At 42.6% G+C, this 57671-nt stretch carries 52 protein-coding genes (1 of these 52 running past the window's edge); 28 read left to right on the forward strand and 24 right to left on the reverse strand.

Going from position 1 to position 57671, the window contains the following annotated elements; genetic code table 11:
* The coding region (locus tag NBH16_RS04655) for a transposase (protein WP_284705621.1) at positions 1 to 165 on the reverse strand (165 nt) is incomplete at its 3' end.
* Positions 166 to 403: 238 nt separating this feature from the next.
* On the opposite strand from NBH16_RS04655, the gene NBH16_RS04660 reads away from it, so the two are divergent.
* The gene (locus NBH16_RS04660; RefSeq protein WP_005864631.1) at positions 404 to 1786 is read left to right on the forward strand and encodes an OmpP1/FadL family transporter; all 1383 of its coding nucleotides are present in this window, start codon (positions 404 to 406) and stop codon (positions 1784 to 1786) included.
* A 213-nt stretch (positions 1787 to 1999) separates the two neighbouring features.
* Here the strand turns inward: NBH16_RS04660 and glgP are convergent, their stop codons facing one another.
* A complete protein-coding gene (gene glgP, locus NBH16_RS04665; RefSeq protein ID WP_005864633.1) occupies positions 2000 to 4570 on the reverse strand; it encodes an alpha-glucan family phosphorylase in 2571 nt (856 codons plus the stop codon).
* A gap of 73 nt (positions 4571 to 4643) precedes the next feature.
* Positions 4644 to 6302, reverse strand: a complete 1659-nt coding sequence (locus NBH16_RS04670; protein ID WP_009275771.1) for a glycosyltransferase — start codon at positions 6300 to 6302, stop codon at positions 4644 to 4646.
* A 128-nt stretch (positions 6303 to 6430) separates the two neighbouring features.
* Between NBH16_RS04670 and NBH16_RS04675 the strand changes: the two genes are divergently transcribed.
* The 4 genes from NBH16_RS04675 (at position 6431) to NBH16_RS04690 (ending at position 9486) form a co-directional block, all read left to right on the forward strand.
* Positions 6431 to 6721 (forward strand): C2H2-type zinc finger protein, encoded by a 291-nt coding sequence (locus tag NBH16_RS04675; protein WP_005854588.1) that lies wholly within the window; start codon positions 6431 to 6433, stop codon positions 6719 to 6721.
* 2 nt (positions 6722 to 6723) lie between these two features.
* Positions 6724 to 7272: a 1-acyl-sn-glycerol-3-phosphate acyltransferase gene (locus NBH16_RS04680; protein WP_008773478.1), complete on the forward strand. Its 549-nt coding sequence runs from the start codon at positions 6724 to 6726 to the stop codon at positions 7270 to 7272.
* A gap of 157 nt (positions 7273 to 7429) precedes the next feature.
* On the forward strand, positions 7430 to 8215 hold the full coding sequence (locus NBH16_RS04685) for an amidohydrolase (protein ID WP_048927602.1): 786 nt from the start codon (positions 7430 to 7432) through the stop codon (positions 8213 to 8215).
* 20 nt (positions 8216 to 8235) lie between these two features.
* Complete coding sequence (locus NBH16_RS04690; protein WP_048927603.1) at positions 8236 to 9486, forward strand: MFS transporter; 1251 nt, start codon at positions 8236 to 8238, stop codon at positions 9484 to 9486.
* Between the two features lie 120 nt (positions 9487 to 9606).
* Here the strand turns inward: NBH16_RS04690 and NBH16_RS04695 are convergent, their stop codons facing one another.
* Positions 9607 to 11523 (reverse strand): sensor histidine kinase, encoded by a 1917-nt coding sequence (locus tag NBH16_RS04695; protein WP_221734665.1) that lies wholly within the window; start codon positions 11521 to 11523, stop codon positions 9607 to 9609.
* A 535-nt stretch (positions 11524 to 12058) separates the two neighbouring features.
* On the opposite strand from NBH16_RS04695, the gene NBH16_RS04700 reads away from it, so the two are divergent.
* Both NBH16_RS04700 and NBH16_RS04705 read left to right on the forward strand, forming a co-directional pair.
* Positions 12059 to 12814: a hypothetical protein gene (locus NBH16_RS04700; protein WP_008154623.1), complete on the forward strand. Its 756-nt coding sequence runs from the start codon at positions 12059 to 12061 to the stop codon at positions 12812 to 12814.
* Positions 12815 to 13008: 194 nt separating this feature from the next.
* Positions 13009 to 13998, forward strand: a complete 990-nt coding sequence (locus NBH16_RS04705) for an AAA family ATPase (RefSeq protein ID WP_008154624.1) — start codon at positions 13009 to 13011, stop codon at positions 13996 to 13998.
* A gap of 29 nt (positions 13999 to 14027) precedes the next feature.
* On the opposite strand, the gene NBH16_RS04710 is transcribed toward NBH16_RS04705, so the two are convergent.
* Positions 14028 to 16613, reverse strand: coding sequence for a S8 family peptidase (locus NBH16_RS04710; RefSeq protein WP_008154625.1), 2586 nt, complete (start codon positions 16611 to 16613; stop codon positions 14028 to 14030).
* A 374-nt stretch (positions 16614 to 16987) separates the two neighbouring features.
* Here NBH16_RS04710 and NBH16_RS04715 point away from each other — a divergent pair, with 374 nt between their 5' ends.
* From NBH16_RS04715 to NBH16_RS04755, 10 genes are all read left to right on the forward strand, one after another.
* A complete protein-coding gene (locus NBH16_RS04715; RefSeq protein ID WP_025814305.1) occupies positions 16988 to 17200 on the forward strand; it encodes a helix-turn-helix transcriptional regulator in 213 nt (70 codons plus the stop codon).
* An 8-nt stretch (positions 17201 to 17208) separates the two neighbouring features.
* The gene (locus tag NBH16_RS04720) at positions 17209 to 21963 is read left to right on the forward strand and encodes a hypothetical protein (RefSeq protein WP_008154627.1); all 4755 of its coding nucleotides are present in this window, start codon (positions 17209 to 17211) and stop codon (positions 21961 to 21963) included.
* Positions 21964 to 21974: 11 nt separating this feature from the next.
* Positions 21975 to 23795: a hypothetical protein gene (locus NBH16_RS04725; protein ID WP_008154628.1), complete on the forward strand. Its 1821-nt coding sequence runs from the start codon at positions 21975 to 21977 to the stop codon at positions 23793 to 23795.
* 5 nt (positions 23796 to 23800) lie between these two features.
* On the forward strand, positions 23801 to 24946 hold the full coding sequence (locus NBH16_RS04730) for a helix-turn-helix transcriptional regulator (RefSeq protein ID WP_008154629.1): 1146 nt from the start codon (positions 23801 to 23803) through the stop codon (positions 24944 to 24946).
* 110 nt (positions 24947 to 25056) lie between these two features.
* Positions 25057 to 25185 carry a hypothetical protein gene (locus NBH16_RS23270; protein WP_255055781.1) on the forward strand — a complete coding sequence of 43 codons (129 nt, stop codon included), beginning with the start codon at positions 25057 to 25059 and terminating at the stop codon, positions 25183 to 25185.
* A gap of 109 nt (positions 25186 to 25294) precedes the next feature.
* Positions 25295 to 25711, forward strand: coding sequence for a hypothetical protein (locus tag NBH16_RS04735; RefSeq protein WP_008154630.1), 417 nt, complete (start codon positions 25295 to 25297; stop codon positions 25709 to 25711).
* A 193-nt stretch (positions 25712 to 25904) separates the two neighbouring features.
* Complete coding sequence (locus tag NBH16_RS04740) at positions 25905 to 26348, forward strand: hypothetical protein (RefSeq protein WP_008154632.1); 444 nt, start codon at positions 25905 to 25907, stop codon at positions 26346 to 26348.
* A gap of 61 nt (positions 26349 to 26409) precedes the next feature.
* Entirely contained in the window at positions 26410 to 26916 is a 507-nt protein-coding gene (locus NBH16_RS04745) for a hypothetical protein (protein ID WP_008154633.1), read from the forward strand.
* A gap of 3 nt (positions 26917 to 26919) precedes the next feature.
* Positions 26920 to 28983: an AAA family ATPase gene (locus NBH16_RS04750; protein ID WP_008154634.1), complete on the forward strand. Its 2064-nt coding sequence runs from the start codon at positions 26920 to 26922 to the stop codon at positions 28981 to 28983.
* 230 nt (positions 28984 to 29213) lie between these two features.
* Positions 29214 to 29621, forward strand: coding sequence for a tyrosine-type recombinase/integrase (locus NBH16_RS04755; RefSeq protein ID WP_370016474.1), 408 nt, complete (start codon positions 29214 to 29216; stop codon positions 29619 to 29621).
* Between the two features lie 11 nt (positions 29622 to 29632).
* Here the strand turns inward: NBH16_RS04755 and NBH16_RS04760 are convergent, their stop codons facing one another.
* From NBH16_RS04760 to NBH16_RS04815, 12 genes are all read right to left on the reverse strand, one after another.
* Positions 29633 to 30118, reverse strand: coding sequence for a hypothetical protein (locus tag NBH16_RS04760; protein ID WP_005864692.1), 486 nt, complete (start codon positions 30116 to 30118; stop codon positions 29633 to 29635).
* A gap of 24 nt (positions 30119 to 30142) precedes the next feature.
* Positions 30143 to 31351 carry a relaxase/mobilization nuclease domain-containing protein gene (locus NBH16_RS04765; protein ID WP_008154639.1) on the reverse strand — a complete coding sequence of 403 codons (1209 nt, stop codon included), beginning with the start codon at positions 31349 to 31351 and terminating at the stop codon, positions 30143 to 30145.
* A gap of 12 nt (positions 31352 to 31363) precedes the next feature.
* Positions 31364 to 31747: a plasmid mobilization protein gene (locus NBH16_RS04770; RefSeq protein ID WP_008154640.1), complete on the reverse strand. Its 384-nt coding sequence runs from the start codon at positions 31745 to 31747 to the stop codon at positions 31364 to 31366.
* A 414-nt stretch (positions 31748 to 32161) separates the two neighbouring features.
* Entirely contained in the window at positions 32162 to 32716 is a 555-nt protein-coding gene (locus NBH16_RS04775) for a MarR family winged helix-turn-helix transcriptional regulator (RefSeq protein ID WP_008154642.1), read from the reverse strand.
* A 12-nt stretch (positions 32717 to 32728) separates the two neighbouring features.
* The gene (locus NBH16_RS04780; protein WP_008154644.1) at positions 32729 to 33736 is read right to left on the reverse strand and encodes a DUF6371 domain-containing protein; all 1008 of its coding nucleotides are present in this window, start codon (positions 33734 to 33736) and stop codon (positions 32729 to 32731) included.
* Between the two features lie 116 nt (positions 33737 to 33852).
* Positions 33853 to 35229 carry a DUF3987 domain-containing protein gene (locus NBH16_RS04785; RefSeq protein WP_008154646.1) on the reverse strand — a complete coding sequence of 459 codons (1377 nt, stop codon included), beginning with the start codon at positions 35227 to 35229 and terminating at the stop codon, positions 33853 to 33855.
* A complete protein-coding gene (locus NBH16_RS04790; RefSeq protein WP_005864702.1) occupies positions 35229 to 35588 on the reverse strand; it encodes a helix-turn-helix domain-containing protein in 360 nt (119 codons plus the stop codon). Before NBH16_RS04790 ends, NBH16_RS04785 begins: the two co-directional genes overlap by 1 nt.
* 292 nt (positions 35589 to 35880) lie before the next feature.
* Positions 35881 to 37137 carry a site-specific integrase gene (locus tag NBH16_RS04795; protein WP_008154650.1) on the reverse strand — a complete coding sequence of 419 codons (1257 nt, stop codon included), beginning with the start codon at positions 37135 to 37137 and terminating at the stop codon, positions 35881 to 35883.
* On the reverse strand, positions 37134 to 37694 hold the full coding sequence (locus tag NBH16_RS04800) for a helix-turn-helix domain-containing protein (RefSeq protein WP_008154652.1): 561 nt from the start codon (positions 37692 to 37694) through the stop codon (positions 37134 to 37136). The genes NBH16_RS04795 and NBH16_RS04800 overlap by 4 nt, the downstream gene beginning before the upstream one ends.
* A gap of 217 nt (positions 37695 to 37911) precedes the next feature.
* On the reverse strand, positions 37912 to 39843 hold the full coding sequence (gene dnaK / locus NBH16_RS04805; protein ID WP_005864708.1) for a molecular chaperone DnaK: 1932 nt from the start codon (positions 39841 to 39843) through the stop codon (positions 37912 to 37914).
* A 201-nt stretch (positions 39844 to 40044) separates the two neighbouring features.
* Positions 40045 to 41622 carry an Rne/Rng family ribonuclease gene (locus tag NBH16_RS04810; RefSeq protein ID WP_005854603.1) on the reverse strand — a complete coding sequence of 526 codons (1578 nt, stop codon included), beginning with the start codon at positions 41620 to 41622 and terminating at the stop codon, positions 40045 to 40047.
* 224 nt (positions 41623 to 41846) lie between these two features.
* The gene (locus tag NBH16_RS04815) at positions 41847 to 42119 is read right to left on the reverse strand and encodes an HU family DNA-binding protein (protein ID WP_005854607.1); all 273 of its coding nucleotides are present in this window, start codon (positions 42117 to 42119) and stop codon (positions 41847 to 41849) included.
* Between the two features lie 189 nt (positions 42120 to 42308).
* On the opposite strand from NBH16_RS04815, the gene mutY reads away from it, so the two are divergent.
* The 5 genes from mutY to NBH16_RS04840 are packed head-to-tail and all read left to right on the forward strand — an operon-like array spanning position 42309 to position 46531.
* The gene (mutY, locus tag NBH16_RS04820) at positions 42309 to 43388 is read left to right on the forward strand and encodes an A/G-specific adenine glycosylase (protein ID WP_005864713.1); all 1080 of its coding nucleotides are present in this window, start codon (positions 42309 to 42311) and stop codon (positions 43386 to 43388) included.
* A gap of 48 nt (positions 43389 to 43436) precedes the next feature.
* Entirely contained in the window at positions 43437 to 43946 is a 510-nt protein-coding gene (locus tag NBH16_RS04825) for a single-stranded DNA-binding protein (RefSeq protein ID WP_005864715.1), read from the forward strand.
* A 25-nt stretch (positions 43947 to 43971) separates the two neighbouring features.
* Positions 43972 to 45324, forward strand: a complete 1353-nt coding sequence (gene gldE, locus NBH16_RS04830; protein ID WP_008773452.1) for a gliding motility-associated protein GldE — start codon at positions 43972 to 43974, stop codon at positions 45322 to 45324.
* Between the two features lie 6 nt (positions 45325 to 45330).
* Positions 45331 to 45912 (forward strand): gliding motility lipoprotein GldD, encoded by a 582-nt coding sequence (gldD, locus tag NBH16_RS04835; protein WP_005864719.1) that lies wholly within the window; start codon positions 45331 to 45333, stop codon positions 45910 to 45912.
* Between the two features lies 1 nt (position 45913).
* On the forward strand, positions 45914 to 46531 hold the full coding sequence (locus NBH16_RS04840; RefSeq protein WP_005854617.1) for a 4'-phosphopantetheinyl transferase family protein: 618 nt from the start codon (positions 45914 to 45916) through the stop codon (positions 46529 to 46531).
* 109 nt (positions 46532 to 46640) lie between these two features.
* On the opposite strand, the gene NBH16_RS04845 is transcribed toward NBH16_RS04840, so the two are convergent.
* The 4 genes from NBH16_RS04845 to NBH16_RS04860 are packed head-to-tail and all read right to left on the reverse strand — an operon-like array spanning position 46641 to position 50107.
* Entirely contained in the window at positions 46641 to 47384 is a 744-nt protein-coding gene (locus tag NBH16_RS04845) for a shikimate dehydrogenase family protein (RefSeq protein ID WP_005854619.1), read from the reverse strand.
* A 14-nt stretch (positions 47385 to 47398) separates the two neighbouring features.
* Positions 47399 to 48142, reverse strand: a complete 744-nt coding sequence (ubiE, locus tag NBH16_RS04850) for a bifunctional demethylmenaquinone methyltransferase/2-methoxy-6-polyprenyl-1,4-benzoquinol methylase UbiE (protein ID WP_250788190.1) — start codon at positions 48140 to 48142, stop codon at positions 47399 to 47401.
* A gap of 10 nt (positions 48143 to 48152) precedes the next feature.
* Positions 48153 to 49103, reverse strand: a complete 951-nt coding sequence (locus NBH16_RS04855; protein WP_005864727.1) for a phosphoribosylaminoimidazolesuccinocarboxamide synthase — start codon at positions 49101 to 49103, stop codon at positions 48153 to 48155.
* Between the two features lie 11 nt (positions 49104 to 49114).
* Entirely contained in the window at positions 49115 to 50107 is a 993-nt protein-coding gene (locus tag NBH16_RS04860; RefSeq protein WP_005854625.1) for a PhoH family protein, read from the reverse strand.
* A gap of 226 nt (positions 50108 to 50333) precedes the next feature.
* Between NBH16_RS04860 and NBH16_RS04865 the strand changes: the two genes are divergently transcribed.
* A complete protein-coding gene (locus NBH16_RS04865; RefSeq protein WP_008773450.1) occupies positions 50334 to 50993 on the forward strand; it encodes a DUF5715 family protein in 660 nt (219 codons plus the stop codon).
* On the opposite strand, the gene NBH16_RS04870 is transcribed toward NBH16_RS04865, so the two are convergent.
* The gene (locus NBH16_RS04870; protein WP_005854629.1) at positions 50974 to 51501 is read right to left on the reverse strand and encodes an O-acetyl-ADP-ribose deacetylase; all 528 of its coding nucleotides are present in this window, start codon (positions 51499 to 51501) and stop codon (positions 50974 to 50976) included. The two genes, NBH16_RS04865 and NBH16_RS04870, sit on opposite strands and share 20 nt — an antisense overlap.
* 334 nt (positions 51502 to 51835) lie before the next feature.
* On the opposite strand from NBH16_RS04870, the gene NBH16_RS04875 reads away from it, so the two are divergent.
* Genes NBH16_RS04875 through NBH16_RS04890 form a run of 4 tightly spaced genes read left to right on the forward strand, consistent with a single transcriptional unit; the run spans position 51836 to position 55507 of the window.
* Positions 51836 to 52207, forward strand: a complete 372-nt coding sequence (locus tag NBH16_RS04875) for a DUF2141 domain-containing protein (RefSeq protein WP_008773449.1) — start codon at positions 51836 to 51838, stop codon at positions 52205 to 52207.
* A 4-nt stretch (positions 52208 to 52211) separates the two neighbouring features.
* Positions 52212 to 54590 (forward strand): outer membrane beta-barrel protein, encoded by a 2379-nt coding sequence (locus NBH16_RS04880; RefSeq protein ID WP_250788191.1) that lies wholly within the window; start codon positions 52212 to 52214, stop codon positions 54588 to 54590.
* 18 nt (positions 54591 to 54608) lie between these two features.
* The gene (locus NBH16_RS04885; protein ID WP_005864737.1) at positions 54609 to 55238 is read left to right on the forward strand and encodes a hypothetical protein; all 630 of its coding nucleotides are present in this window, start codon (positions 54609 to 54611) and stop codon (positions 55236 to 55238) included.
* Positions 55223 to 55507, forward strand: coding sequence for a winged helix-turn-helix domain-containing protein (locus NBH16_RS04890; protein WP_005864739.1), 285 nt, complete (start codon positions 55223 to 55225; stop codon positions 55505 to 55507). The genes NBH16_RS04885 and NBH16_RS04890 overlap by 16 nt, the downstream gene beginning before the upstream one ends.
* A gap of 162 nt (positions 55508 to 55669) precedes the next feature.
* Here the strand turns inward: NBH16_RS04890 and ilvA are convergent, their stop codons facing one another.
* Entirely contained in the window at positions 55670 to 56869 is a 1200-nt protein-coding gene (ilvA, locus tag NBH16_RS04895; protein ID WP_005854639.1) for a threonine ammonia-lyase, read from the reverse strand.
* A gap of 97 nt (positions 56870 to 56966) precedes the next feature.
* Between ilvA and NBH16_RS04900 the strand changes: the two genes are divergently transcribed.
* The gene (locus NBH16_RS04900; protein ID WP_005854641.1) at positions 56967 to 57326 is read left to right on the forward strand and encodes a thioredoxin domain-containing protein; all 360 of its coding nucleotides are present in this window, start codon (positions 56967 to 56969) and stop codon (positions 57324 to 57326) included.
* Positions 57327 to 57396: 70 nt separating this feature from the next.
* On the opposite strand, the gene NBH16_RS04905 is transcribed toward NBH16_RS04900, so the two are convergent.
* Positions 57397 to 57671: the 3' portion of an anaerobic C4-dicarboxylate transporter family protein gene (locus tag NBH16_RS04905; protein WP_008773446.1), read on the reverse strand. The gene runs 1036 nt beyond the window's last position; 275 of the gene's 1311 nt are visible here — the last part of the coding sequence; the start codon falls outside the window, past its right edge; it ends in the stop codon at positions 57397 to 57399.

Raw genomic sequence — 57671 nt, forward strand, 5'->3', positions numbered from 1 at the left:
CGTTTTTGACTCAAAATAACCTTCCCAGCGACTGAAGGTCACGTAATCAACCGAATATTTCTTACATAGCCTGTACTTGGTTGAGCCACTCTCATAATACTCCTTCAGCATACGGAGCTTGAACTCCATGCTGTAATTTTTACGTTCTCTTAACTTGTTTGACATGTTACACACGTTCTTTTAATTGTTAATTACGTGTGAAGTAAATCTGTATCATGTCACTTTTTGATTATAACTAATACCTGATTTCACGTTACTACCTTTGCGGCTCTTCTATTGTTAATTAGTCTTATGTGTTTGCACAGTATTTGCTGTTTTGTGCGGCACATTTTTATTAAAAGTGTGCAGTGTTTGAAAAAAGTATTTATCTTTGCGACCGTTTTGTAATCAAGAAAAGTAAAACATGAAGAAAAAAGTAGTATTAGGTGCGGCATTGATGATGATGCCTTTGGTTTCTTTCGCTGGAGGATATTTGACGAATACGAATCAGCATGCAGCCTTTTTAAGGTCACTTTCGCGAGGTGCTGCAATTGATATAGACGGCGCTTTGTCAAACCCGGCGGGTCTTTCTTTTTTGCCGACAGACGGTTTCCGCGTTGGTGTGAGTATCCAAAGTGCTTTCCAGACCCGGGATATCGATGCCTCTTTCAGTACATACAATGGTTTCGACCCAGTGAATAAGGTGCCGACAGTGAGCGACGTTCCCTATAAAAAGTATTACAAAGGAAAGGCAGCCGCTCCTGTGATTCCGAGTGTTTTTGCGGCTTACAAAAAAGGTGATTGGACGATCTCCGGTTTCTTTGCCATTACGGGTGGAGGTGGTAAGGCTTCGTTTGACGATGGCCTGCCAATGTTCGAATCGGCTGCTATGGCCGGTATCTTCAAGGAAAGTGTAGCGAAATATATAAAGACTGGCGGTCAAAGTCCCATCGTCACGCCGGATATGTATACTATTAACAGTGCGATGGACGGAAAACAGTATATTTATTCCCTACAACTTGGCCTATCATACAAGATCACGGATTGGCTTTCTGCTTTTGCCGGAGGCCGGATGAACTATTTCTCAGGAAACTATGACGGGTATCTGGATGCAAAATTAAAACAGAATTTTGGTGGAGCGGATTTAATGAACCTGGCTTTGGATTGCGATCAGACAGGTTGGGGGTTGACACCGGTTTTGGGTGTTGATGTCAAATATGGTAAATTCAATTTCGGAGCTAAATATGAGTTTAAGACGAACTTGAACATCGAAAACAATACCAAGAAGTTGGATTATCCCGACAGTGCGGAAGATTTGGTTGGCCCTTATAAGCATGGTGTAAATACGCCGAACGATATTCCTTCCATGCTTTCGGTGGCAGCTTCTTATCGGTTTTTGCCCATGTTGAAGGCTTCTGTTGAGTATCACTTCTTCGATGACAAGAAGGCGGGAATGGCCGGTGGAAAGCAGAAGGAACTGGAAAGAGGTACGAATGAGTATCTGTTTGGTATAGAGTGGGATGTTGTCAAGAGATTGACCATTAGCGGTGGCGCTCAAATTACAGATTATGGTTTGTCTGATAATTTCCAAAGTGATGTTAGTTTCTCCTGCGATTCTTATTCGCTGGGCTTTGGTGCTAAAGTGATGTTGAGCGAAAAAATGGCTTTGAACGTGGGATATATGTGGACAACTTACCACGATTATACCAAGAAGATGGACAACTACTGCGGCACGGGACTTCCTGGGCAGAATGTGTATAGCCGCACCAACAAGGTGTTCGGATTAAGTTTGGACTACGCTTTCTAAGCTTGAAAATATTCGTATCCTATTGAAAAAGGAAGCTGCTGTCGTGCGGCTTCCTTTTTTTGATTCATGGGTATTCACGGACTATATGAACCTATGCTTTACGGCTCATAACCATAGGTTTTTGTCGCTGTAAAGCATAGCTGGGTATGGCATAAAAAAAAGAGGGTGCATGACGCACCCTCTTTCTTGATTATTTGTTTTACTTGTTGCCGATTATAACTGAATCCAACGTACATAAGCGAAGTCCATACGGTGAGGCAACTCCTTGTTTACAGGATATACACGGAAGCCCATCTTATGGTTACCAGCCTCGGAAGGAGTGGTCGTTAACTTGAAGAATAACTTGGAGCCTTCTTCCTTCATCAACTCGAACTGAGCGGTATTGATTGGTGACAGCGTGTGTTTCTCCGGATCTTCCTTCATGACAACCATTTCAGCACCTAACATACCTTGTAGTTCATGACGGTCGATTACCAAATTGAAGTTGTATTCTTTTCCTACAACCGGGCCGTTCACCGTCAAATCTTGGTCGCAAGTGAAAGATTCCACTTGGAAGCTATCCCAATGTTGCGCAACTTCCTCTTTCCAAGCAGCTAATTGCTTAGCGATCTCGTAGTTGTTAGCGGAAATATGAGCGGAACGAGTAGCCAATTTGTGATAGAAACGATCCTCATAATCGTCCAACATACGTTTCATCGTATAATCCGGAGCGATCTTGGCGATAGAGTTCTTGATATATTGGATCCAGTCCGGAGAGTAACCCTTGCTGTTCTTAGCGTAGTAAGTCGGGATAATCTCAGTTTCCAAGCAATGGTAGATCGTAGCCGCATCCAATTGGTCTTGGTATTGCTGGTTCTCATAAGTACGCTTGTCGGTCAATGCCCAACCTGCGCCTTCTACGTAACCCTCATACCACCAACCGTCAAGAACGGAGAAGTTCAATACACCGTTCATCTCGGCTTTCTCACCGGAAGTACCGGAAGCCTCTAACGGACGAGTCGGCGTGTTCAACCATACGTCTACACCGGAGATCAAACGACGGGCCAAACGCATATCGTAGTTCTCCAAGAAGATGATCTTTCCTAAGAACTCCGGACGGCGAGAGATCTCTACGATGTGTTTGATCAAACCTTGACCACCACCATCAGCCGGGTGAGCCTTACCGGTGAATACGAACTGAATCGGGAACTTCTCATTGTTAACGATCTTAGCCAAACGGTCTAAGTCCGTGAACAACAAGTGCGCACGCTTATAAGTAGCGAAACGACGACCGAAACCAATCAACAAGGCATTCGGATTGATCTTCTCAAGGATGGAAACTACCTTAGAAGGATCACCTTGGTTCTTCAACCAGCTATCTTTATATTGAACACGGATGTAATCAATCAATTTATTCTTCAAGGTCATACGGAGATTCCAGATTTCCTCGTCGGATACATTCTGGATTCCTTCCCAACATTTGCGATTTGATTGATCCTCGAAAAGCTTCGTGCCTAATTTATCCGCATAGAATTTCTTCATCTCCGTAGCGGCCCAAGTCGGCATGTGCACACCGTTCGTTACATAACCAACGTGCAGTTCATCCGGGAAGTAACCTTTCCAAACTGGGGCGAACATACGCTGAGAAACCTTACCGTGCAACCAGCTTACGCCGTTAGCCTCTTGGCAAGTGTTCAAGGCGAATACGCTCATGGAGAATTTCTCGTTAGAGCCCGGGTTCTCACGTCCCATATCGATGAAGTCTTGCCAGCTAATACCTAACTTGCCGGGGAACTCACCCATGTAACGTCCGAACAAACCCTCGTCAAAGTAATCGTGACCTGCCGGAACCGGAGTGTGTACCGTATAGAGGGCGGAAGCACGAACTACCTCCAACGCTTGGTTGAATGAAAGGCCGTCGTTCTGGATATAGTCTACCAAACGCTGAGCGTTGATCAAAGCGGCGTGTCCCTCGTTGCAGTGATAAATCTGTTTCTTGATACCTAACTTGTTCAGCATCATGATACCACCGATACCCAACAAATACTCTTGTTTCATACGGTTCTCCCAGTCGCCACCATATAATTGGTGCGTGATGGAACGATCCCATTCGCTGTTCTGAGGTATATCCGTATCCATTAAGTACAAAGGTACACGACCTACGCTAACTTTCCAGATATGAGCGTAAACGGTTCTGCCCGGATAAGGAACTTCCAATACCATTGGCTCTCCGTTCGACTGCAATACCTGAGTCAACGGCAGGGCGTTGAAATTTTGCGGCTCGTAATTGGCGATCTGCTGACCGTCCATGGACAAAGTCTGTGTGAAATATCCGTAACGATACAAGAAACCTACGGCACATAAATCGATATTACTATCGCTGGCCTCTTTCAAGTAGTCACCGGCTAATACTCCCAGACCACCTGAGTAAATCTTTAATACATTGGTCAAACCGTACTCCATGCTGAAGTAGGCTACAGACGGTTGTGTCTTGTCGGGTTTTACATTGATATAAGCTTTGAAATCAGCGTATACCTTTTGGATTTCAGCCATTAACTCCTTATCTGCTAAGATCTCTTCCATACGTTTGTGTGAAAGGCTTTGCAATAGCTGTACAGGGTTACCTTCTGTGGATTTCCAAAGTTGTTTGTCGATCTTGCCAAATAGTTTAGCGCCTTCATGATTCCATACCCACCAAAGATTCGTAGCGATCTCATTAAGTGGTTCCAACTGTTGTGGAAGCTTGGAATGTGAGTAGACGTCCTTCCAAATAGGACTGTTTGCGTTATTCGCCTTAATTTTCATTATCGTGAAGTTTAAAGTGTTTGTCTAAAAACGAGTGCAAAGATAGCATTATCTTATTAATTATGAGCAATATTTAACTATTTCTTTCCTCGGCATGCCTCATGGCGATATCGAATGCGGTCAGATAATAGTCGATAAACTTGCTCCATTCAGCTTTTCGAGCGAGATCGAAACAACGCTGTTTGATTTCCTCGATGTCCGTAGCATCCTTTTGGCTGAGAGCCAGGATGGAGTTCATGATAGCGTCCGCTACCTCAAAATAATTGAAATCCGTACGATTAATAACCTCTACGCCTTCGCTAAGGTTATCTCCGGATACCGTTTTCTTCGCCCACATACCGAAACCGGCCAGATTGGTCGTGATCGTCGGTATACCGAAAGCGATACTTTCCAGCGGGGTATATCCCCACGGCTCGTAGTAGGAAGGATATACGGTAGCGTCCATCCCTATCAGCATATCATAATAGGTCTTATTGAAAATACCTCCTTTACCGTCCAAATAACAAGGAACGAATATAATCTTTAGTTTTTCGGATGCCGCGTTCGTGAAGCCGGCGTGGTTGATATAATTCAAGACCTTATCTTCTGGCATATTATGCAACCAGTGCGTAATGAAAGGGATTTGAAGCGGAGAGGTCGTCTTTATGTCCTGCTCGATCGCCTCTTTTAAATCCGCACGGGCGGCACGTACCCAAGCCGGTACCATGATAAAGGCGACGACCTCACGCTGCAGGCGTCCGGACGTACGTACACGGTTCATCGCCTCGATGAAGACATCGATACCTTTATTTCTGTATTCATAGCGGCCACTGGTGGAAACCAGCAAAGCGTTCGGGTCGATGGAGCAGCCCAATAATTTCTCCGCAACATTAATTAATGTACGACGTGCCTCCTTCCGCTTTTTAGCGTATTCCTTACCCTCTGGTACAAAGTTGGGCTCAAAGCCGTTCGGGGTAACGATATCCGGTGCCTTATCCAATAACTGTTTACATTCACGGGCCGTGATATCGCTTACGGTCGTGAAGCAATCCACGTAATGGGCGGCCTGCTTCTCTACAGAATGCTTGGCCTCCATGTTTAGCTCCTTAGCCATCTGATCGCCGTTGTAACCGTCCATATAAGCGTATAACGCTTTGTTGTTACCGGCGATAGAGCGTCCGATCGATGTGGCATGCGTCGTGAAAAGTGTCGCTATGGCAGGGATTTGCTTTTGAATGTAAAGCGCTCCCATCGCCAACATCCATTCGTTGAATAGGGCGGCGACTTTCTTGTTTTCCAGTTTGTAGAAGTGATAGAAACTCTCTATTACCTTACCGACCGCATACGCGAAGATACAAGACTCATCGTAATCGCCGTAGGCGTGGATGGAGTCAACTCGGAAATTTTCCCACATAGAATAGAAAAAGGCGTCTCGTTCACTGAAGTAGGACTTGAAATCTACCAGTATAACAGGGGGGGTACCCGGTACGTTCCAGCGACCAACCTTAACTTTCAAGTGATCCACTGCCTCGGCGTGCTTTCTCCAATCCTCAAACAAAGATGCGTCTTCCGTAAAATCGGGAGCGGTTGTGTTTGCCCACACATCCGGACCGATGAATATTACTTTGTCGTTAAAAATTTGTTGAAGCGTATGAGCTTTAGTCGATAGTACGGTATAAATACCTCCCACTTTATTACAGACTTCCCAGCTGCTTTCAAAGAGAAATTCTGGCGTCTTTATCATTTCGTTCATATTTGATTTGTTTATAATCAATGATTTCACCGCTGCAAAGATAATTCATTTTATGTTTTTTCTTGACCTTTCCTCGGTATTTAATAACATATGTTCTATATTTGTGGATAATTAAATATGAAATAATTATGGCTAAAAGAAGAATTTTAAAGAAAGAGATCAGCTACGTGGCTGGTGAATTGTTCACGGAAGCGCTGGTTTGCAAATTGTATATACCCGGAGTAAATCAAGAGAAAGCGGATGCTTTGATGGCTCGTATCCTAGATATGCAAGATAGTTATATCGTCCGTGCCGGACATCCCGACGGTAAGGATAACAAGGCTCTCGTACGGAATTATTATCGCAAATTAAGAGAGGACTTGCAAAACGAGGTTAACGCTATCGCCGACGAGATAGGAGAGTTGAGCAAGGACAAATAGGCATGAAGAAGGCAATTAGTAAGGCGATACTCCGTATGGCGGGGTGGAAGCTGGGCCCGGTGGATGGCGTGGATTTGCCGAAATGTATCGTATGTGTGGCTCCGCATACCAGTAACTGGGATTTTATCGTAGGGAAACTTTTTTATACCTCGATCGGGTGTAACGCCGGTTTCCTTATTAAGAAAGAGTGGTTCTTTTTCCCTTTTAATTTGCTGTTTAACTGGCTGGGAGGTGTTCCAGTGGATCGTGGTAAACGTACGTCGGTGACCGATCAGATGGTGGAACGTTTCAAGACCAGTGAGCGGTTTCAATTGGCCGTCACACCGGAAGGTACCCGGAAGCGGGCCAAGGACTGGAAAAAAGGATTCTATTTTATCGCTTTGAAAGCGAACGTGCCGATCGTGGTGGCTTATTTTGATTATGGAAAGAAAGAGGTGGGTACGAAAGGTGTTTTTTATCCGACAGGTGATGTGGATAAAGATATCCATACGATACGAGAGATGTATCGGGGAGTTACCGCCTGCCATCCTGAGAATTTCGTACAGGTATAGGAGTTTCATGGTGAAGAAATAAGAGTTTTACTATAGGAAAACAAAAGTTTTCCCTAGGAGAAACAAAAGTTTTGCTATGAAGAAACTACCGTTTCTTCACCATGAAACTGTTTCCTTGTCACAATATGTCTTTTTATTACCTTAATATCTTTATTCTATGACTGAAGACTTACGTATCAGCATGATACAATCCCATATCATTTGGGAAGACCGTGAAGAGAACTTGGGTTATTATGGCGAACTGTTGCGCCGTGTTAGTGGAAGAACCGATTTAGCTGTATTGCCGGAGACGTTTACTACGGGATTTTCCATGGACGTAGAGCGACAAGCCGATACGATGGAGGGCCAGACCGTACCGACTATAAAAGAATGGGCTAAGAAATATAAACTGGCCGTGGCTGGAAGTTTTATCGCGAAAGATAACGGAAAGTTCTACAACCGGGCTTTTTTCATCACTCCGGAAGGAGAGGAGTATTATTACGATAAGCGTCATTTGTTCCGTATGGCGGAAGAGGACAAGCATTTCTCGGCGGGCGACAAACGTCTGATCGTGCCTTATAAAGGCTGGAATATCTGTTTGCAGGTTTGTTATGACTTGCGTTTCCCGGTTTGGAGCCGCAACGTGAATAATGAATATGATCTTTTGATTTATGTAGCCAATTGGCCCGAGGTCCGGAAGAAGGCGTGGAAGGCATTGCTGCATGCACGTGCCATCGAGAACATGGCTTATGTCTGTGGCGTGAACCGTGTGGGGGTAGATGGGAAAGGTTTTCTTTTCAGAGGGGATTCTATGATTTATAACGCTAAGGGAAAGAAATTGGCGGATGCCGGAAAACGAGAGGAAATCACCCGGACATGTACCTTGAAGAAGAGCGAGCTGGATGAATTCCGGGCTAAGTTCCCGGCGTGGAAGGATGCGGATGGATTTAGTATTGACTTCTAATCATCTGATTCCTGCTGATTATGGAAAAACGTAGTCCTTGGGCTTGGATCCCGTCTCTTTATTTCGCCGAAGGCTTGCCCTACGTGGTAGTCATGACGCTTTCTGTGATCATGTATAAACGTTTGGGCGTCTCGAATACGGATATCGCCTTGTTTACCAGTTGGCTTTATTTTCCTTGGGTGATCAAGCCCATCTGGAGCCCGTTCGTAGACTTGATAAAAACGAAGCGTTGGTGGATTTATGGCATGCAGTTATTGATTGGTGGGGGAATGGCTGGTGTGGCGTTTGTCCTTCCCGGGGATTTCTTTCTGCGGTTTACCTTGGCTTTCTTTTGGTTGATGGCGTTTAGTTCCGCTACGCACGATATCGCTGCGGATGGGTTCTATATGCTGGGCTTGACGGAGGAGCAACAGGCGTTCTTCATCGGTATCCGAAATACGTTCTACAGGGTGGCGATGCTAACCGGACAAGGTCTGCTGGTTATGCTGGCGGGACTTTTGGAGGAGAGTACCGGGCGGATTTCTTTTGCTTGGAGTCTGGTGTTTTTTGTATTGGCCGGTACCTTTATCGCCTTGGCTTTGTGGCATAAGTATATCTTACCCCGTCCGGCGAGTGACGCGCAACGTACGAATATCACCCCTTATACCATCTTGGTGGAGTTCGGCAATACTTTCGTGAGCTTTTTCAGCAAGAAAGGGATTATCCCGGCTTTGCTTTTTATGCTGACGTATCGTTTGGGGGAATCCCAATTGGTAAAGTTGGCTTCTCCTTTCCTGCTGGATGGGCGGGAGGTTGGCGGGTTGGCGCTCAGTACCGGTGAGGTCGGGTTCGCTTATGGTACGGTGGGAGTGATCTCCTTATTGCTCGGAGGGGTTTTAGGAGGTCTGGCTATATCCCGGGGTGGCTTGAAGACTTGGTTATGGCCTATGGCATTGGCTATCTCCTTGCCGAATCTGGTTTATTTGTATATGGCCTATACGATGCCGGAGAGTATTGTTGTCGTAAACGCTTGTGTCGCTGTCGAGCAATTCGGCTACGGGTTTGGCTTTACGGCTTATACGATGTATCTGATGCTTTTCGCCGAGGGGGAATATAAGACTTCGCATTATGCGATCAGTACCGGTTTCATGGCGTTAGGTATGATGCTACCGGGAATGGCATCGGGATGGATACAGGAGCAGATCGGTTACCAACATTTCTTTATCTGGGTAATGATCTGTTGCATACCTTTATTTATTGTATTGCCGTTCTTGCGTTTCAAGAAAAAATAATCTTATACCGATAATCCGGGAGTGTAGGGGAGGGTCACGATGAATGTGCTACCTTCCCTTTCTTTGGATTTTAGGGTGATCAAAGAAGTAATGTTTGTTTTCTTTGCTTCTGAGGCTGGTTTATAATTGAAAAACCAAGGAGATGCGGCAACCCTTATTCTTTTCGGACTGGAGCAAGATACGCCCGTTTAATTGTTTTACGATAGCTTGGCAGATCGATAGTCCAAGACCTGTTCCTTGCACGAAATCATCCAGCTTCTTGAAACGCTCGAATATCGCTTCTTGGTCCTCGGGAGAGATCCCGATGCCTGTATCCTGCACATAAAGTCGGACGTCTTGTGCATTGGTGGAATACTCGTAACCGATCTCTATAAAGCCTGCGGAAGTAAATTTTATGGCATTTTTCAGTATGTTCTCGAGCGCTTGGTAAAGTCGCTCTTTATCCGAATATAAGCAGATCGGCGTATCGGGGCATTTCTCCTTGAATTCGATACCTTCGGGGACATCGGAAAGATGTTGTTTATAAAGGGTTTTCACTAAATCCGTTAAATTGCAGGATTCCTTATGAAATATGATACCTCCGGATTCAATCCTTGCTAAATCCAATATGTCATTGACTAACTTTAGTAATAACTCGTTATTGGTCGTGATGATATTAGCGTATTGCTCCTTCTCTTCCGCTGTCAGATCCAGTTCGGCGATTAGGCTTGAAAAGCCGATGATCGCATTTAGCGGGGTACGTATCTCATGACTCATGTTAGCCAAGAATACGGATTTCATCCGGTCGGACTCATTGGCTTTCTCCAAGGCTTCCGCTAATGATTCCTTTTCATGTAATAGGGCTTTTTGCGCTTGTCGTTTTGCCTTGGATTCTTGGGTATACATGATGATGAAGCTACCGAAGACAAAGCAGCACATCGTGCAGACTACGATTATCAAGCTCCAGAATAATCTTGGATATTGGTCCTTAAAAGGAAAGTTCAAAAGTATAGCATCCTTCGGAAGAAGCCTTTTATCGATATTCCAATATTTGACTTCATTGAAATCAAATACATAATTCTTCTTGCTCTTTGTTATCTGTGGGAATGATTCGCTAGGGGAGCCTTTTAATATTTCCGCGGCTCTATCGGTAGATTCTTCTATTTGGGTTTCCAAGGAGGTGATATAACCACCTACAAGTTTATTCGAATATCCTAGGTCCTCGTTGATCGCCGTAAAAGAGGGTTTACTGGAAAAACGGCTGGTGTTCAATACCCGGTAATCCCGTTTGGCCTGTAGATAGTAGATGTAAGGGACGTGTTTACTCATGTACCAAGAAACAGCTGATAGCTTGTCTCCTTGCACGGGCACGACGTTGACGGTCGTACTATCCGGTCGTTTTAAGCTTTGATTGACCCTGTCCAAAGTAGCGATCTCTACCGGTATATACATGATGCGATTATTATCGACCCGAATGTCTACTTGAGCACATTGCTCATGTAACGTAGCCTTAATGTGCCTATCTATATACGTGCTATCGTGCAACATATAAATCGTAGACTTGCCCAACAGATGTTCTATCAAGCGGATGTTCGTGACGTAGTCGGGCTCGTCCCAGAATCCGGAAACATTCGAATATTGCGCTAATAGTGCCTTATTGGGGAAATTTACGCCGCCAAATACAATGGGGACTGTAGAGATTAGCGGATGATGGCATTGCATTAACGTGTAAGTCGCTTGATCCTCGTAGACCAAAATCAGATCGGGTTTCCAAGTAGAGATCGAATCTAGATACAGGTACATCCGTTTTTCTTCGGCGGGTGCCGCATATTGCTCGCAGTTCAAATAGAATGTTTGGATCGACGGATTAATCCCCTTTTTCTCGAGGGATTCCCGGATCAACCGATCGCAGTCTTTATAAGCTACATAATCGCTTTCATAGGAATGCACTACTAATATACGATATTTATTTCCCGACTGTTGACAAGAGGACTGTAGAATGGCTAGCAGAAAAAGTAGAACAAATATGTAATATTTCTGTATAGATCTCGCTAGCATAAGTCGAAAATTAGTACGTTGCCCTTAATCGTAATTTAAAATGAGTGTTTTTATGCGAGTGCAAACTTATTAATAATTATTGGATATCAATGGCTTTTTTATTGAATATATAGGGCTAAAATAAAAAACGGCTATCAGATCCCGAAGGACCCGATAGCCGTTTTTCTATCTTATGTGGAGTAAAGGAGCGATTAAAACCGCTTCTTTTTATTTTACTTCCTCAAATATAATATATATTGATTATAAGCAATTTATAAATCTATGGTACAAATAAGGACAATTTTATAAGCGACACACAAAAAGCATAAGGACAAACCTGGCTTTATGTAGGTCAAAGAAAGATTTATATTTATTTAACTATTCATTTCTTATTTGCAGATGTTTTCATTTTTTCATCGGTATTTTCTCTTGTTATGCTCTTGTTTGCAAAAACACCATAAAATGAAGTTATTGCCTCTTTGCTGCTTATTTTTGGCTTTCGTTTTTTATGGAAATACATTATACCTTTGCAAGACAACCATAGATAAAAATAGTTATGAAGCAAAGGCAACATATATTCCAATCGTGGGCAATAGAAGTAGTAACAGTGCTTCTGGCATCCACAATATCATTTCCAGTAAGTGATGCTTTGAATGTGCAGTTAAGCATTCTCCCTTTTGTCATGGTAGCTTGTTATGTTGCTCTAAAACTCATTTACCATTTATGCCTCTCTCTGTCGGCACATATAATATCTCTTGCTTTTTTAGTCCGCCATAAGCCTACGAAATCTGACCGACAAACTAAAGATGATTGCACTTTTGCAACTGCTATATCTACGGTTGACAATGACAATATTCAAATGAAACGGATGGAGTTATTCCATTATGAGTACCAGCACAAAGAACGACAATACCTACAGCAAAAAGAAAGAGAAGAAGATGAAAAACTACAAGCCGTATTGCAATACACTCGAAATACATTCAGGCAGTTTGATTTTAGCGAAGAAGAAATTTTCCAAATCTGCGAATGTGTCCGATACTTTGTCACCAATCAGCAAGCTCTTAGCGTAAACATCCACATCAAACGGCGTACAGCTGTTACCCAAATTTCATTAAAGAACTTCGCTTGGAACATTGCTTTCCAATATAACATCAGCCGGGATGTCACGGCTCAATTCGTTATACAAACATTCCACGAATGGTTTGTCAATTCCACCATTGATACAATCAGAAAGAATTTGCGAACAACAACTGGAAATCATAAGATTAAAATAGATGAGCAAATTATCAAACACCCAACCATATCAAACTGAGAAGAAAAGACATCAATAAAACAAATAAGGGAAATACTTATTTTCATAAATTGCGATATGATGTTAATGCAAACAGATTCTATAAAGTTGATGTTGAAATTGATCTCTTGTTAAATTATCCTTTTCAATCTTCCAAAATTTTGGTAATTCGACTAAATTGCCTAATTTTGTAAATTAAAGAAAATAAATTCATTATGAAGCAGGCTGATTACATCAAGCAAATAGCAAAATTTGCCTTAGCAAATGACAATGCTCGTTTGCGAGATTTGTTGTATCAGTATGTAGAATATTCTCAACAAAATAACAGAGGCAAATTTGCAACTGAAATCCTATCTATCATTAAAGATTCTGATAGAGAGAATTCATTGGGAAAGCTAAAAGAATATCGACTAAATAAGCATTTTGACTACAAAGCTGACGAGTATATTTTACAGACAGTAACGTCTTCATTTACAATGAAGGATTTAGTTTGTACGCAAGATGTTCGTGAGGAATTTGAATATTTTATCAAGGAAAGACAACAAACTGAGGCTCTTGTCCAAATGGATATTCCAGTATCCAATAAGATATTGCTTCATGGCCCATCAGGATGTGGAAAGACATTAAGTGCCTATGTATTAGCTGGCGAATTGAATCGTCCACTGATTATAGTCAATTTGGGTACAGTCATTTCATCGAGACTAGGAGAAACAAGCAAAAATCTCACTCAAATATTTAAGACTGCAGTTCAGGAAAAAGCTATTGTTTTGCTTGATGAGTTTGACAGCTTAGGGAAAATAAGAGATTACGATCAAGATCATGGCGAAATGAAACGGGTTGTAAATACCATATTACAACTATTTGATTTTGTAAGTCAAGATACTATCATCATTGCAGCTACTAATCAATTACAAATGATAGACGAAGCCCTTATTAGAAGGTTTGATTTATCTATTAAGATGGATTTACCAAACTCTGAACAGGTACATGCTCTTATCCAATATACGATTAAAGATCGGTTCGTCTTTGACGATGAACAAGTCAAAGAAAACATTATCAATAGCGAATGTAGAAATTTGTCCTACTACGTTATAAAACGCGCTTTGCTTAATGCAATCAAACGGAATATATTAGATGGATATAATGACAATATTATTCGAACTAATATTTGGAAAAAACTCTTAAACGATAAAAGGATTAGCTAATGCCAATCCTTTTATCGTTTAAATTTAAATTATAGTTCTGCTTCAAGAGCAGCCTGAGCAATAGCTTCCACTATATTGACTTGCTCCAAACTATCGTATAAACTGTTCCCATCCAATTCTGCAGAATGTTTTTGTTCAATCGTCAGCACAAATGAGAATGGATGATTTGTGCCTTCTAAATACTCACGACCTGTGCATCGAAAAATAATAGATATCTGATTACGAATCTTTTCGATTTCATCACGGCTAATATTTAAACTCATCTTCTGTACATTTGAGAACATTTTACTTGATACAGGGTAAAAATCATCAGACCATGAACCTACGCTAGACTTTATTGCCATTCTATCCTTATCGTCAGAGGCTCTTTTACTTGCATATTCCTCTGCATTCTTTCTTGGTTCATCATGATTCATACTATTTCCAAAGTTAAAAGCAATATGAATTGGGCAATAAGATAATACATCAGCCCGTTTAGGATTAAACTTATAGCAAAGTGTAGCAGTTAAAGTTAATAATACACCTTTCTTTGAGTATTGAAGTAAATAATTAGGGATATTCAGATTAACAACCTTGTGACTATCGAAAGCTATTGTATCTTCAATAACAAACGTACAACGATTATCGTCTGAATCTATACACTTAGAAATGTTAGGCACACCATGACCAGAAATATACTTGGATAATCGTTCTGCACTATACTTTTTGGATAAAAGAGTTTTCTCTTTACTATCAACATAGGGATATGAATTATTATCCAAAAATTTCAATTCATCGATAATCTCTTCGAGATAATACTTTTTAATCGGTTCTGCACTATTAATCATCAAAGCCTTCACTGATTGCATATTTATGTTAGGATATTTACTAACAATCTTAGCTGCAATATTAGCTGCTAATGGAGTTGCGTAACTCGTTCCAGAGTTTTGTTCTATTTTCAGGCCTGTTCCATCTATTCTCGGTGCTAAAACTAGCATGCGTGACTCAACATCCAATTGGTCACCACCAGGCATAACAATATCTGGCTTAAAGAGATTCTTATTTTTTTGGTTGTTCTTGAAACGAGTGCCATTAATCAACGAATTGTAGTCTATGTGGTATTTACGCGAATAATAAGCAGGAAACTCACACCCCAAACTCAATCCATGATTACCGTGATTAATATTATAACTTTCAGCAATAGCACCAACAGACATGTTGTTCATGCTTTCACTAGGTTCACAAAGATTCATACACTCGCCGTCGTGACACTCTGTTTCTTCTATCGAAATGAAGGGATTATAATAATGATTCGGATATTTCAGAAAACGCTTAACTCTTTCACTCGTATTAGGATTAGCAGCAACAATCTGCATATTCTTAATATCCTCTTCACTAAGATTACCAACGGAAATAAAAATCAGCAAATCATATATGTAGGCTAATTCGTCAAGTATATATGCATAAGTAGAAATATCCTCATTATAAAATTTTCCACGAACGGACATTGAAAGATTAAAGATACGAATGCCATAGTTTTGATGAGCTATAGTGATAGCCTCTTTTATGTCGGCGATGTTCACGAGTCCAGTTTCGCCTCTCTGTACTTTGATAGAAAAGATTTTGGCATCAGCATCAACTACGTTAGCATCCATGTTACGATAGAAGTTGTTTCCGAATGCAGCTAATGTTGCAACAGTTGTACCATGACTTGAATCGGACCTTAAATCAATCTCATACGGATGCGGGGTATTCTTATCAACTAAATCAAGTCCATCATGTTCCAATATGGGATCTAGTACGGCCAGTCTTTGAACACCTGTATCAATTACACCAATAATTGGTGCTCCTTCCAGCAAATTTAAAGTTGCATCTGACACCCTTTCCAAATCACCAAAAGTGTTAGGACGTACACGAGTAGTGTACAAAGATTGAATTCTTTGTATCACATCAAAATTATCCAATAAAATAGCCAAATCATCTTTAGAAATGAAGTTTATTTGGTATATTCCAGATTCTATCCTTTTATAAAGAATCTGCTTCTGATCTAAATACTCCTCCATTGCTTTCACTATAGCTTGATGTTTCATCGCTATTCTAGGTGAACTCTCCACCAACTCTAGAAGTACATCATGAGCATCATCGCTTGTAATACCAAAAGGCTTCATCGAATCACTATCCCAATAACTAAAACCGGCCATCAAAGTCAGTGGCTTATATTCTGTACTTTCGTTATTTTCTTCCGTTGAAAAGGAATCAATTTGAGTTATAAAAACATCATTAAATCGATCTTCGTCAACTATAGCGAATAGGACAGTCTGATTCATGTTGGAATAATTAAGCTCGGATAATCCATAGACTTGGCAATATTGTCTTGTTAAGGTGCTATCTGCAATTTTCAAAAAATCAATAGACAGCATATCAAAATGTTCACTTACCACATCTTGTCTCCGTAAGCTATGGCGTTCTTCTAAGGCTTGCTTAAAATTAATTCGGCAACGATGAAGCTTTTCTCTCTGCCGACAATAATTCTTTTCGTCTTCCGAAGTTTCTTCTTCATCATCTCTGCCTCTTGTTCGGTTAAACTTAAGGCAGATACCAAATTCGTTCTTTAAAAACAGATGACTTTTACCCATTGTATCGAACCATTTAATAAATACAAAACATTCTAAACTACAAAATTAGCAACATCTTTTAAAATAATACCATAAATTGCAGTTGATTTAGCACAAGAGACTCTTACGCATGGATAGAGGTCGTTTTACCACACCCATCTTAACACTGTTGATAAATGTTTTATTAAGGGGTGAGCAAGGATGGATGTGATATATTTTCACACATATGTGGATAAACACGTTAATATTAAAGCGCATCCTGTAATTTCCATCAATTTATTGTGTATTTCGGTAGTTAATGTTAAATTGCCACTCCAAATTGAAGAAAACTACATATTATTTCTTTTATTAAGATGTAATTTAGTAAATTTGTGTTCAACGTTAATTTATTAAATATGGAAAATCCCCAAAAACTAAATCGACTGAAAGCAGTTCTCGCAGACGCAGGTCAAACAAACAAGTGGCTTGCTGAGCAACTTGGCAAGGATCCTGTTACCGTCAGCAAATGGTGCACGAATACCTCACAACCAGACTTGCAGACGTTAGCAAAGATTTCAGATTTGCTTAAGGTTAATATTAGAGAACTTTTGGTTGAACGCAATAATTGATAAATGTTATGAGCAAAATATCAGAACACATATTTGGACTATACAGTCAATTGGTTGGAGACGAAATACAACCAATTGACGAAAATGTAGTTGATGAGGCGATGGGCGTAATCAATAAAATAAATGTCACAGATGATAATTCACTCTTTTATTTTCTATCTGCTATTAATTTACTCAATGCTGCTATTAAAACAGAAAAATATAAATCCAGATTGTTTTATGAATTCATAAAAACAAGAGTTTCTGCAGTTGCAGATTGTGTACTAAAGAATGCAACAAGTTTCTATGATTCAAAACTATATTATGATAAGAACCAAAAATGCCTGTATTTTGAAGTATACGGGGTTATTTTTAGTTTTCATCAAATAAAGGAGACAAAACAGATTTTGATAGTAGCTGCTAATAACCCACCTATCACATGGACTGGGGTTAGGTTACAAAGGATTGCCCAAAACATTTTTTTATTTGCAAAAGAACAATTAAATACTATTCAGATGCAAGATCAAAGTCCATCTATTGCCCCAATAAAAGAATCAAAAAATACGGAGTTATTGAACAAACTTGTCGAATGTCCAGATTGTGGAAAAAAAATATCAAAATCCGCATTTATTTGTCCTAATTGCGGCCATATTCCTCTGTACAATATTATAACTAATAGCTATAAGGTTGGCGACAAGGTTCAAATATCCTTTAACACAAATAAAGTGTCTGGTGAAATCGTTAACCTGACACCGGTTTTTGCAACAATCAAAAAAAGGGACGAAACTATAATAACGGTTCGTCAAACTTCCATAGATAGTATTCAAAATATTTTAACCACAACTGAGGTAGAAAATAATTTCAGAGATGCAGATAGTTTGTCTTCTCAGAAAGTGCTTGATATCTTTGATCTATTATTGTTAAAAATATTTCCAATTTTATCCATAAACAATAGGACGCTAATACCTACTAATGCAACTATCGTAGATATTAATGACAATGGTATAAATATAACAACTGATTCTGGATTATCGGAGACGTTAAGAGGGAATTTTGTCAATTTCAAGAAAAAAAGTTGCGCTCCTGGTTCTCGCTTATATTGCAACAGGATTAATGAGAATTCAACTATGTTTTCATTAATTGAAACATCATACCATGATGTAATGAATCTTTTTAGAAAAGCTCTTGTATATCGCAAAGGAGTTACAGCTAAAAGAAAAAAAACAATGCTTGCTGTTTTGAAGTTCATGATGGATGAAATGACTTCCAAAAAGGAAGCTTATATAGAAATAGAGAAATTCCAAAAAATTATCCTTTCGTATGTAGGAACAGATCCAGATATTTTTGATGATGAAGCGGAAGAATATGACAAATCAACCAATACCCCTGAAGATCAGTCTATAAAAGCCATCCATCCAACAAATGTAGAACTATACAAAACCGAGTCGGAAAAAATATTAGAGAATGGAGGCCTTCAACTAAAAGTAATGGGCAAGGTCGATTTAGATAGTATTCCATATAGTAAAAGAACAAGATTTCCAAAAATCATAGAGACTTCTCACACAGATAATGATTCATCGCAAAGAAAATTGGTTAAGCCTACAATTTTATTTTCAAATGAAGTAACGGCTTTCCTAAGCAAAAAAATGCCAAACTTGAACGAATCAAAGTGTAAGCAATTAGAGAAGGAACTGGATACTTTAATTCGAAATGGACAGAAAGAAGAATGTCTTAAACGTTCTTATCAAATTATAAACACAAGTCGTCCAACCCCTAAATACTTAAGAAGTTATCTTGATAGAATTGTGAATACAGAGATTGCATTAAATCATACAACTGAAGCTTTGCAATCCCTTGCATATCTTATTGTTCTAACTGAACAACAGAGTGACGTTAATGTAAATAGCATTGGCCATTTGTATATAACAATGGCAAGATTGTATCAGAAAGATAATAATAGAGAAGAGGCATTAAAAGCAATATTATATGCAGAAAGTGTTAAACCCAATAATAATGCCATCACAAAGCTAAAAGAGTCCATTCAAAGGATGGATTCCAATGATATCAATAATCCAGATTCTTCAAGCGATAGTATCAGCAAAATGCTTCTTGAGGATGTGTGCCAAGAGGCTAAACGGCAGGAACTACTTCCTTCGAATGAAATAATTCCTGCCGAACAACTGTTTGGTAGAGCTCAAAACAAACGCAATGACGACACGGAATCATTTGAGGGTAAGGCTCAGTTATTTTTAGAGGCAGCTGGTGCTTATTATAACACCAAACAGACATCTTCAATTATGTATAAGATTTCTGTTGCTAACTATGCAAGAATGAAAGGGCATGGAATGTATGCTCGATTTGCCAACTTAATAAGAAACAATACTGGTGAATTTGCAGAATTACAAGCTCTTTGTGATTGCGCTTGTAGCTATTATATTGAAGCTCTAGGTATATTTAATAGTTTAGGAGAGAAAAATCACCTCCAAGAATTACTATTAAAGTATTTACAATTACATTTCGTTATTTCGCAATTAGAAGGAGGAAAAACTCCCGACTCTGATTGGGAAGATTGGACTTTAAAGGCAAAATTGCAAGAAATTTTGTTTGGGGATAGCAATGAAGAACAAAAAGTGTTCTTCCGATCATGTATCGCAATAGGAGCATCATCTGAAAATTCGTGGAACACTTTAAGTGGTTCACCAGACGGACTTATGCCGATGTTCTCTGCTTTCAGAGATGATGATAATCTTAGAAAAAAATGTTGTAATCTAATTAATTCAATAGAAAATGCGAATGTTGACAGTAAATTAACTTCGGGTACATTCTTAAAGAGAATTATTCAGCATCGTCGAACAAGAATCACGAAACTTGAAACGTGTCTTCATGATTGCCTAGAATGGAAATTTGACCAATTTGACATAACAACTTTCGTTTCATTATGGAATTCGGTACTAGAGCACTCGGCCTTAATGACAAATACTGATACAAATTCTCAAAACATCGTTAAAGAGGTTCTAAATACTCTCGCTAATTATGCTGGACATAGAGAGAATGAAAGATATAGAAGCTTAGTTACATCTCAGCAAATTCTTCTCAATGGTCAGAAATCAATTACAGAAACGACCACAAATTATGGTAGAACATTCTTTTCTCACTTGTTTAACAATTGGCTGGAGGAAATCGGGCGACAAATCAAAGAAAAAGAAGCACGAACATTGCCTGTCTTGAGTATTTCTTGCGAACCTGCTTTTATCACTAAAGATCTTAGTGGTAATGGCTGTATCAGCATTGTTGTAACAAATAATGGTGACTCTACTGCTGAATCTTTCGTTGTTACCGCATCAATTAATGGCAAAAAATACAGTATAACTCATAATGAAGAGTTATCCGCAGGAGATTGCTGTGGAGAGAGATTTATTTCTCCTGACTTCTATGAAATCATATCTGCCAATGTGAAGTTCGATTTAGTAGCTAAATATCAAGGTAAGGAATTACAACCAAGAGAATATGAAGCTACATATGAAGTGGAAAATGAGGATGTGCTGTCGGACGAAATTGATATTCCTTGGACAATATCCAACACTCCAGAGGAACACATATTTAAAGGTCGCGAGAAAGAGTTGAGGACATTGATCGATCACTATTTGTCAAAAGATCGTTCTTTGACTTATATTCTTTATGGATTAACTCGTACAGGTAAATCTTCAATTTTGGATTATCTGAGAAATCGAATTGATGGTCAGATATTAAAAGAAGACTCTTCTAAACACATTTTAGCTTTCAAATGGTATTTAAACGAATTCCCATACAAGAATTCGACCTCTGCCCAATTTTGGACTTGGGCTTTGGAAACGAATATATATGACAAGTTAACAGATGAATTGGCCGATAAAGTTGAAGCAGCCTATGGTGAAGATGGTCTTCCTCCTGCAGAAAGTCTTTCGCAAATTGATTTTTGTAAGGTAATCGATGTCCTTAACGAGAATAATGTTATTCCGCTTGTTACAATAGACGAGTTCTCATTTGTTCGACTTATGCTCAAGGAGGGTTTAATAGATGCGACATTTATTTCTACATTAAGAAATTTGGCGTTGACTGGAAAAGCTTGCTTTGTTTACTCTGGTACCTACGATATAAAGGAACTTCCAAAGGAAAAAGAGTATATTGCAGGTCAAATGAATAATACTTTGCCAATGCCTATTAACCAAATTGAGGAGCAATATGCAAATGAATTAATCGATGCATGTCCTAAAATAATATTTGACGAAAGGGCAAAAGCTTATATCCGCGCTTTGTCTGGTTGTGTGCCATATTGGATTCAATGGATATGCTTAGCATGTGGTAAGTATGCTGTCGCTAGCAAACATAGACATTTAGGATTCAATGAGGTTAATGATGTGGTTAGAGTATTAACCGGTGAAGTACAACCTGGTAAAGGAGATACTTGGGAGTCTTTGGATGAAACTAATTTCCATAATAATCAGATTGATCCGGAAAATATTGCCGAGCATCAATTGATTTCATCTATTTCCTACCTTAATAGAGAAAGTACTCAAATTGAACGCGGCATAAGTATGGATGAACTTAAACGCTTATGGGATAAGTATTCTGTAAATGAAGAAAGACGACTCAATATGACAAGAGCTTTGGTGAGTTTAAAAGATAAGAAGATACTATATTCATTTACAGATGAAGGTAGAGAGGTGTATCGTTTGAGCGTTGACTTGTTTAGACGTTGGTGGTTTGTTCACCATAGAGATTTAGATTTAGAATTTTCACTTTAACAATCAATAATATGGAACCTTTCATTGTAGGTATTGATATTACCTCTACAAAAGATTTGTTTGGTAGAAATAGAGAAATCGAGACATTGATTTCATGTGCCAAAAGAAAAGGAAACGCAGGAATAATTGGCGCCAGACGTTTTGGTAAGACTTGCTTAATGAAGTCTTTGGAAACATATTTGGTTAACAATAGTAGTATTGGGGCTTACCCTTTGTATTTTGATGTAAAAACTCAATGTGGAGTTAAGAAAAATACTCCTGCTGTATATAGATCTATGGCTTCGCTTCTTGCATCAAAAATGTGTTTGGATAATTTGTTGCCAGAAGGGGAGCTGAAAATATCTAGAAGATGTTCTTTAGATATTTCTTGCGATGAACTCGACATGCGAGTACAAATGGAAGAATGGAATCCTGAATATCAAAAGCAAGTGCTATTTACACTTGCAAACAGCCTTGCAAAGAACAACAAATATTTGTTGTTGCTTCTTGATGAAATTGATTATCTCCTTTTAGAGGCATTTGATACTCCGTCTGACTTTTCAAGAATAAGAGGTGCTGCTACTTCTCCAGAGTCTAATCTGAAATTTTGGATTGCCGGAACCTCAACATGGAGTGCAATATGCACGAGTGTAGGCTCTCCAGAACTTAATTGTGGATTGGAGAATGTGACGATTACTTCAACATCAAAGGAGGACTTCACCTCTCTTTGGCAACATGAATGCTCTTTGATTGAAGAAACTTTCTTAAGACAACAGTATTTGGATTTATTGTCTCCTTTGTTTCAGAAGACAGGAGGCGTTCCATATTATGCTAAGTTTGTAGCTTCTCATATGTATACCAATAGAAAGGTTGCTCTGCCTGAATATGATGTAATTCGAGATTATTTATGTGAGATAATTAATAATCGGTTTGTATCTGAAGCAGAGCGTTCCACAATGTTCTTACTTTCAAAAGGACCTAAGAATTTTGAAGGAACTATACCAGACGGAATAACGAGTTTAAGGTCTAAGGGTCTTGTAAATAGCATTTCTGAATCGACCTTTTATTTGCCGATTGGGTATTTGGAAGATTATTTGCGTGCATGTAGCCATGACAAGGAAGTTGTGGATGTTGATTCCATAGAGCAAGAAGAACTAAATGAGCTAGTAGGTCAAATAGAAAGATTGCGAGTTGGCGTAAATAAACGGTATATTAATGTTCATGAGGTATTTATTCCTTCTCACGAAGATCCAATCGAATTTGGAATCTTAAGAAAGCGATGCTATGATGAAGCTTCAATGGATGCATTTTCGGGATCGTTGTATAAATTATACTATGAAGGAAGTAATAACGGAAACAATCTTCCTGATAAATCGTCCGAATTCGCTAATTTAACTCGTGCATTAAGGCATCTATATAATCATAGAGAATGTGTTCCTTCGACAATGCCGGAGGAGCGTTTATTGATGATTGTCAATAATGGTAGTCGCCCGATTTATGATTATGAGTTCGCGAAGATGCAAGTTAGAATTCTACAATTATGTCGAGATGAATTATGTGGCATGCAAGTTCCAACTTCTCCTTCTCGCACTAATACAAATACCTTTACAACTGGGTCGGACAGCAGTTCTGCTTTAAGAGGAAAAATTAATGGTGACAGAAACAGAATTCTTGTAGATAATCATCCTGTATACATTATTGACAATAGAAAGGGATTTGCACCAAACAATTCCCCTCGAGAATACGACTATTCTGAAAGAGAGGAGGTTTTGTTTGAATTAAAAGAAGGAACGAATCCAAAAACGGGAAAGCCTATCTTTTTTGCAATAAACGTAAGACCGGCAAATGATTAATAATCATGCAACGCAAGAACCTCTTTGACGGAGATAGCTATAAGGCACAATTTGCTTTGATAACCTATCGGTGGCTTATGAGTCACCGATGGGTTAGTTATGCAGATATCATGGCTGATTATATTGGTGTGACAACAAAAGAACTTCCTGCTAATTTGTCAAATTGCGATGGGTATGGCGAGTTGAAGAAGGTGGTTGGCACACTAAAGAAAGCTATAGCCGATAAGCTTGAAAAGGACGTTGGCGAATGCTTTGAGGAAGAAGGCAACAACCGCAATAAGCGCTTTCGATACGTTGGTAAGGATGATGATCCACTTGCAGACATGCGTAATGCCAAGGTCATCAATAATCTTCGTCAGTACTGGAAGTTTTGCCAGGACTCTGCTGGATTCTTCCCTAAATCGTGGTTGGAGTACTTCTTCCATGATTGTCAGGATTTGCTCGACATGAAGGCTAAGCGCCGGAAAGGTGAGCAGGTGATAAGTTCAAGCCTTGACCGAATATTAACCAATATAGAATATCTCCCTCAGCTCTATGAAGCTATTACCAACAAAACGGTGATGGAGATAGAATATAAGCCATACGACAATGAACAAGTAACCTTACTATTTCATCCGCATTACTTGAAAGAGTACAATGGACGATGGCATTTATTCGGTCATGCAGAAGGTAGAGAACCGGAATTCGGGTACAACATTGCTCTTGACCGCATACAAGAGAAACCTCGTGAGAGGAGTAAGGTGGACTATGTTCCTGCACCGGAGCACTATTATGATGAGTTCTTCAAGGACATCGTGGGCGTGAGCCACATGAAGGAGCACCCGAACAAAGAACACATCGTTATACGCGCGCACGAACATTATATATTTAAATTAATAGACACAAAGCCTCTGCATCATTCATACGAGGTTGTGAAGCCTTACGGATTATACGAAGATGGAGAGTATGCTGAGTTCTCTGTTGATGTAGAGATGAACAACGAGTTTATTGGTCGTGTTCTCCAGATGGGTGCAGGACTCGAAGTTATGTCACCGCCAAGGATACGTAAGATCTTCGCGACAAGAGTGAAAGACATAGTTTCACACTACCTTGAACCTGGAGAGAAACTTCAACGAATGGTTCCAAATACGGAGGAACCATTAGAATCATAAGTTCTTGATTTTATCACAAGAATAGTTATTACCTTTGCAGAGTCAAACTTCGAAAACCGCCACGAAGTTGACGCTGCAATTCGTTGGTGGAAACCTAAAACTGATCGCAAATGGAAACACAGCAATCTCCAAAAACAGAAACGCCCATGACAGAGAAAGATCGTTGGTTGCTCGCAGCAGCTATCTGCTCGGCAATCGGTACTGCTATTACTGTTTTTTCGCAGGAAAGAAGTAGTTGATCAGAGAGACAATGGTTCCAAAATGAGAGGAACTATTGTTCAGACAGAAACATTATTCAAATCCGAAATCAAGTAGTAATTTTGCACTCGAAATCAAAAACGGACGACTATGAAACAGATACCAAACAACAACAAGGCAACCATGAATAACAAGGTAACAGCAAAGCAGACAAAGAAGCAGAGGAAGGCAGAGGCAGATGCTCACAGAAGAACCAACAAGCGTTGGGAACGTGTTGAGACATCTAATCGCTATCGCAAGGCAGCTACCGAAGAGCTCTGCAATGTGACAACAAACAAGATTGAGATTGAGGTACTTGACGGCATCCTTCTCAACTTGAACATCAGAAGTAAGATGAAGCCTTCAAAAGTGCAGGACAGAATTCTCCGTCGCATCATAGAGAAACGTCAGGCACAGGCAAACCACAAGAAGCATGGTCGTTCAGAAGATTTCACCTCAATGCACATCACCCTTGCATGCACAAGCAAGTGCATGAAGGATATCAGAAAGAAAAGATACGCTGCATGAACTTTCAAAAATGAGTGTGATTGGTTCCAAAACGGAAGGAACCAATACTCATGTAAAAAAGCTTGCATGCCCTATACTAACATAGTAACTTTGCATCACAATTCCGAGAGAGTTGGTTTTGTTTATACATTATTTTATTATTACAAACAACAGAGGTGGCGGCCTATTCCGCTAAACAAAAACCAGATGTACGATGAACACATCACTCGCACTCATTGCCGCAAAGGCACTCCCAGCCCTCTCGGGTAGTTCTCTCACCTACAACGCAGAGAAGAACGTGTACCTCACCCTCGGTTACACCAGCGCAGCTGGCAACACCTACTACCGAGCAATCCGCCTCTCTGACCGATTGGCAGTTTACTACCACATCGGACAAGGTTACGCCCACACCTTCCTCAACGGCATCACGCTGTTTGCATGGAACGGACAGAAGGCAAACATCATTGCCCAGAAGTTCTGGGGCGGATGCAACTGGCGATGTTTCAACGAACGAAGCGCCAAGGAAGAGAGCATCCTCATGCTGAAGGACTTCCTGAAGGGACAAGCCAAGACAATGGGCAGCATGGTGGCAGAGAGTCAGCTCCTTGACTTCTCGCGAAGCATGATAGAGGCAACTCATCAGAAGTGCTTGGGCTAACCATCATGCCCAATCAAAGAGAGAACAAACAAAAATCACAAACCAAGAAAAACAAAACGACATGGCAAGCTTAACAAAAGCGATCAACAAAGATCTGTTCGACAGCATCCTGCCGACATTCGGAAACCAACGAGTTCATATTCCTGTATGGGACGAAGGACAGAAGATGTTCCTCTGCGAAGAGTACGAGAGCGCAAGCGGAAACCGCTACTACAAGGGCGTGAGGTTCTGCGACCGCATCGTAGTTGTCGAGAAGGTGGGACTCTACCACAACTGGACCTACATCGACGGCATCGAGGTTTACGCCTTCAACGGTACACGCCTTGAACTTGTTCAGAAGAGAGACTACGACAAGGTGCATCGCAACGAGGAGTTCATCCGAAAGGAATTAGAAATCATGGTGCGCAACTTCTTTGAAGGAGTACTCAAAGCCCAGAGAAGCTGCATGCCACAGGAAGAACTCGAAGAGAAGGCGAAAGGCATCATCGATGGATGCTACAAGAGTTTCCTCGACAGCGACTACAACACACGTCTCACCCAAATCCTCCCACAAATCGAACAGAAGTAGGACATGCAGAACACACAGATAGACCCACACAACCACGAACAGCAGCTTGCATACGAGCTTGTTGCCAACACAAACTCCAGTTTCTTCCTCACAGGTCGTGCTGGAACAGGTAAGACAACCTTTCTTCACAACGTACAGAAGTTGGTTGGAAAGCAGTTCATCACCCTTGCCCCAACAGGTGTGGCTGCCATCCTCGCCGGTGGCGACACAATACACTCCTTCTTTGGCTTGCCAATGGAGGTGTGTACGCCAGGAACATGCGGCAAGATGAACGAGGCAAAGATTCTGACGCTTTTACATGCAGACACGATCATCATCGATGAAGTGTCGATGGTAAGATGCGACATCATGGATGCCATCGACTACACCATGCGTAAGGCTCTGCGCAACAACATGCCTTTCGGCGGCAAGCAGATAATCTTCGTAGGCGACATGTTCCAGTTGCCACCGGTGGTGAAGCAAGGTCCTGAGAAGGATATGCTGAAGGATCTGTACCAAACGGATGACTTCTTCTTCTACAAATCAGACGCCATCAAGCGCATGCGACTCGTGAAGATTGAGTTCCGCAAGGTGTACCGTCAGGATGACGAACACTTCCTGCACATTTTGGAGAACGTGCGCCTGAACAAGGTAACACCAGAGAACATCATGCACCTCAACGATCGCGTTCACATTCCGACCGCAGAAGATGGTGCTGTCATCACGCTGGCTTCCATCAATAAGACGGCAGACAAGATCAACCTTCAGCGACTAGAGGAGATTGAGTCGGAGGAGTTCGTCTATGAAGGAACCATTGACGGCAAGTTCGAGGAAAAGAAGTTCCCGGTGGACATGAAGCTTCGCCTCAAGGTTGGTGCTCAGGTGATGTTCACTCGCAACGACCAGCAAAAACGATGGGCAAACGGCACTCTCGGCAAGGTGAGCAAACTCACTAAGGACGAAATCAGCGTGACGCTCAACAACGGCGAGACATACATTGTGCCATGCTGTTCATGGGAGTCGTACAGCTACGACTACAACAAGGAGGAGCGCAAGATGAAGAAGGAACTCATTGGTACATTCACCCAGTACCCTCTGAAACTTGCATGGGCAATCACCGTCCACAAGAGTCAGGGCATGACCTTCGACAAACTCTCGCTCGACCTCAGCCGTGGCATGTTCGCAGCAGGACAGCTCTACGTAGCTCTGAGCCGTGTTCGCAGCCTTGAAGGTCTGTACCTCTCGAAGAACGTCATACCTCAGTATGCTCATACGAGTCGTGAGGTGCTGACTTACGCAAGCGAGTACAACAACGAGCAACAGATTGGCAACGAGATAGAGAGCGGAAAAGCTGTCTATGGCGCACTCCAGCACAACGACTACGACGAAGCGGCACGTCAGTACCTGCTCCTCGTAGCGAAGAAGGCTGAGAACGGCGACATCAAAGAAGCCATGCAGCAAGCAAAACGCTTCCTTGACATACTCGTGTGCGACGAGCATCTCTATGGTTCGATAGAGTCGGTACCAGAGTGTCTGACAAAGGCAAGCCATTGGGCACCGAAATTCCTTGCTTCGTTGCTCTGCCTCTATGCAGAGAAGTACGAGGAAGCATTGGCGTACGCTAACGAGGTACTGGCAACACACCAATGTGCAGAAGCCATGTACATCAAGTCGCGTGCCTTGGCAAAACTCGAACGCTACACAGAAGCTGACGAGACCAACTGCCAGCTTGCGAACGTGTTCGAGATGGCAACACCAGACGCAAAGGTGCTCTTCATGATTGCCATGCTCAACGAGATGCACATTGGCGATCCAGGACTTGACTTGATGCGCAAACTGGTAGAGGCACGTCCAAAGTACGACCTTGGCATCCTTGCCCTTCGCACTTTGATGCAATGCCACAACCTAAAGCTTGACAAGCAGTCGGACAACAACTGCGAGTTGGTGGACCTCTTCAACTCAGACGCTACCGAGGAGGAGTTCCTTGCTCAGCTGAAGGTCTGCCGAGAGAAGGCACCAAAGGCTATCGCTTACTTGATTCGCAGAATCAAAAAGCAAGAATTCAACGAAGAACAGCCTGCAGCATAAAGCAGGTGGCTCTTCCAAACAAACAAAACCAGAAAAAGATGAAGACAAGAACTGCAAAACTGAGAGACATAGAGCAAGTGGGGTTCCCTATTGTGAAAGCTGCATTCAAGGGAAAGGATGGAAATGTGTACGTGGGTGCTATGATGGTTGATAGCGGTTCCGTACATTGCATACTCAACAAGTCGGTACTTTCATTGATCGACGAGTCAAGTGTAATAGACGGCAAGACCATGGACATACACTCAGTACAAGGAAAGGGTGTAAAGTGCCAGGGTGTATCATTCAACTTCAAGATAGGATGCGGAGAGTACGATACATTCTATGTCAACAACACTATCGACTTCAATGCCATGTTTGATGGCGTGTTGATTGGTAACGACGAGCATCCAACAGAACCATGCACATACCGCAACTACTACAACAGTTTGATGGCGAAACTCGACATCCCTAAATTGAAATATCACGGCCTGCGCCATAGCTTTGCCACCCGTTGCATTGAAGCCGGATGCGACTATAAAACTGTCAGCGTATTGTTAGGTCATTCCAACATTTCAACCACGCTCAACCTTTACGTTCATCCTAACATGGAGCAGAAGAAGCGTTGCATTACCAAGATGTTCAAATCATTGGGCAAGTAAAAGTGTGTAACTCATCTTTTATATATAGCCCATAAAATTACGGCAAGATAACTAATCGCCAGTACGACCAAAGTAAATATAAGCCAAGAGGTGGAAAGCCAAACGCCTTCATTGTTCTGGAGGTGTTTGGCCATTTTGTCACTATGCCTTTCCAATAGATCTTCTTCGGCCTTAATATGTCGGACTGTGCATTGATGCACTTTTGCCAACTCATCTGTGCTGATTTTGGCACGGAAAACTATATTTTGTTCCGCTTTGACAATAGCACGGCAAATGCCTGAAATAATGTTGTCGGCACTATCCGTAGCTGTTTTGAGCGCAAAAGTAACTTCTTCCATTTTGCGGGTAGCGGCTTCCAATTCTAAACGTACATCCTTTAGTTCTTTAATTTTCTGTTCAAGTTTACTTTCTTCTTGGGCTACTTTGTTTTCATTGCCTACACCTTCTATAAGGCCGTCAATGTCTATCTTGTCAGATTTCCCTTTTCCTATTCCCATATTCATTGATTTTGAGTGAAACAATTATCTGTGTAAACCCCTCCTGCGCTTGCAAAGATGATTAGCCATTTGAGCGCATCGCCTTGCCCATTCGCGTTCATCCTCATCTTTATCCTTTCCCCAACCGCTCATGTCAGAACCTCCGCCGCCACTGGATGCAGCCATGCTCGTTGCACCGTCAAGGTATTCAGCAAAAAGGAGCAAGGCGGTTTTCTGTACATCTTCTATAGTTGCTAAGGGATTGTCATCCGGCACGGAACATTCCTTGCAGATGATTTCGTCCGCTTCTTCCGGTATGGCCACATGGTAATGGTGATATTCATCCGTGGAAATGTCGTAGTGCTTAATAACTAGAGCCGGACGGTTTGTCTGTGGCATTTCAGTCGAAACGGTAGCTGGCCGTATTTTCTGTTCGGTATTTGGGATTAGCGAAGATTTCCGCTCTTCATGAAGCCTTGCCCATGTCGCTTCTATCTTTGAAGGCATGAGATGTCGGCCTTTACCGAGAATGGAGGATTTATAACTGGAGTTGCCCGACAGAATAGAATAGCCTCGTACATTCCCCTTGTCATCCTCTTGCAAGTGTATGCCGTAGCCGTGTGCTTTTAGTCCGGCCTCATAGCCTGACCAACTGAAATTCGGCAAGGAGCGAAGCACGTCCATGCAAGTGCCAGCAATCTCCAGCCTGCGTTTCTCGTAAATATCCTCCGGCTGTACCCATCCCCGCCGTTCATTGATAATGTACGCAGCCGACATTGCCCGTTCCGCTATTAAGTGGTCATCGTTGACTTTTCCATCCATGTCCACACGGTTCACATCTATGTGCAGATGAGGTATGCCACTCTTTGCATCATGATGGAGAGCAACTACATACTGGCTGTTCTTTACGTTGGTGGATTTCGCACTGGTACGTTTAGTCTTTTTCGAGAGGTCAATGGAATCGAATACTTGGATGTACTCGTTTGCCAATCTGACCCAATCGTCCAGCGTCCAGCCTGAGGATTCTTCCTTAGTTGGGGATATTTCCATTCTTATCACATTCCGTTTGAGCGGTCTGCCTTTGTTGATTGTATTGGCAAATTCTTTTTGCTTGAGTACCATACGTTGGTACATGGCTTCAGCCGATATGTCATCGGGCAGAAAGTTCACTTTCACGATCTCGGCCTTGTCCTTGTTGACCGAATAGCGGACGGCGTTTCCGCCGTGGCTGATGGTGGCCGCTTTTGCTATCATTTGGTTGGGAATTTATTGGGTGATGTATTCCTGAATTTCATTCCAACGGGCCATAAGGGGAATGGCTGCACGCATCCACTGCTCCACGAAACGGGTGTCTGCGAAGTATTGCGCCCGATGGCTGCCCTGTATGGACTTGACGGCTGCCGCTATTCGCATTAGTGCGCCCCGTGCATCAGAGAGACTGCAAAGGGCTTCCACCTCCTTGTCGGTAAGCCGCCGCCTCGGATGCTGCCCCAAAGCACATTTTCGAATATAGTCGCTCAAAGTCAAACCGCAGGTCTCGGCAAGTTCCACGGCTTTTGCGTATTCTTTTTCGGTCACTCTGGCCTCCAACCGCTTTGTGCGCTTTATATCCTTTTTCTTTTCGTCCTTGTTTTCTTCCGTTGTTGTCATATCTAATGATTTGTAATAAGGTGATACGATAAAATAAATAAAACTGGTCAGCCCGGTGCGAGCTTGCGAGCGGCTGTAACGGCTTATGTGGCATGGAAGCGCGGAGCGTTTTTGTGCGACATAGGCAATTCTTGTAACAGTCCTGACACGAACTTTGGATATATCATGACTCACAGAGCGGGCAGTTTGTCCGAAGTCTTTATAAACGTCTAAAACAAACGTACTCCGCTACATTCATTCCTCAAAAAAGTGCTTCCAACCGCTTCATAAGAACAAGTCCCAATTCCGCCATAAACCAACGCTTTTCCAAAAGGTCACAAAATGCAGCGTGAAAGGCCGTGTTTCGCATTGTAAAAAGCCATTTTTTGAAAGCCAATACACGGCATTTTGCAACGGTCTCGGTTTCATTAGGTTTTACGCTCCGTTTCCGTCATGAACATTATTGCCCAAAATAAGGGATAGAGACGGCTGTTCACTGTTACAACAGGCGGAGGTATCCGACTTTCCAATTCCATCATTTGGCGTATTGGCAGAGATACCATCTTTATCTATACCATTGTCGCCAATCTCTCCGACACAATGGTGCCGCTCTTTCACGCTCACGTAATACGGATTGAGTATCTTTTGATTGTCCGTATACCATGCCGACACACAATGCACGGTGTGTATGCTTGTGCGGTTGGTCTGTTCGGATGTGACAATCCCCAACTCGGCCATTTTGTCAAGTAACCTCGAAACAGTCTTCTTGTCATAGCCTAAACGGGTAGCCAATTCAACTTCCGAAAGGGCGGCTTGCCCGATATGCAATGTAACGGCAAAGCCTTTCTTTTCGTACTTCGTTTCCTTAATGACCACAGCGTCAATGAGGCATTTCAATACCTTCATGCGGTCGATGCCGTACTTGCTTCCTGCCAGAAAATCAAGCTGGCTGTCGGAAAGCACTATGCAATAATAAACGTCTTTCTTCATTTTCATTTCTATTTATTGTTCAACTAACTCTAACTGAAATTGGTCAATGAGCGTTTGCAAACTCGGACATCGCTTTATCATTTTTTGAAGCGTCATCATGGGAGTGTCCGCCATCAGCAGAAAGTCAGCTATATCTAATCCTTTTTCCCTTTGTTCGTTTGTAGCGCACTGCTCCAGTTTTTCACTGAAAACCACCTTAGAGCAAACGGAAGAAAGCAACTGCACTTTCTCCTGCCAAACCATTTTCGCTCCCAAATCAGGACAAAGAATTACGGCATGGTTCTTTAATACGCCAACGGTGTCAGCCTTGAAACAGCCGTGTATTCCTCCAGTTGCCAACCATACAAAATCAGGCATGAAGTGGCTGGCCACTAAAGCGGATTTCTCACTCTCCACAATGGCTACAGCTTTTGTTGGATAACCAGCTAAAAGATGTTCGCCAAACAAGCATTGCTTCATGTTAAAGTGTTCAAGTTCCAATTCCGTATGCACCCAACTCACATAGCTTCTCGGTTCTTTTACCCGATGTCCTGTTGTCGGATTATACAACATTATCTTTCCTGCTCGTACTTTTCCTTGTCGGTCAATCTGCCAGAACACCGTGGAGCCTCCCCATTTCTTGGATGTCCCGACACAGTATAATTTGAACAGCCGGGATGTTTCTTTCTCACCCAATACACCCGAAAGAAAGATGAATAACGGATTCAGTTCGTAGTTGGCAAGCGAGCGATGCATAATGTCACGATCAATGTAATCTGTTGGCTTGGGCTGCATAACTTTTGCTTGTGACTTCCACGACTTCCTTTCTTCCAATGCAACGGGATTATCCTTGAAATAATCCGATGGCTTGTAATGGTATTGGCACGAATGTTCATGGTCACATCTGCCTACATAATCGGGAAAGGCAATCTGCCCTTCCGTATCAACATATTTGACAAAGCATTGCTTCCTTCCGCATTTAGGACAGGTCAGCTTAGAGCCTCGCTTGTATTTTTGGAGCGTAAATCTGTATTCAGTCATAGTTCCTCCTTTTTTATAAATGCAGTTCGTGCAGTTTGCAGTTGTTGCAGTTTTGCAGGTTACCCATGTCTTCTGAACTGCAAACTGCAAATACTGCAAGGTGCAAACCGTGTAGCTCATTGCAGTTTCTCATATTCTCCTCTTTTGATTTTCCTGATAATCTTGCTCGTTGTAAGGTTGACCAACATATACATCACAGACCTTTCGGACAGGCCGACTTCTTTTCCTGCTTGGATGGCTTCGGTGGTAGAAAACAAGGCTGGTACGTTGTCAAGCAATTCTTTCTTTTGCGGTTCTATGCTCTCCATCAACATGAATCTTTGTATGTTTGAATAACAGTCTTCAAAATAGGAACTTAATCTGATGGCCGATTTAATGGAATCTATATCCACGAAATCCTTGTGTACTTCGCCACAAGCCCATCGGAGTATCTGAAATACCAAAGCCAACCGTGCAGCAATCATGGGTATTTTCATTATCCGACTGTCAACCAAGCCGTCATCCTTTATTTGGTTTACCTTATGAATTAGGCCATTGCGCCAGTTGGTAAAATAGGTACCAGCCTCTGGAGAAAAATTCAGTACGTTCTGTAAAGCGTAGTCGTTATTCTCATCCGTTATAAAACAAATCTCGCAAATACGGTTGATTACATCTTCCCACAAGGCAGAATACTTCTCAAACGATGAAGCTGTGAAATCTTCGTCAATCGGCCAGTCTGATATTTCCTGCGACGAGGGATATACGAAAATTATCCTATCCAGCAAGCCATTGTCCTTGTACCCCTTATCGACCAGTTCATGCACACGGGTAGTCTGCATCGTGCCGACTATGTTTATAAAAGGTCGCTCAATGTGAATAGGTATCGGCATACTGCATCTTGACACATCAAGAGGCTTACCGCTAAAAGCCGTCAAGAGCTGTTCTATCAGTTGCCCCTTGCTGTATTGATTCACGGCGTTGAACATTCCCATTATTTCATCCACATACACGGTCACACCTCTTGGATTATCGTTAAGTGCACGAATAAGAGCCTCAGGGGTAAAGTCCGAAATGATTGTTCGCTTCAAAATCGGCTTGGGCGGCAATGACGGCCTTTCATCTTTCTTGCCCTTCTGACTTTCTAGTATGGAATTGTAGTTTTCCATATCTATCTTGAATTGCTTAATGACTTTGGCATCAAGCTTTCGGATGGGGCGAAAAGCAAAGTCAAGCGGTGGTGTTTTACCCATGCCTGGCCGTCCGATCAATATCATGTATAGAATTGGACTGCTAACCCAGCCGCCACGGATGCGGATGTTGACCGCATTGCCGATGGCCGTTGATGCTGCTGCAATAAGGGATGCCATTGTGTACTCAATGGAATAGTTCTCTTGCCGTGCCAATGCCAGAACCATGTCCTGCAACTTGGCAGGAAACACGTCCAAAGGTATCTTGTTCTCTACGATACCCTCGAACTCCATTCTGATGCTGTTGCACAAGTCAAGTGAATCCATTAGAACGGTCTGTTTCGTTTGGCATTAATGAATTGTGCAGCTTCTTCCGCCAGTTCCTTCTGTGATTTCCGTTTGCCGTCATGAAGCCATGCGTCAATCTCCGATTTGAGGAACATGATGCGCTTGCCTCTCTTATGAAATGGAATCTGGTGGCAGCTCGTCCATCCGTAAACGGTCTGTTCCGCCGGATGGCTGGGCAGGTATTCGCACAGTTCTTTCAGGTTCATCCACTGGTCGGCAGGCCGTATTTGCGGGATATTGTTCAGACCGTCAATCTTGGAGTCAAGTTTATTCAACTTGTCCATCATCCATGACATTGCCTTGGGCAAATCTTCAAATGTAATGTTCTTGTCTTCCATATCATTATCAGTTGATTTTGCCGCAAAGTAATGGCAAATCCCAATACTGATTTATGGGTGACAAATATCACATAAAGAAACATCAGCAGGTCATAAGAATCATAAACAATATGCACTGATTATCAGCATCTATAATGACAAATTCCATTATTAGATTTTTTCGCTTATGCCTCTCGGCATAAGCGAATCATCATTGAATCATAAGGTTGTGAAGATAAAAATGCACAGAAACAGAAAGCCACCCACATGAAGATGCAGATGGCTTATGACTTAAATGAAATGATATAAGAGGTTATTCGGTCATTGGCAAATCCAGCTTAATCGTCTTGGTTGCCTCTTCCTTTTTGGCATCAACGACCTTGGCATAAATTTGAGTTGTACGGACATTCGTATGACCAAGCATTTTGCTGACCGTATAAATGTCTGTTCCTCCGGCGAGTTGCAGGGTTGCATACGAGTGCCTAAAGCAATGGTAGGTGATGTGCTTCGTTATTCCGGCTTCTGCAACCCATTTCTTAATTGGACGGTTAATCCATGACGGGTCGGGAAGTCCTGCAAAAACAAGTTTCTCACCGTCTTTCCTTTCGCCGCAAAGTTGGTATGCCTGTTCGGATATGGGCATATACTCAACACCTTTGGTCTTTTGTTGGGTAAAGTTCAAGCGGTAACCGCCATTAAATTCTTCAACCTCTGACCACTTCAATTTTTGTATGTCGCAATGGCGAAGTCCTGTCAAGGCTGAAAACAGCGAGGCTCGTTTTAATAATGGGTCACATGGAGTTTGAGCCAAACGGTTCAGTTCCTCAACCGTCAGATATTCCCTGCGGCTCTCTTTCCCCTGAATGCCTTTGACCTTTGCCGAAATATCAACGGTAAGATAGCCGTCAATAAAAGCTTGCTTCAATGCTGCCTTGAATATGGAGAAATAAGTGGATGCCGTGTTTTGAGAAAGAGTACCATTCTTTGTGCCTCCTTGTGGGGCGTTCAATATAAATTGCCGGAACGATTCTACAAACTTTAGATCTATCTGCAAAAAAGGAATGGTATTGCCTTTTGAAAAAATCTTCAGCAGCTCATATACACGGTTCCAGTTGGCGATGATAGAATCAGAACTGTGCGCATGACGGGTGCGCTGCACATGGTCAAAGTATTCAATAAAGTTGTAGCGTGAACGTTCCAGCTGTTCTGCTTGTTCTGCATCTGTTTCAGAATATAAAGAAGCATTATCATATTCCTTCTGCCGCAGACTTCTCACTTTGTCGGCATAGATACACGATTCTTGGTCTAACTGTGACTTGCATTGAATAATACCGTTCAAATCACGTTTAGGCTTATAAGTGGTTTTGCCGTCCTTGTCAGTTCGGGCGTTCCGCGACTTATCCCAAATGGGAGTGGTGATAGTACGGTTTAAATATTCACGCACTCGCTGAGGTGTAGGCTTATCGGCTTGAAAAACCGGATAAGCCTCTACATACAAATACCATTCTTCACGGTATTCTGATTTGCGAAGTTTTACTGAAACTCGCGTATTGGCCAGTGCTTTTTTCATTGCTTCGCTCCTTTATATAGATTGTCAATTTCTTTCTTTGGTACATAAACGAAGTTACCTATCTGCCGGGTAGGGATAGAGTATTTGCGGATATGCTGATAGACCGTGCTGTCGTCCAAATGGAATTTCTTGGATATTTCGCCGATGGTATAACAGTCCTTCGGTTCCAAGCTATATAGTTTGGCAACGGGCTTTGGTTTTGTCAGAGCTTTCTTCCGCAGAGGATAGAGTTTCAGCAGTTCTTCTTTGCTGACTCTTGTTTGTCGTTCGCCTACGTTTACACTTGAAATGACACCTTTACGAATCAAGCGATATAGGGTTTCTTTGCTAATCCCGAACAAGGCATAGGCTTCAGGAACGGTGATATAGTCTTTGGACTTCGGTATCTTCTTCACAACCTCATCCAACTTCTGCATCCTTAGCTCCTCGTCCTTGTTTCTCTTCCAAGCAATTTTAGAACATCTTGGAGAGCAATACCAAGATTCAATGGTCTTCGCTTTGAACGGTTCTCCGCAGATCTTGCATTTACGTACTATCTCGAACTTTGCTGCTGGCATATCTGTCTTTGAAACATAAGTTATTCACTATCACCACCGACAACTATATAAGTTTCACATTATCTACTTCTAAGTGTCGGAACAAATATGGTACAAATATACAATAAAAATCCGAGAAACAAGCAAATCAATCAGAAAGTGCTAAAAACAAAATAGGGCGTAACCAATTGAGTTACACCCTATTTTACTATCGTTAGTTATCGTTATTTACCGATACTTACTTCACTTCCTCAAAGTCAACGTCCGTAACGTTACCGTCTTTGCTGTTGTTGCTGCTACCTGCGTTACCGCCAGCTTGTTGACCACCGAAGTTAGGATCTGCTTGCGGGCCGCCTTGAGCGCCGCCACCTTGAGCGTTGTACATTTCTTGGCTAGCTGCTTGGAATACGCTGTTCAATTCTGCCATAGCAGCATCGATACCTGCGATATCCTGAGCCTTATGAGCTTCTTTCAATTTGTTCAAGGCACCTTCGATCGGAGCTTTCTTGTCTGCCGGAAGCTTGTCACCAAGATCTTTCAATTGTTTCTCGGTCTGGAAGATCATGCTATCCGCTTGATTCAATTTATCGATACGCTCTTTCTCTTTCTTATCGGCCTCTGCGTTTGCGGCAGCCTCTTCTTTCATACGCTTAACCTCATCATCGCTCAAACCGCTGGAAGCCTCGATACGGATACTTTGTACTTTACCGGTTCCTTTATCCTTGGCGGATACGTTCAAGATACCATTGGCGTCGATATCGAATGTAACCTCGATCTGAGGGACACCACGTTGTGCGGCAGGTATTCCATCTAGGTGGAAACGGCCGATAGACTTGTTGTCTTTAGCCAAAGAACGCTCTCCTTGCAAGATGTGGATCTCAACAGAAGGCTGGTTGTCTACAGCAGTCGTAAATGTCTCGGACTTCTTGGTCGGGATGGTCGTGTTAGACTCGATCAATTTAGTCATTACACCACCCATTGTCTCAATACCTAAAGACAGCGGAGTAACATCCAACAACAATACGTCCTTAACCTCACCTGTCAATACACCACCTTGGATCGCTGCACCTACGGCTACTACTTCATCCGGGTTAACGCCCTTAGACGGAGCTTTACCGAAGAATTTCTCAACGATAGCCTGTACGGCCGGGATACGAGTAGAACCACCTACCAAGATCACTTCGTCGATATCAGAAGTTGATAAACCTGCGTCTTTCAAGGATTGACGGCACGGTTCGATACATGCTTGGATCAGACCGTCAGCCAATTGTTCGAATTTAGCACGAGTCAAAGTCTTAACCAAGTGCTTTGGAATACCGTTTACCGGCATGATATACGGCAAGTTGATCTCCGTGCTAGTCGTACTTGACAACTCGATCTTCGCTTTCTCGGCAGCTTCTTTTAAACGTTGTAAAGCCATCGGGTCTTTACGTAAGTCTACGCCTTCCTCTCGTTCGAATTCTTCAGCCAACCAGTCGATGATTACGTGGTCGAAGTCATCACCACCTAGGTGAGTATCACCGTTTGTTGATTTTACCTCGAATACGCCGTCACCTAACTCAAGGATGGAGATATCGAATGTACCACCACCTAAGTCGAATACGGCGATCTTCATGTCTTTGTTCGTCTTATCCAAACCATAAGCTAAAGAAGCGGCAGTCGGTTCGTTTACGATACGGCGTACGGTTAAACCTGCGATCTCACCAGCCTCTTTCGTAGCCTGACGTTGAGCGTCACTAAAGTAAGCAGGTACTGTGATAACGGCTTCCGTTACTTCCTGTCCCAAATAATCCTCAGCTGTCTTTTTCATTTTCTGCAGGATCATCGCTGAGATTTCCTGCGGAGTATACAAACGTCCTTCGATATCTACACGAGGAGTGTTGTTATCACCACGCACTACTTTATAAGGAACGCGATTGATTTCCTTTTGTACTTGGTCATAAGTTTCACCCATGAAACGTTTGATAGAGAATATAGTCTTTTCAGGATTGGTGATAGCCTGACGTTTTGCGGGATCACCTACCTTACGCTCGCCGCCTTCTACGAAAGCTACGATTGAAGGTGTTGTTCTTTTACCTTCGCTGTTCGCGATAACAACCGGTTCGTTACCTTCCAATACGGCAACACAAGAGTTGGTTGTTCCTAAGTCGATTCCAATAATCTTTCCCATGATTGTAAATATTTTAATTGTTATTATTCATCGTCCGTCATCCTCCTTGTTTAAAGGATTCACATAGTATTCAACAAATGCCGTGCCAAAGAAGTTTGGGTTTGAAAATAAATAATACGTGTCATGAATCGTGACATTTTGACGGTTTGGCAGAATACAGAAAGCCCCGGAACCGCTTTAATAGGCCCGGGGCTTCTCTTGTTATTTGTTGATTATTTCCTTTTCTTCTTTCATGTCAAGCTCATTCTTGTCGGCATCAAAGAATTTGTATTCAAGAAAGGCGAGACTTTGATTGGGAATAACTTTTAAACCATGTGTGTACTTCATTTTCCACTTCATGCTCAAGGGGAACAACCCCTTGTTCACATACGCTGCGACATACGGATGTACATGCAGGGTGAATTTCTTCACGTGATGTTTGTTTACTAAGCAATCTATTTTTTCTTCCAGGCTGTCGGTAAACAGGATGGAAGGCTTAACCGTTCCTGTTCCGAAACAGGATGGGCAGTCTTCTGACGTATCCACGTCCATTGCCGGACGTACCCGCTGACGGGTAATCTGCATCAAGCCAAACTTACTAAGAGGAAGGATATTGTGTTTAGCCCGGTCATTTGCCATTGCCTTTGTCATGTGTTCAAATAGCTTTTGCCGGTTGGCAGCCTCTGCCATATCGATAAAGTCTATGACGATGATACCTCCCATGTCTCGTAAGCGGAGCTGACGGGCGATCTCATCGGCGGCGGCTATATTTACGTCGATAGCTGTCTTCTCTTGGGCATCGCTGCCTTTGGAACGGTTCCCGCTGTTCACGTCGATAACGTGCATAGCTTCCGTGTGCTCGATAATCAAGTAAGCTCCACTCTTGTAAGTGACAGTTCGTCCGAATAGCGACTTGATTTGCTTGGTGACCGCAAAGTTGTCGAAGATAGGAAGCTCTCCCGTATATAACTGTACGATTTCTTCCCGTCCCGGTGCGATCAAGCTTACATAGTCGCGGACATTATTGTAGACCTCCTTGTCATTTACATAAATATTTTGGAAAGAGGGGTTGAATATATCCCGAAGCAAAGCTACGGTACGTGCCGTTTCCTCATAAATAATAGCCGGAGCTTTGAGTTTAGGCACCTTCACGATATTATCTTCCCATCGTTTCATCAATGTCTTCAATTCATGATCAAGCTCCGCGACACGCTTGCCCTCCGAGGATGTCCGTACGATAACACTGAAATTCTTCGGTTTGATACTTTGGATTAACTGGCGCAAACGGGCTCGTTCCTCGCTTGATTTAATTTTGGTGGAGACAGATACTTTATCGGCGAACGGTATCAGCACGATATATCTTCCGGCAAAAGAAAGCTCGGAAGTCAATCGGGGACCTTTCGTCGAGATAGGCTCTTTAGCAATTTGAACCAACACCTCTTGTCCTACTTTCAGCACGTCGCTAATACTCCCGTTCTTTTCGATCTCCGGTAGAATCTGAGTTTTCGACAGTACCGGCGCCTTTTTGGGATCGCTCAGCAATTGCTTTAAATATTTCTGTTGGGTGTTGAAGTTAGGACCTAAGTCCAAATAGTGAAGAAACGCATCCTTTTTGTAACCGACATCAATGAACGCAGCGTTTAAGCCCGGCATCAGTTTCTTAACCTTACCTAGATAGATATCACCAACGGCGAACGAGACGTTGCGGGCCTCCTTTTGGAGCTCCACAAGGCTCTTGTCCTCCAAGACGGCGATAGATACCTCTTTGGGCTGTACATCAACTACTAATTCACTAATCACTTAAGATGTGTTTTTAAGATCAGACCTTATAAAATACGCAAAGAACAAACTTAAAAGGTCACTTATTAAGTTTGTTCTTTAGAGTTCGTTAGATAGACTTATTTCTTCTTATGTCTATTCTTCTTCAGTCTCTTTTTGCGCTTGTGCGTAGACATTTTATGTCTTTTTCTTTTCTTTCCGCTAGGCATCGCTTTAAAATTTTAAATTAAACGTATAATAATTAATTACTTAACTTCACCAATAAAAGTCTTAGCCGGCTTGAATGACGGAATGTTGTGTTCCGGGATGATGATCGTAGTATTTTTTGAAATATTACGAGCTGTCTTTTGAGCTCTCTTCTTAATAACGAAACTTCCGAAACCTCTCAAGTAAACGTTTTCGCCTTGGGCTAAAGAACTTTTTACGATATCCATGAAGGACTCAACGCTTGCTAGCACTGTCTGTTTGTCGATACCAGTGCTTTTTGAAATCTCGCTAACAATATCTGCTTTAGTCATGTCTATAAATTAATTAATTGATTTTGACCTATTAATTTTTTGGAATGCAAATATATAGCTTTTTATTTAAGTGGAAAAAGAATTGAGCTTCAATTTTTAAATAAAAAGATTCTTCTCGATTCGTAATATATATGTATGTTTGCGGTAATCAAATAGTTATGATGTTGAAAAGAGAGAAAGGGAGCAGTTATGTTACAGTATGAAAGTGAGTTAGAAATCAGCCGGATATTGGTTGAGTGGTATGAAACCTATAAAAGAGAGCTTCCTTGGAGGGAAACGAGAGACCCTTATATCATCTGGATATCGGAGATTATATTGCAACAAACCCGGGTTGTACAGGGATTGGAGTATTTTTTGCGTTTCACCGAACGTTTCCCGGATGTGGCATCTCTAGCGGCGGCGGAAGAGGATGAGGTGCTGAAATATTGGCAGGGCTTGGGGTATTATAGCCGGGCTCGTAACTTACATGCGGCGGCTAAATCTATCATGGAGCGGTTTAACGGGGTTTTCCCGGAGAATTATAAAGAGGTATTATCCTTGAAAGGTATCGGGGAGTATACGGCGGCGGCGATCGTCTCCTTTGCTTGGAACCAACCGTGTCCGGTCGTGGATGGAAATGTGTACCGGGTACTTTCCCGTTTGTTTGCCGTAGATACGCCGATCGACACCACGAAGGGTAAAAAGCAATTCGCGGAACTGGCCGGAATGATCTTGGACCCTAAGAACGCAGGGACGCATAATCAGGCGATCATGGAATTGGGTGCTTTGCAATGTGTTCCTCAAAACCCGGACTGCGGGGTGTGCCCGCTAAAAGATAAATGCATGGCGTTCGCTTCCGGCAATGTGCAAGCTTATCCGGTGAAACAAAATAAGACGAAGACAAGGGATCGTTATTTCCACTATCTATACATTATATATAAAGGACAAACTTGGATGAACAGACGGGCGGGGAAGGATATCTGGACCGGCTTGTATGAATTTCCTTTGATCGAGACGGATCATGCGATGGATTTTTCCGGTTTGTGTGAGACGCAAGCCTTCCGTAACCTATTGGGAGATGCTGGAAAATTGAGTATCACCCAAGGGTTATCGAATGTAAAGCATACGCTCTCCCATCAAATTTTATACGCTTCTTTCTATCAAATAGAGATAGAGCTGGTTCCGGAATCCTTGGGGAATTATCTCTCTTTGCCTTGCCGGGATATTGAGAAGTATGCCGTTCCCCGGCTGATACATATTTATTTAGAGAAATTAAACGGAAACTTGTGAGAATGATTGAATTTGTGTTTCTTTGTATGGTTATTAAGAATTTGAATTATGTCATTGAATAAGGTTATATTGATCGGCAACGTAGGCAAAGATCCTGACGTTCGCTATTTTGACAGTGGTGCCGCTGTCGCTAATTTCCCGCTGGCAACCTCGGAACGTGGGTATACGTTGGCAAATGGAACGGTGGTTCCGGAACGTACGGAGTGGCATAATATCGTAGTTCGTCGGGATTTGGTTCCTTTCGTGGAAAAATGGGTACGTAAAGGTTCCGGTGTATATGTGGAAGGCAAGATTCGTACTCGTAATTATGATGACCAAAGCGGCGTGAAACGATATGTTACGGAGATCCATGCGGATCGTATCGAGTTTTACAGTACGGGTTCCCGTCCGGCCGATGGTGGAAATACGACTGCACAAGGCGGTAGTATGCAGCCCAATGTGGGGCAAGGACAATCGGCTCAACCGACTACGGCGCCAAATACCGCTTATCAACAGCCAGCCGCCTCGCAGCCTAGCGCATTCTCAGAATCCAGTGACGCGGATGATCTCCCGTTCTGATATTGTTTAACTAATACTGTTTCCCTTGGACTCGGACTATTATTTATCGGGCTTATTTGAAAACGTAACGGTGCAGGCGCTGACAGCGGGTCCTGTGATCGCATTAAGTCTCGCTTTTTTACTGCTGTTTGTTTCCGGCTTCGTGTCGGCCTCTGAAGTGGCATTCTTTTCTCTAACCCCGGGCGACCTAAATGAGATCGGGGAAGAGAATCGCCCGGCAGATCCTGTTATCAAACGTCTCCTTGAACGTTCGGAGTATCTATTGGCATCTATATTGATCGCTAATAATTTCGTAAATGTGGCGGTCGTTATGTTGTGTACCTATGCGATTAACGCTTGGATTAATTTCTCGGCCGCTCCTCTTCTAGGCTTTGTGCTTGAGACGATTCTACTGACTTTCTTGCTTTTACTTTTTGGGGAGATCATGCCTAAGATTTACGCACAGAAGAATTCTTTGCGTTTTGTTCGTTTTTCAGCCTCTGTATTAAGTGGTTTGGAACGCTTCTGCCGCCCATTCTCGAAAATCTTGGTTAATTCCACATCGGTCATCAATAAAGCGTTAGCGAAAAAGAAATATGATATCTCTGTAGATGAGCTTTCTAAAGCGTTAGAGCTAACCTCTACCGAGATCCCGGAGGAGAAGGAGATGCTGGCGGAGATTATCAAGTTTTATAATAAGACCGCTGATGAGATCATGACTCCTCGTCTGGATATGGAAGATATCGAGATCAAGATCAGTTTCCGTGAGGTGGTTGATTTTATTATCAAATCCGGCTATTCGCGTATTCCGGTATATTCCGAGACTGAGGATAATATAAAAGGTATCTTATATATCAAGGACTTATTGCCCTATATTGACAAGCCCGATACATTCCGTTGGCAGAGTTTGATCAGACCGGCCTATTTCGTGCCGGAAACCAAGAAGATCGATGATTTGCTGGAAGAGTTCCGTACCAATAAAATTCATATGGCGATCGTGGTCGATGAGTTTGGCGGTACCTCCGGTATCGTGACGATGGAAGATATCCTAGAGGAAATTGTCGGAGAGATCTCCGATGAGTATGATGAGGATGAGCAACAATTCATCCGTTTAGCAGACGGTAGCTTGATCTTTGAGGCAAAGATATTATTGACGGATTTCTTCCGGGTTATCGATGCCGATCCCTCAGATTTTGGTAAATTGACGGAAGAAGTGGAAACTTTGGCCGGTCTTTTGTTGGAGATAAAAGGGGATTTTCCACGCCGTAGGGAGATTATAGATTTTAAGGAATATCGTTTCCAAGTGCTGGAAGTGGATAACAGGAGGATATTAAAGGTTAAATTTAACCGTATCCCTGAAGGTACAGGGAATGATGAGAATGGGAAAGATACGAAGTAAATGTTTATGAAATGGATAGCTGCTGTCATAGGAGGTTCTCTGTTTTTAGGGATATGCTGTATTTCGTGTGTGGAATATACGCCGAAGCCACGGGGCTATGTTCGTATCGAACCTTCGAAGGCACAATATAAACCGCTTGATCTCAGTTACCTGCCTTTTAATTTTGATGTCTCTCAGACTGCGGTCATAGAGGTGCCGGATCAAAAGAAGGGTGTTACGGGCTTGAATATCTCGTATCCGGAGTTAGAGGCTAAGCTTTATTGCAGCTATTTGCCAATTACTCCCGCGTCCTTGGTGACGGTGGAGACGGAAAGCCGCTCTTTCGTCGCCCGCCAAATAAAGTCGGAGAATCGGATATCGGAGAAAGCGTATTCCAACCCTGCCGCAAACGTTTATGGCTCGCTGTTTCTTTTGGATGGAGAATCGGCTTCTCCCATACAATTCCTGTTGACAGATAGTGTATCGAATTTCTTCCGGGGAGCCTTGTATTTTGACTGTAAACCCAATGCGGATTCATTAGCTCCCGCTATCCAATATATCCGGGAAGATATCATAGAACTTATACAAACTTTTAGTTGGAAAGAATAATATGGCCTTGCTATATAAACAACTCTCGCCGCTGCATGGAGTCTGGAAAATGGAAGAAAGCTCTGATGAGCTTTTGGGGATGCTTGAGCATAAAGCGGACTATTCTTCTTTTTTGGAGCGGGTATCGGCAGAGAAGCGGAGGCAGGAACGTTTCGCCAGCCGGGTGCTTTTAAAAGAGCTTTTAGGAGAGGAGGCAAGGGTTGACTATCATTCTACGGGTGCCCCGTTCCTTGCGTGCGTACCTTTATATATTAGTATATCTCATACGAAAGATTATGTGGCGGTAATCTTGGATAAGCGTCCGACAGGGATCGATATCGAGTATCGTTCGGACCGGATCTTGAAAATACGAAGTCGCTTTATGAATCCGGAGGAAGAGGCGGGTATCGATCTGGAGCATGAGGTCGAGCATCTATTAATCCATTGGTGCGCCAAAGAAACCTTGTTCAAGATAATCGGGCAGGAAGGAGTGGACTTTCAAAAGCATCTTCACGTGAATCCTTTTCCTTATTTATCGAGTGGGACGTTTAAGGGACGAGAAACCCGGACCGAGGCATGCCGGGAATATGAGTTGGCATATCAAGTTACACCGGACTATGTATTGACTTGGTTGAAGTAAGTTAACTTCATACGCTTGTGAAGTTAACTTCATTGACTAACGAAGCTAACTTCATTGGCTCACGAAGCTAGCTTCATCAAATCATGCGGTTGGAAAGATATCGTTCGATCTATTTCTGCCAGATCTCCCAAGCAGCGAAAGCCTGTAATAGAAGCATTTCCAGACCATTTTTCACGACGGCGCCTTTTTCTTTTCCTTTCTTCATGAAAAGGGTCTCATCCGGATTGTAAAGTAAATCATACAATAGATGATTCGGCGTAAGTAAATCGTACGGGATATCCGGACATGAGTCTATATTAGGGAACATGCCTAAGGGAGTCGTGTTTACGATCACCGTATATTGCTCCATGGTTTTCGGAGTAATCTCATCGTACGTGATACAAAATTCTTTCGGTTTGCGAGAAACCAGCGTGGCACCAACGCCTAGCTGTTTCAGTCCGTGGAAGACTGCCTTCGACGCCCCTCCTGTACCAAGGATCAACGCTTTCCGGTGCGTTTCTTTCAATAAAGGATCAATCGATTGCTTGAATCCGATAATATCCGAGTTATATCCTTTCAGTTTAAGTTTGCCGAAAAGACCTTTTGTGAACTTGATGACATTTACCGCTCCGATCTGACGGGCATCGTCATCCAAATCATCTAAATATGGGATTACTTGTTCCTTATAAGGAATGGTCACGTTTAAACCGTTAAGTTCAGGGTTTTCTTTGATTACGTTCTTAATCTCCTTGATAGAGGGAATCTCGAAATTCAAGTACTCAGCGTCGATCTTCTCCGCCTCAAACTTCTGGTTGAAATACGTTTTAGAAAACGAATGTCCGAGGGGATATCCCAGTAAGCCATATTTCTGCATAACCTTTTTATTGTTTATTCTTTAGATCCTGTATATAATGAACAGATCCCGAAGGTAAAGGTCCGTACACGGGCCTGCTTGAAGCCTTGGCGGGTGAGTAAATCCGTCATGACCTTTCCCTGAGGAACTACCTTGATGGAAGCCGGCAAATAATTATACGCGACTTTTTCTTTAGAGAGTAGACGTCCGATAAAGGGGATGACGGTCTTCGAGTAGATCTGGTAGAGTTGTCTCATGGGAAAATGTTCCGGTGTGGAAAGTTCCAAGATCATGATATGCCCACCGGGTTTCAGCACCCGGTACATCTCTGAGATACCTTGCTCTATGTTCTCAAAATTACGAACCCCGAAAGCGGCGGTTACGGCATCGAACGAGTTTTCCTCGTAGGTCAAGGCCGTACAGTCCTGTTGCTCGAAGGATATATACTCCGAATAACCGGCGGCAGCTACTTTTTTCCGTCCCACTTCCATCATGCCTAACGAGATGTCGGCACCGACGATATGGTCGGGTCGCAGCTTTTTGTACATGGAGATAGCCAAGTCTCCGGTACCGGTAGCGATATCCAGTATCGTTTTAGGAGAGAAAGGACGCAGGAAAGCGATCCCTTTCCTGCGCCATATCTTGTCGATACCAAATGAGAGAGTATGGTTGAGTTGATCATACGTTTCGGCTATCGAGTCGAACATACGTTTGACTTGCGTGCCCTTTTGTTCCTCTTTGTTATAAGGAAGTATTGTCTCTGAACCATACTGTATCATGTGCGGTATCTTATTTATTCTGTAAATATTCAGTAACGTTTTTCTCGATGCGGTTCAGCAAGTTATCAGTCTCGCCTTTTACGAAAGTCTCCCCTGTGATATGCTCGAACAATTCGATATATCGGTTGCTGATTCCTTCTACGATCTCCGGTGTCATTTCAGGAACTTTCTGTCCGGATTTACCTTGGAAGCCATTTTCCATCAACCATTCGCGGACGAACTCCTTGGAAAGTTGCTTCTGCGGTTCCCCTTTGGCGAAACGATCCTCGTATCCTTCTGAGTAGAAATAACGGGAGGAATCCGGAGTATGGATCTCGTCGATCAAATAGATCTTGCCGTCACGATGACCGAACTCATATTTCGTGTCAACCAAGATCAAGCCACGTTCCTTAGCGATCTCGGTACCGCGTTTAAACAAGGCCATCGTATATTTCTCAAGAACCTCGTAGTCCTCTTTAGAGACCAAACCTTTAGCGAGAATCTCCTCTTTAGAGATATCTTGATCATGCTCTCCGATCTCAGCCTTTGTGGTCGGGGTGATGATGGGTTCGGGGAAACGTTGGTTTTCACGCATACCCTCCGGTAGTTTCACGCCGCAGATCTCACGTACGCCGCTCTTATAAGCACGCCATGCGCTTCCGCACAGATAACCGCGTACGATCATCTCAACCGGGAAACCTTGGCATTGAACGCCAACCGTTACCATCGGGTCCGGAGTAGCCATTTTCCAGTTCGGACAAATATCAGTCGTAGCGTCAAGGAACTTGGCGGCGATCTGGTTTAACATTTGTCCCTTGTAAGGAATACCTTCCGGCAAGATAACATCGAAAGCGGAAATACGGTCTGTAGCGACCATTACCAATACCTCGTCATTGATGTTGTACACGTCGCGTACTTTCCCATGGTATACGCTCTTTTGTCGCGGGAAATTGAAGTCTGTTTTAACTAATGCCTTCTTCATGACTCTTACTTTTAGTTGTTGTCTATATTCGTTTTCTTCTCTTTTGCCTCTTTGATCTCTTTCTTCCGTTTATCATCGAACTTATCATAAGCCTCTACGATTCGTTGGACAAGTTTATGCCGGACAATATCTTTCTTGGTGAACTCGATCTTACCGATCCCGTTTACGCCCTTCAATATTTGCATGGCCTGTATCAATCCGGACGTGGTAGAAGGCGGAAGGTCTATCTGCGTGACATCTCCGGTGACGATCATCTTGGCGTTCATACCCAAGCGGGTCAAGAACATCTTGATTTGATGCGTCGTCGTGTTTTGCGCCTCGTCCAATATAATGACGGCGTCGTTCAAGGTACGACCGCGCATAAACGCTAGCGGGGCGATCTGTATCACGTTATTCTCCATATATTCCTTCAGCTTGGCTGCCGGTATCATATCCTGCAAGGCATCGTAAAGCGGTTGCAGATAGGGATCTAGCTTATCTTTCATCTCACCCGGCAAGAAACCCAGTTTTTCTCCGGCTTCCACGGCGGGACGGCTTAAGATGATCTTCCGTACTTCCTTATTCTTTAATGCTTTTACGGCTAGGGCGATAGCGACGAATGTTTTGCCTGAACCGGCGGGTCCTGTGGCGAAAACCAGATCGTTGTTCTCGAAAGCCTTTACCAATAACTGTTGATTCTCGGTACGTGCGGTAATCGGCTTGCCGTTCATGCCGTGGATGATCAGGTTCTCCTGCTTCACGACCGTGGGGCCTTTCCCTTTTATAATATCCAGAATCACGTCTTCGGAGAGCGAGTTAAACTCCTCACAGTATTTTTCCACCTCACGGATTTTCTTGAGAAAAAGCTCGGACTCATCCTCATCTCCAATCACTTTCATCACATTTCCACGGGCAACGATACGCAATTTCGGAAACAATGTCTTGATCAATTGCATATTAGAGTTATTCACACCGTAGAAAATTACCGGGTCTACGCTTTCAAGAATATAAATTCTTTCAATCATCCGCTATTCCTTTTATTAAATTACGCTTCAAAAAGATGTGCTATTTTTTATTATTCGAATCAAGTTACAAAATTAGTAATATTCTTTATCCATTGATGCAAAGGGAGAAGTTTTATTTCACGGGAACACATCTTTCAGCCGTCCGTCTACCATTTAGAGAAAAACTAATTGGAGTTAAGGGGGAATTTCGGATTTTTCCGTATGTTTGTCAGGCAAAACGAAGGTAATGAAGATGAAGACTGTGTTTAATGTGATGTTGTTGCTGGTCGTGATCGTGTCGGCGACGGCTTTTTCTTCTTGTAAGGAGAAAAGAGGTGAATTGAAGAAGATTTGGTACAATGGAAGCTATAATCGTGATTTTAATGATTTGAATGACGTTCATTTGTCCGTTGCGAAGAAGATCGGCATAGAGCCTGTCTCTTCGAGGGAAGGAGCGGAGCACGCCTCCCGGGATATGGTGGAGATCAAGACGAATGACTATTACGAGGTAGAGGAGTTGACGCACTCTATTCCGTATTTGGTGCCGGAAGCCGCTAATCTGCTGGAGGATATCGGGAAAAACTTCCAAGACTCATTGAAAAACTTGAATGCTTCCATCTATAAAATAAAGGTAACCAGTGTAACCCGTACGGTTGCCGATGTCAAGAAATTGAGAAAAAGGAATACGAACTCTTCTCTCAACTCTGCCCACCAATACGGAACTACGTTCGATGTATCATGGGTACGCTATACTAAGATAGATGAGAAAGATACCTTAAATATTGATAAGGACCGCTTGAAAATGGTGCTTGCCTCCGTGCTTCGTGATTTGCGCAGGGCGGATCGTTGCTATATCAAGCACGAACGCAAGCAAGGGTGTTTCCACATTACGGCTCGTGAGTTGTAATTTGTTCCAGCGCTTTCGTATAAACCGATTTGTCGTATCCGGAGAAACAGCACATCGTGACTTGCTGGATTTCCGGATTCTCTTTTAGGAAGGTATCGATCGTGCGGATCGCTATCCGTGCCGCCTCCTCGATAGGATAGCCATATACGCCGGTGCTTATTGATGGGAAAGCGATTGTTCTCAGTCTGTTCTCTTTCGCCAATCGCAAGGAGTTTCGATAACAATTTTCCAGTAGCTCCGGCTCTCCGTGTTGTCCGTTTCGGTAGATGGGACCGACGGTGTGTATGACATGACGGGCTTTCAATCGATAACCTTTCGTTATCTTCGCCTCTCCGGTCGGGCATCCTTGTAAAGTCCGGCATTCGTCAAGGAGTTCCGGACCGGCGGCCCAATGGATGGCACCGTCTACGCCGCCACCTCCCAATAAGCTATTGTTCGCGGCATTTACGATGGCGTCTACATCCAATGTCGTAATATCTGCTTGTATAGCAATTATTCGTTCGTTCATATCTTTAGTTATTTGTATGTTGGTCCTGTTCATATATATTCTAAATGTGCGCAATATAGCGAAAAAGTTGCTTTGTTTCAAACTTAAAATGGTTGTTTTGAAAGCATGTACGTGTTTTCTAGGAGGGTTAGTGGGGGATTTTGGCTGTATTTTGCAGAGTCAAATTTTTATTGGAATATTTTATAATATTATTTGGTTTATAAAATAAACTTGTCTATATTTGCGATGTGCAAAGAGTGATGCGCAGCTCTTTTGCATTTTTTTATCCATGGATGGTTTATAAAATAAACTTGTTTGCAGTAACAGTGATAATAATTAAGAGGAGGATACTAAAATGAGACGAGTTTTATTCATATTATCTTTATTCATGTTGGTATGTGGTTGCATAGAGGCACGTACTATTATTGTAGAGATTGGAAATATACGTGGTAACCATGGGAATATCCTAGTTATGGCTCAGTCAGGAAAAGATACCAAGCCTGTTTATGGCATGGCGAAGTCTGAGAAAGGAAAGGTTACGATCCGGCTGGAAAACGTGGATTGGGAAAAGTTTGATCTGTCCGTATTCCATGACGAGAACGAGAATTGGCAAATGGATATGCTGGAAGGAAAAGGGCCTGCGGAAGGATATGTGTTGAAAAGTTGCGAGGTGAAGGATGAGGAAGCGACTTTCAAATTAAAACTGTATTATCCGGTAAATCAATAGAGCCATGGTACGGTTTTTACTACTATGGCTCTGGATTTTGGCGATAGGCGGGAGTAGTGCCCAAAAGATCTCGGGACAAACGGTTTATAAAGCCCATGTTTCCGATGCGGAGGGAAATGCCGTGGAATATGCGACCGCTGTGCTTTTATCGGGAGAAAAACAGGTAGGGGGTGCCGTGGCCAATAGTGATGGCGATTTTAGCATGGAGGCGGAGGCTGGGAAGTATAGGCTTGTTGTTCAATGCCTCGGATACGAGCCTTTACGGAAAGAGCTGATCTTGCCGATAAAACGGCGGGATTCCTTGATTCTAGATCTATTGAACCATGTTCTGAGGGAAGTCGTTGTTCAAGCGAAGAATATCGAGCGGAAGGCGGACCGCTTTATCATGTCGGTCATGCCATCTGCCGGAAAGGATGGTACGGAATTATTATCACAGGCACCGGGTGTCTGGCTCTCGGATGAAACTATCTCGATAAACGGGGCGCAAGGAACGAAGGTGTTTGTGGATGATCGTGAGATTCGTTTAACGGGAGAGGAGCTACTGGCTTATTTGCGGTCTTTGAAATCGGAGGATATAAAAAGGATTGAGGTAATACCGATCGCGGGAGTTGAGTATGAGGCCTCAACTAAGGGTGGAGTGATCAAGATCTCATTGCGGCGACGTCCGGATAACGGTATGCAAGGATATGTATCTTTAGGTACGTCATTGTCTCCATTTTTACAAGGGTATATTCCATCGGCGTCCGTAAATGCACGTGTCGGGAAATGGAGCTTGAATGGAGCGGTATCGGGTACTTTTACTCCCCGGGATAAAGGAGAGATCAACTCCAACAGGGAATACGGAACGGTGGGGAATAAGTTTGTGTCTCAATCTTTGTATGATACGGATTCCAAATATGGGAATGGACGTGTCGGGGCTATTTTCGAGATCGATTCGCTGAATAGTGTCGGAGCTGAGATCGAATATATCAATCAAGCTTCGGATGGAACATCTTGGAGTCAAACGGATTTAGTAAAGAACTCTTATCCTATGAAGAGTACGGGGAATTATCGACAGAAGGATGATTATAACACGTTTTCCGCTACGGTCAATTACTTACGCGAAATGGATGATCGAGGCTCGGTATTTAAGGTCATAGCCGATTACGTAAGTAAGCGATCGACCGGGGATAATTTCCATACGATCTGTTATGAACAGTCTAGTTGGAGCTATGACACGGTTTACCGGAGTCATGCGGCGGCGGATTATGATATGGCGACAACCGATATTTCTTTTCAAAAGAACTTGCGTAAAAAGATGTCTTTGAAAATCGGGGCTAAATATACCTATATGTTGATGGATGATCATTCCTTGTACGAGGGGTTAACCTCTAGTGGTAGCTGGATTCCAAATGAGGAATATGGATATACCTTGAGATATAATGAAAATATAGTAGGAGCTTACGCCTCTTTCTCTGCGGAGATCAAGAACTGGTCGTTTGCTGCGGGGGTACGTGCGGAATATTCCAAGACGTCGGATAGAAGTGAGGATTTTAGCCGGGATTATCTGGATCTTTTTCCGAACTTGAGCGTGACATATGCGTTCGATCCCATCAAGAGGTGGATGCTGGTCGGGCAATATGCTCGTAATATCGAACGTCCTCCGTTCTATACCTTGAATCCGAATCGTATACAGAGTTCGGACTATAGCTACCAGATCGGGAATCCCTATCTGCGTCCTACTTATATCAATCGTTTCAGTGTAACGTTGGTTTATAATTATCGTTATACGGTGACTGTAGGAGGAAACTTGCACCACGACTTGATCCGGGAGTTCTGTAAACAAGATGTGGCGAATCCCGATGTATCCTATATCACGTATGAAAATCACGATCGGGAAAACCATTGGTTTGTAGCGGTCAGCTTGCCGTATCAACCCTTTACTTGGTGTAACTTGACAGGGAATTTCATAGGCGTACGGCAGGATATCCGGATGACGGAATTGTCTTCTTTCTTGTCTCATTATTTAGGGTTTGCCAATGCGATCGCTACCTTTGCATTGCCGGCAGGTTTTACGGTGGAGGCCCGGTATAGTGGAACGAGCCGGCTATATTCCGGTAATAGCGAGGTCGCCCCCCGGCATACGGTTGGAGTAATGGCGAGAAAGAAACTATTGAATGATAAGCTATTGTTGGCAGTTTCAGTCGATAATATCTTTAACCAAGCCAATGAGTACGCCAGTACGTTGGATGTTTATCGAACATCATCCCGTTATGAAAACGGACTTACTGGAAGGGTCTTTAAGGTTGCGTTGACATGGAATTTCAATAGCGGAAAGAAAGTAAGGAAGAGTAAGATTGAGATAGGTTCCGGTTCCGAACGGAGTCGCCTGAATGAAAAATAACATAAAATAAATACAATTATGGAAGATAGAAAATTATCAGAAAAAGAAAGTCTGGATATTATCACTCAGATGATTAACTCCAGTAAGCGAAACATGAAAGTAGGGAGTGGCAATGTGTTACTTTATTGGGGATATTTTACCGTCCTCTTATCGGTCGTGATATCCTCCTTGATATTGTGTACTCAAAATTATATTTGGTCTTGGGGATGGATGCTCATGTTTGCTGTCGGACCAGTTATTTCATATAAGCAAAGAGGTTGTGAGCCGGCCGTGGTGACTTATACGGACAAGACGATCTCCAAGGTATGGCAAGTGTTTGGCTGTATGTTTGGACTGACGTTCGTCTTGATCGCGGTATTTTGTGCGCTTTATGGGCAATCCGTCAATTTTATATTGATGCTTCCTTTATCGTTATTATATTGTGGATTAGGGGTATCTATAAATGGTATTATCTTGCGGGAGAAATGGATGATTTACTCTCCGGTGGTTGCTTTCGTTTTAGTTATCCACATGCTGATGAGTTTGATAAATCATGATCCTGTCACGGTTTTATGGTATTTGTATTTTGGCCTTTCATTTGTGGTAATGATGATTATTCCCGGGCATATTCTTAATAATAAAGCTAAAAAACAATGTTTAAAGAATTAGATCCTTTATTGCATTCCCAACTCCGGCTAGCGGTGATGTCCATTTTACTATCGGTGGAGGAGGCGGAGTTTGTCTATATCAAGGAGAAGACGAGCGCTACCGCAGGAAATCTCAGCGTCCAATTGGACAAACTTAATGAAGCTGGTTATATCGAGATCGAGAAGGGGTTTGCCGGGAAGAAGCCCCGAACGGTTTGCCGGATCACAGATAAAGGACGCTTGGCGATGGAGGAGTATGTGAATACATTAAGACAATATATTAATATTTAGCTTGTGCCATTCTTAGGGCACGCTTGTGCCACCGTGATGGCACAGCTATGCCATAAGGATGGCACAAGTGTGCCACTAAGATGGCACGGCTGTGCCACGCCTATGGAAAGTAGTGGCACAGTAATGGTTTGCCAATCAATTGTATGCTTAGGGGCGAATTGTTTATCCTTCCACTATCTTATATCCCGAAACGGTGAGTAATTGCCGGATCTCATTAATCTGCTGTTGATTCCTTGTTTCCATCTCCAACCGCAGATAACAGCCATTGATATCAGCCGTATGGCTGACACGCTCGTGATATACGGATACTACGTTAGCGCCGGTAGAGGCAATGATTTCAGATACGTGCTGTAGTTGTCCGGGTTTGTCTACCAATTCGATCGTCATGGAACAAGAGCGGCCGGATTTCTGCAAACCACGTCCGATTACCCGGGAAAGGATATTCACGTCGATATTTCCGCCGGAAATCAAACAGATTACTTTTTTCCCTTTGATGGGTACTTTATTAAACATGGCGGCGGCCACGGCTACGGCACCCGCCCCTTCGGCGATTAATTTATGTTGCTCGATCAATGCGAGGATAGCGGTGGAAATCTCATCGTCTGTCACGGATACGATCTCGTCCACATATTGCTGGCAAAGATCGAAAGTATGTATTCCCGGTTCTTTTACGGCGATACCGTCGGCTATGGTACGGACACCTTCGAGGCGTTCGATTTTCCCATGCTCGATAGAGTTTAACATGCTGGGCGCTCCTTTGGCTTGCACTCCGTAAACTCTGATATCCGGGTTCAAGTTCTTGATGGCATAGGCGACTCCGGAGATCAGCCCACCCCCTCCGATCGGAATGATTACAGCCTCTACTTCCGGGAGTTGTTCTAATAACTCCAAACCGATGGTCCCTTGTCCGGCGATCACATCCTCATCATCAAACGGATGGATAAATGTATACCCTTTCTCATCCTTCAATTGTAAAGCCTTGTTATAGGCATCGTCATAAACACCTTCGACAAGGCATACATCTGCCCCATAAGATTTAGTAGCCTCGACTTTAGAGATAGGAGCGTTATCGGGCAAGCAGATTAAGGACTTGATACCATGAGCGGTAGCCGCTAATGCCACACCTTGGGCATGGTTCCCCGCCGAGCAAGCCACTACGCCATGCGATTTCTCTTCTTCCGTAAGCTGAGCGATCTTGAAACAAGCGCCGCGCACTTTAAACGATCCGGTTACTTGTAAGTTCTCTGGTTTTAGAAAAATATGGGATTCCGGATTGATATTGGGAGCGCTGATTAAATCAGTGCGTCTGATGACTGTCTTCAAGGCATATGATGCCTGATAAATTTTATCAAGTGTGAGCATTCTGTCTGTTGTTAAAACGATGCCGCGAAAGTATAAAAAATACCGCAACCTATTCATACTTATCTTTGTTATATTATAAATCAAAATATAGAGAAGTATGGTAGTGATCGATTTAACGAAAGATGGTTTTATCGCCAATGTCGGTGATTTTGAGGCGAATCCCAAAGATTGGAAATATATAGGAAGTCGTCCTTGCCTCATAGATTTTCACGCTCCTTGGTGCGGTTATTGCAAACGCTTAAGCCCTATATTGGATGAGTTTGCCAAAGAATTTGATGGGAAGATTTATATTTATAAGGTGGATGTAGATCAAGAGGAGGCACTCGAGACAGCCTTTAATATCCGAACGATTCCCACTTTGATGTTTTGCCCGCTAGACGGCCCCCGTGAGATGATGATCGGCACGATGGGAAAACTGGAGTTAAAGCAGTTGATTCAGGAAAAATTGTTGAAGTAATATAATATGATATATGGTGTGGGGTGTAGAGACGTAGCGTGTATGCTGCGTCTCTATTTTTGCTTTCTTATTATATGAATTGAATGAATAGTAACCCCAATCCTACAGAAACCCCGGTCGCTATCAATCCCGGCATCATGAAAGAATGGTTCAAGATGTATTTACCGATGCGGGTCGTGCCTGTACGATCGAAGTTGATGGCGGCTACGACTGTCGGGTAGTTTGGGATGAAGAAATAACCGTTTACGGCGGGGAATAAAGCGATCAACATATAGGGTGAGATTCCCAATGCGATCCCTAGCGGCAATAACGCACGAATGGTAGCCGCTTGGCTAAATAATAAAA

It is taken from the genome of Parabacteroides sp. Y3-G-102 (assembly GCF_023656845.1).
GTDB lineage: Bacteria > Bacteroidota > Bacteroidia > Bacteroidales > Tannerellaceae > Parabacteroides > Parabacteroides distasonis.

Bases quoted from the DNA above. Each gene is read 5' to 3' on its own strand.
- NBH16_RS04715 (WP_025814305.1), top strand. From the start codon at position 16,988: ATGGAAAATCCCCAAAAACTAAATCGACTGAAAGCAGTTCTCGCAGAC.
- NBH16_RS04880 (WP_250788191.1), top strand. From the start codon at position 52,212: ATGGTACGGTTTTTACTACTATGGCTCTGGATTTTGGCGATAGGCGGG.
- NBH16_RS04725 (WP_008154628.1), top strand. From the start codon at position 21,975: ATGGAACCTTTCATTGTAGGTATTGATATTACCTCTACAAAAGATTTG.
- mutY (WP_005864713.1), top strand. From the start codon at position 42,309: ATGTTACAGTATGAAAGTGAGTTAGAAATCAGCCGGATATTGGTTGAG.
- NBH16_RS04710 (WP_008154625.1), bottom strand. From the start codon at position 16,613: ATGGGTAAAAGTCATCTGTTTTTAAAGAACGAATTTGGTATCTGCCTT.
- NBH16_RS04735 (WP_008154630.1), top strand. From the start codon at position 25,295: ATGAAACAGATACCAAACAACAACAAGGCAACCATGAATAACAAGGTA.
- NBH16_RS04775 (WP_008154642.1), bottom strand. From the start codon at position 32,716: ATGAAGAAAGACGTTTATTATTGCATAGTGCTTTCCGACAGCCAGCTT.
- NBH16_RS04760 (WP_005864692.1), bottom strand. From the start codon at position 30,118: ATGGGAATAGGAAAAGGGAAATCTGACAAGATAGACATTGACGGCCTT.
- NBH16_RS04660 (WP_005864631.1), top strand. From the start codon at position 404: ATGAAGAAAAAAGTAGTATTAGGTGCGGCATTGATGATGATGCCTTTG.
- NBH16_RS04695 (WP_221734665.1), bottom strand. From the start codon at position 11,523: ATGCTAGCGAGATCTATACAGAAATATTACATATTTGTTCTACTTTTT.
- NBH16_RS04730 (WP_008154629.1), top strand. From the start codon at position 23,801: ATGCAACGCAAGAACCTCTTTGACGGAGATAGCTATAAGGCACAATTT.
- NBH16_RS04855 (WP_005864727.1), bottom strand. From the start codon at position 49,103: ATGAAGAAGGCATTAGTTAAAACAGACTTCAATTTCCCGCGACAAAAG.
- NBH16_RS04885 (WP_005864737.1), top strand. From the start codon at position 54,609: ATGGAAGATAGAAAATTATCAGAAAAAGAAAGTCTGGATATTATCACT.
- NBH16_RS04780 (WP_008154644.1), bottom strand. From the start codon at position 33,736: ATGACTGAATACAGATTTACGCTCCAAAAATACAAGCGAGGCTCTAAG.
- NBH16_RS04705 (WP_008154624.1), top strand. From the start codon at position 13,009: ATGAAGCAGGCTGATTACATCAAGCAAATAGCAAAATTTGCCTTAGCA.
- NBH16_RS04900 (WP_005854641.1), top strand. From the start codon at position 56,967: ATGGTAGTGATCGATTTAACGAAAGATGGTTTTATCGCCAATGTCGGT.
- NBH16_RS04790 (WP_005864702.1), bottom strand. From the start codon at position 35,588: ATGGAAGACAAGAACATTACATTTGAAGATTTGCCCAAGGCAATGTCA.
- ubiE (WP_250788190.1), bottom strand. From the start codon at position 48,142: ATGATACAGTATGGTTCAGAGACAATACTTCCTTATAACAAAGAGGAA.
- NBH16_RS04745 (WP_008154633.1), top strand. From the start codon at position 26,410: ATGGCAAGCTTAACAAAAGCGATCAACAAAGATCTGTTCGACAGCATC.
- NBH16_RS04800 (WP_008154652.1), bottom strand. From the start codon at position 37,694: ATGCCAGCAGCAAAGTTCGAGATAGTACGTAAATGCAAGATCTGCGGA.
- NBH16_RS04825 (WP_005864715.1), top strand. From the start codon at position 43,437: ATGTCATTGAATAAGGTTATATTGATCGGCAACGTAGGCAAAGATCCT.
- ilvA (WP_005854639.1), bottom strand. From the start codon at position 56,869: ATGCTCACACTTGATAAAATTTATCAGGCATCATATGCCTTGAAGACA.
- NBH16_RS04795 (WP_008154650.1), bottom strand. From the start codon at position 37,137: ATGAAAAAAGCACTGGCCAATACGCGAGTTTCAGTAAAACTTCGCAAA.
- NBH16_RS04860 (WP_005854625.1), bottom strand. From the start codon at position 50,107: ATGATTGAAAGAATTTATATTCTTGAAAGCGTAGACCCGGTAATTTTC.
- NBH16_RS04840 (WP_005854617.1), top strand. From the start codon at position 45,914: ATGGCCTTGCTATATAAACAACTCTCGCCGCTGCATGGAGTCTGGAAA.
- NBH16_RS04750 (WP_008154634.1), top strand. From the start codon at position 26,920: ATGCAGAACACACAGATAGACCCACACAACCACGAACAGCAGCTTGCA.
- NBH16_RS04770 (WP_008154640.1), bottom strand. From the start codon at position 31,747: ATGACAACAACGGAAGAAAACAAGGACGAAAAGAAAAAGGATATAAAG.
- NBH16_RS04690 (WP_048927603.1), top strand. From the start codon at position 8,236: ATGGAAAAACGTAGTCCTTGGGCTTGGATCCCGTCTCTTTATTTCGCC.
- gldD (WP_005864719.1), top strand. From the start codon at position 45,331: ATGAAATGGATAGCTGCTGTCATAGGAGGTTCTCTGTTTTTAGGGATA.
- NBH16_RS04865 (WP_008773450.1), top strand. From the start codon at position 50,334: ATGAAGATGAAGACTGTGTTTAATGTGATGTTGTTGCTGGTCGTGATC.
- NBH16_RS04685 (WP_048927602.1), top strand. From the start codon at position 7,430: ATGACTGAAGACTTACGTATCAGCATGATACAATCCCATATCATTTGG.
- NBH16_RS04700 (WP_008154623.1), top strand. From the start codon at position 12,059: ATGAAGCAAAGGCAACATATATTCCAATCGTGGGCAATAGAAGTAGTA.
- NBH16_RS04765 (WP_008154639.1), bottom strand. From the start codon at position 31,351: ATGATAGCAAAAGCGGCCACCATCAGCCACGGCGGAAACGCCGTCCGC.
- NBH16_RS04740 (WP_008154632.1), top strand. From the start codon at position 25,905: ATGAACACATCACTCGCACTCATTGCCGCAAAGGCACTCCCAGCCCTC.
- NBH16_RS04845 (WP_005854619.1), bottom strand. From the start codon at position 47,384: ATGCAGAAATATGGCTTACTGGGATATCCCCTCGGACATTCGTTTTCT.
- NBH16_RS04875 (WP_008773449.1), top strand. From the start codon at position 51,836: ATGAGACGAGTTTTATTCATATTATCTTTATTCATGTTGGTATGTGGT.
- NBH16_RS04890 (WP_005864739.1), top strand. From the start codon at position 55,223: ATGTTTAAAGAATTAGATCCTTTATTGCATTCCCAACTCCGGCTAGCG.
- glgP (WP_005864633.1), bottom strand. From the start codon at position 4,570: ATGAAAATTAAGGCGAATAACGCAAACAGTCCTATTTGGAAGGACGTC.
- NBH16_RS23270 (WP_255055781.1), top strand. From the start codon at position 25,057: ATGGAAACACAGCAATCTCCAAAAACAGAAACGCCCATGACAGAGAAA.
- NBH16_RS04755 (WP_370016474.1), top strand. From the start codon at position 29,214: ATGGACATACACTCAGTACAAGGAAAGGGTGTAAAGTGCCAGGGTGTA.
- NBH16_RS04870 (WP_005854629.1), bottom strand. From the start codon at position 51,501: ATGAACGAACGAATAATTGCTATACAAGCAGATATTACGACATTGGAT.
- NBH16_RS04680 (WP_008773478.1), top strand. From the start codon at position 6,724: ATGAAGAAGGCAATTAGTAAGGCGATACTCCGTATGGCGGGGTGGAAG.
- NBH16_RS04720 (WP_008154627.1), top strand. From the start codon at position 17,209: ATGAGCAAAATATCAGAACACATATTTGGACTATACAGTCAATTGGTT.
- NBH16_RS04675 (WP_005854588.1), top strand. From the start codon at position 6,431: ATGGCTAAAAGAAGAATTTTAAAGAAAGAGATCAGCTACGTGGCTGGT.
- dnaK (WP_005864708.1), bottom strand. From the start codon at position 39,843: ATGGGAAAGATTATTGGAATCGACTTAGGAACAACCAACTCTTGTGTT.
- NBH16_RS04670 (WP_009275771.1), bottom strand. From the start codon at position 6,302: ATGAACGAAATGATAAAGACGCCAGAATTTCTCTTTGAAAGCAGCTGG.
- NBH16_RS04785 (WP_008154646.1), bottom strand. From the start codon at position 35,229: ATGGATTCACTTGACTTGTGCAACAGCATCAGAATGGAGTTCGAGGGT.
- NBH16_RS04815 (WP_005854607.1), bottom strand. From the start codon at position 42,119: ATGACTAAAGCAGATATTGTTAGCGAGATTTCAAAAAGCACTGGTATC.